Raw genomic sequence first — 57,671 nt, 5'->3', positions numbered from 1 at the left:
ATGATCTGTATCACGGTGCAATCGATACCGGTTACCTGCAAAGCTACCTTGATGAATTCTGTTTTCGCCATAACACGGCGTCCTGGCCCGACCGGCTGGCGGTTCTCGATCATCTGCTGACCGGTTTAATCACCTCGGTTGACGAAACGACTTCGACCTCTCGATCAACAGCCAGAGTGAGGATGACATGAAGAACCGATTTCAGGCAGGCTTACTGTTAATTTTTCTGAGCATCCTCGGAGTCCTCGGCTACAATGTCTGGCTGTCGGAGACAACACCACCCGAGCAGAACTACACCGATTTTCTCGCGGATCTTAAAAATAAACAGATCGTTGCCGTGCACATCAGCGGATCAGAAATCCGCGGCGAAGACAGGATAGGTCGAAAATTCAGAACATTTTCACCGGATATTCCAACCCTTATGCCGTCTCTGCTGGCAGCTGGGACAACGGTCAGTGCCGAACCGCCGCCGAGCCTGTTCGTCCAGCTGAATCCTCTGATTTTCCTGGTTATTTTTGTGGCAGCTCTGTGGCGGTTTTTCTCCGGCCAGTCCTTTACCGGCAGCAAAATATGGCAGGACAAGCGTTTTCAGTTCAGAGCAGAACCAGCTGACATGAAAACCTTTGCCGATGTGGCCGGCATCGATGAGGTGCAGGATGAGCTCAAGGAAATCGTCGATTTTCTGAAAAACCATGAAAAATACAACCTGCTTGGCGGACGCATCCCTAAAGGCGTTCTGCTGCAGGGCCCACCCGGTACCGGCAAGACCCTGCTGGCCCGGGCAATCGCCGGAGAGGCGTTGGTACCCTTCTATCTCATCGGCGGCTCGGATTTTGTCGAAATGTTTGCCGGCGTAGGTGCTTCAAGAGTCCGGGAACTGTTCAAACTTGCCAAAAAAAATGCTCCCTGCATCGTCTTTATCGATGAAATAGACGCAATCGGCGGCAGAAGAAGCAACGGCAGCAGTTCCCATGAAGAACGGGAACAGACCCTCAACGCCCTGCTCGTCGAAATGGATGGTTTTTCCAGCAACGAAACGGTGATCGTCATCGGGGCGACCAACCGGCCGGACGTCCTCGATCCAGCGCTGTTGCGGCCCGGGCGATTCGACCGGCAATTAACCGTCTCCCTGCCGAACCTGCACGGCCGGGTCAAGATTCTTGAAGTGCACACCCGGCCGGTCACCATCTCGCCGGCCTTAAACCTGACGGTTATTGCCCAGGGCATCCCGGGCTTCAGCGGTGCCGATATCGCCAATCTGGTCAACGAAGCGGCCCTGACCGCCGCCAGGCAGAAAAAACAGGCGGTGGAAATGAGTGATTTCGACCAGGCAAAGGACAAAATCATGATGGGCCTCGAACAAAAAAATGCGGCCATCAATGAAAAAGAGCGACGAATAATCGCCTATCACGAGGCCGGCCACGCCATTGTCGCCCGCCTGCTGCCGGAAACAGACAGCCTCCACAAAATTACCATTATACCGCGGGGCATCGCCCTTGGCCTGACCCAGCAGATACCCATCGAGCAGCGCTACACCTACTCGCTGACGTATCTGCTCAACCGGATCAAGGTCCTGCTCGGGGGACGAATCGCCGAGACAATCGTATTCCATCACCTTTCTACCGGGGCGGCAAACGACATTGCCGCCGCAACGGATATTGCCAGTCGCCTGGTCTGCGAATGGGGTATGAGCAGTGCCATCGGTTCGACGGTATATCGTCGAAAACAGCAGCGATTTCTCGGCAGCGCCGAAACAGGCGGAACTTTCAGCGAGGCGACTGCCCGCGAAATCGATCTTGAGGTACGCAGGATCATCAACGACTGCTACGCCGAAACAGAAAAACTGCTGCGCAGCAATAACAGGCTCATTCACGAACTGGCGGAGGTATTGCTGATCAACGAAACGATTGATGCGGAAGAAATGGAAATCGTTATGCAATGTTATGTCAACTCACAAAAAAGTGATAAACAAGGACCGGCCGAGCAGGCCCAGATCGACCAGTCTGATATCGACAAAACCGAGGAGATCCCGGCATGAGAAAATTATCCCCTACCGCCATGCTGTGCGGCTCTATTCTTATGGTCATCCTGTGCAGTTTTACCGGCCGTCCCCTGGCCATGGAGAAAGACGAGGCACCAGCCAGCGTGACTATCGATTATCTCCAGGAGCTCTATACAGCGGTAGACTTCGATCACCAGATGCATGCTGACAACTACGCCTGCAATACCTGTCATCATCACACCACTGGAGACGGTCCAGCCAACGATACCTGTGCAAAGTGTCATGGTGATTCGGGGCCAGCAGGCGACGTGTCCTGCTCCAGCTGCCATGATCGACAACAAGCTGCTTCCGCTTCGCCTGCAGGGCACAGACACAGCGATGTCTATCACATCGACAAACCTGCTTTAAAGGGGGCTTTACACCTGCAATGCCACGGCTGCCACCAGGTGGAGGATGGCCCTACCGGATGTCAGGACTGCCATGCCTTCACCCCGAAAGGACGAAAAATATTTGGTGTACACAACAATGTCAATGATTGAGTCGCAAAGAAAGAGGAGGAGGCAATGCGAGAAAAAATAAGCCGAAGGTCCATCTTGAAAAATGGTCTGCTGGGAACGGTTACGGCCCTGTTATTGCGCCCCAAAGCGGGGAAAGCGCATGATATCAAAAAATATCCGGACAGCATGGGAGTGCTGGTCGATCTGAGTCGCTGCGTCGGCTGCAGAAGCTGCGAGGCGGCCTGCAGGGCAGAGCAGAACCTGCCCGAGCCTGATCTCCCCTACACCGACCAGACCGTATTTGAAGAGCTGGAACACGGGAGACAACGCCGAACTGACGAAACCCGCTTTACCGTGGTCAATCGCTACGACCCTCCCGATCTTGGCCATCCGCTGTACCGGAAAGTGCAATGCAACCATTGTCAGGAACCCGCCTGCCTTTCCTCCTGCTTTGTCAATGCCTACACCAAGACCCCCGAGGGTGCCGTCGTCTATAATCCGGATGTCTGCGTCGGCTGCCGGACCTGTATGATCGCCTGTCCTTTTTATATTCCAACCTTCAAGTATTCAAGCGCCTTTTCTCCGCAGATCATGAAATGCCGCTTCTGCTACGATACCAGGCTGAAATTCGGCAAACCGCCTGCCTGTGTAGAGGCCTGCCCGCAGGAGGCACTGCAGTTTGGCAAACGCGACGAGCTGATCAAAATAGGCAGGCGCCGCATAGAGGAAAACAACGGCAGCTACGTCGACCATATTTACGGGGAATATGAGGCTGGCGGCACCTCCTGGCTCTACCTGTCCAAGGTGCCTTTTGCGCAAGCGGGATTCGACATGACGGTGCCCCATGCACCGATTCTCGATTCAGTCAAGAATTTTCTGGGCATAGTGCCGATGGTTTTGACGATCTGGCCGGCGCTGTTCGCTGGTTTTCATCTCCTGGCAACCCGCAAAGACCAGGCCAGGGATAACGCACGCGACAACAGCCAGGAGGATGCATCATGAAGGCGTTAATCTCTGAAGATATCCACTTACCGGTGAGCAGCTCAAGCCAGCCCGATGGAACCCTGTGGACCCTGCGCAAAAAACTTTTCCTTGGCCTGACGACCAGGCAATACCTGCAGCAATTGCGGCGAAACCCCGTGAACTGGCTGCTTCTGGTCATTTTTGCGGTGGGGCTGCCTCTTCTGTTGCAGCGCTATATATACGGGCTTGGCTCAGTCACCCATGCCTCCAACGATTACCCGTGGGGTCTTTTTCTCGGCTTTGGCCTCTTTGGCATGGTGCCGCTGTCCGCGTCCGGCTTTCTGCTGGGCACTACGGTGACTCTTTTTGGGCGCGAAGATTTCCACCCGATTGAACGTCTGGCCCTGCTGAACGGATTGCTTGGCTATTTCTTCGCCGTCGTGTATCTCGAGGTGGATCTGGGCATGCCCTGGCGACTGGCTTACCCGATGTTTGTCTCCCTTGGCCCTGCCGCAGTTCTTTTTCTCGTCGCCTGGCATGTGGCCACCTATCTTTCGGTGCAGATTGCCGAGGTACTCCCCGCCCTGTTTGAATGGCTTGGCCGACCTGCCTGGAAACAGTACATAAAACGAATCGGCCTCGGTCTTACCATTGCAGGAATTATTCTGTCTACCCTGCACCAGGGCGCCCTGGGGGCTCTCTTTAATTATGCCCCAACCAAGCTCCACCCTCTGTGGCTTTCCATTGAGTTTCAATGGATTCATTTTCTCTGTTCGGCGGTCTTTGGCGGGCTGGCTATGGTTATCGTCAGCTCAACCCTGATCAACCGCTTCATGCACTGGCGCTGCGGCAAGGCCTTCAGGGAAAATCTCGAGAGGATGACGCTGGGCATGGCCAAAGGTGCGTCCTATGCAATGATCACCTATCTGGTCATTAAACTGGTGGCGGTCGCCCACGACAATGAATGGGAACTCCTTCTCACCGGCTGGGGCTTTTATTATCTTATGGAGATAGGTCTCGGGGTCGTGCTGCCGATGATGCTTTTTGCCCGCGGGGTCCGCAACGAATCGGTGCGGCCCGTTCGCATTGCCGCTTTTATTGCGGTCGTCGGGGTGGTCTGGAATCGTCTGAATACGGCCATTTTCTGTTTCAACTACCAGCTCTACCAGGACGTACCTTACTGGAAGGAGATCTGGCTGACCGTCACCCTCTATGCCCTCTATTTTATTGTCTACCGTTTTATCGTCTATCGGTTGCCGATCGTCTTTGACTGGCAGGAATCCTCCATGGATAAGTAAAGACAAGGCACCTATCCTGCAGGATGTACAACAGTTATGTAGCTCTGTTGCACTGCTACCCGCCGCCATACAACAGTTTTTAGTTAAATACTTGCTTTGCTTTGCGGAAAATGCGCAGAGAGATTTCTAGAAACAAGATAAACCTATTTATTACAGTTAGTTAAAAATATTACTCAATGTCCCTTTGGTAGACAGGCTTCTGGCACGTCTGATGCAACTCCATACACAAAGGATGGTTAGCTGGAACACCGAGATCAATACGTACCAATGGAGGACACCATGAATACCCCGATTATCACCAAAGACAAAATTCAGGTAGACCTTAGCGACGAAATCATGGGCTTTACCCTCAAGGCTGGCATTGCACTGTGCTGCCTGATTGGTATCTGGGGAGTTGCCTGCATTGTCGGCGGCATGATGAGTTCCGGCCCTCTGGCCATGCTTCGAGGGTATCTTACCGCAATCACGGGCGTATAAGAGAAACAAATATTCATCAGCAGGAGAAAGATATGGCTATCAAGGATATGAAATCTACCAGAATATTCATGGCAGGGACCGGGTGTTTATTTGGGATGTGGGCTCTGGCTGCCTTAGTTGGCGGACTGCACCGGGTCAACTGGCAAGTGACGGAACTGATGCGACAGTATCTTGTGGCATCCGGTATGGTTCAACCGATACACACCATGGTTGATTTTTATACGCACATCAAAGGTATTGAATATATTATCTGCGTGGTGTTTTTTGTCGCCTTTCCGGCATTCTTTCAATATGTCGAGAAGCGAAAGACCCCTATCAGAAGGTAATGAGGTCTGGCCGGTTCCCATGCGGCGCATGGGAACCAGGGGCGAGGGTACTATTTCTTTACCTTTCTCGGCGCAAACTTCTTTTGGTGCCTCGCCTGACGAACGGACTTCCTGGCGACTGAATAGCCGAAAGTGCCCAGTGGCTGCCGGGAAAGGGAGAAATATTCACCATGGCAATAGGCAAGCAGTCCGGCTTTGCCCAACTGAATCGTACCATTCTGGTCAATAAGCGATTTTTCCACCTTATTGCCGACAATCTCGGCAACAAAGAGATCATGGCTGCCGAGCTCGGTCACCGAACGGACTTTACATTCCAGCGCAACCGGGCTTTTTTTCAGGGATGGGACCACGATGTTGCTTCCAGGTTCCAGCTCCATGCCGAAATGTTTAATTTTATCGACGGTACGCCCCGATCGACAGCCACAGAAATCGGTCATCTTGACCATCTCACGGGTCGTAAGATTAATGACGAATTCGCCGGTGGCCCGGATATTGTCATAGGATAATCGTTCCTTGCGCACGGCAATGGTCACCAGCGGTGGATGGGAGCAGGCGACTCCGGTCCAGCCGACGGTAAACACATTGACCTTACCTTCCCGGTTAATTGTCGTCACCAGCACCGCCGGTACCGGCCCGAACAGGATGGAACCTTTAAAGAGTTCTTTCGTCACAATTTTACACGCCGCTGAGCATTAATTTTACGACGCCATCGCCGCTTCATAGACCACATCCGTCACCATATCGCTCTGCCGGGCGGCGGCTACAGCCAGTCGGTCACAGCGCTCATTAAGCTCGTTGCCGGCATGTCCCTTCACCCAGTTAAAACTGACATCGACGCCCTCCAGCAGGTCAAGCAGCTCCCGCCAGAGATCAATATTCAACACCGGCTGTCCGTCACTTTTTTGCCACCCCCTAGTCCGCCATTTCTTCGCCCAGCCTTTTTTTATGCCGTTTACCAGATAGCTTGAATCGGAGAAGAGAATGATTTTTTTCCCGCATCTCCGCAGTTCCCGCAAGGCAACGATGGCCGCCATCATTTCCATCCGATTGTTGGTGGTATGTCGAAAACCACCGGAGAGCTCCCGCCGCGTACCGTCGGTTTCAATGACAACCCCATAGCCGCCGGGACCGGGGTTATTGATGCTGCCTCCATCGGTATAAACTATAATGGCCTCAGGGTCACAGGGCTGTGGAGCCGGTTTGGCGTAAGGTTCCTGCCGACTTTCACCGGGCCGCTCTTTTTTCTGATAGACGGGGTTTGCCAGCCATGCTTCGGCTTCCGCCCTGGTTGGGAAACTTTTAAATTTTGCCGCAGCAAAGCCTTTGACCTGTTTTTCTGCAGTCGCCCAGTCGGTATATATCCCCGTGCTGCGACCTACAGCCACTGCATAGTATTTTTTCCCTGCCATACCTGTTTCTCACGAACTCAATAAATAGAAGAAGCCGAATCACCCTCCTGGGCAATCCGGCTTTTTAATCTTTCTCCACAACCTGTGAGGATATCAGCAGCCTTTAATTCCTCAACCACCGGAGCTTTTCAGATCTTTTTTGACCGGGGCAGTACCGCCATCTTTATTGAGCGAGCCACCGATCGCATCCCGGGAAACCTTCACGGAAATATCTTTAGCGATTTCCAGGGTAATGACCGTATCCGCCACTGCGAGTATAACGCCGTGCAAACCGCCTTTAGTGACTACTTTCTGGCCTTTTTTCAAATCATTGAGGAAGGCCTGATGCAGTTTTGCCTGCTTCTGCTGTGGCCTGATCAGCAAAAAGTAAAAGACAACAAAGATCAGAATAAGCGGGATAAATGAGGCAAATCCTCCGGCACCCATACTGCCGCCAGCAGCAGGGGCAGCCGCATAAGCAATTCCTGTCATAATAAATCCTCCAAAAAAGTAACGTGGATATGTAAAAATGTGTTCAATGGCACATCACTTACATATATAATCATAAAACTGTGTGCATGGTAATCATTCAGGCTCGAGCTTGCTATAAAAATCTTTCCGAAACCGGCCAAAACTGTCTGTCTCGATCGCCTGACGGATATCGGCCATTAAATGCAGATAGTAATGCAGATTATGGATGGTATTCAGATGGTAGCTGAGAATTTCCCGAGCCTGGAAAAGATGGCGCAAATACGCCCTGCTGTAGTTTCTACAGGTATAACAGCTGCACTCTTCGTCAAGCGGTTTATGGTCATCGCGAAAGCGGGAATTCTTGATGGAAAGTTTCCCGGTTGAAGTAAAGAGTGAGCCGTTTCGGGCGTTTCTGGTCGGCATGACGCAGTCGAACATATCGATGCCGCGCCAGACGCCCTCCACCAGATCGGCCGGGGTACCGACTCCCATCAGATATACAGGATAGTCTTTTGGCAGGCAGGGTACCGTCGCCTCCGTCATCTCGTGCATGAGGTTTTTTTCCTCCCCGACACTGAGCCCCCCGATAGCATAGCCGTCAAAACCGATATCGATCAGGGCAGCAGCATGATCCTTGCGTAAATCCGGATACATCCCTCCCTGCACAATACCAAAGAGCAGCTGCTCTCTTTTGCTGTGGGCCTCCCGGCATCGCCTGGCCCACCTGCTGGTCAGATCAGTGGCCTTGATGGCCTCATCCCGCGAAGCGGGAAAAGGAATACAGGTGTCAAGGCACATCATGATATCTGAACCAAGCGACTGCTGCACGTGTATCGCGTCTTCCGGGCTCAAAAACAATTTAGAGCCGTCGAGGTGGGAGCGAAACGCCGCACCCTCCTCGGTAATGGTGGCCAGTTCTTTTAAACTGAAGATCTGAAAACCGCCGCTGTCGGTCAGAATCGAGCCCTTCCAGTTCATGAAGTTATGCAGGCCGCCAAAACTCGCAATCAGTTCGTGACCCGGCCGGATGAAAAGATGGTACGTGTTGCCGAGAATAATCTGCGCCTTCATTTCGAGCAGGTTTTCCGGTGTCACCGCCTTGACGGTACCCTGGGTTCCGACCGGCATAAAGACCGGGGTCTGGAAAACACCCTGCCTGGTGCGCACTTCGCCTCTTCTGGCGGCACATTCTGAAGAGTTGCAATGGAGGGTAAATGGTGATGTAGTGTGCATAATATATAAATTTTTTAATATTTTTTGAGTTGCGCTATCCGGTGGACGTCATAGCATCGTTCGCAGGAATTTGCAAGTGCCCGTGGTTCTGAAGGATTCCTGCATATATCTGAATAGTTACCAAGATCTTTGCTTTTACGTAGAATTTTCTGCATACTAAGAGAAGCCGTGAAAAGAATAACGCCCTCTACATCCGACTTCAACTCAGAACCCCATTATCATGAAAACCGTCGTCATCATCGAAAATGAAGCTGTCGAACTCAAGGCGCTGGTCGGTCTTTTTGAGCATTGGCAACAAGAAATCAACGTCCTGACCGCAAGAGAAGAACGAGCAGCCATAACAATCATGTCTCAACAGCAGGTCGATCTGGTCGTCTGCGACCTCTCCCTGCCGAAAAGCAGCTCCCTGGAAGATTTTTCACTGCTCACCCATACGTTTCCCTATATTCCCTGCATTGCCTTATCCAGAGACGATGGCTACATCCCGGAAGAAGCCATGCGGCGCGGGGCCAGTCACTGTCTCGAAAAACCGGTTAACACTTCGAATCTGCTCATGCATGCCGGGGAACTGCTCGACTCGGCAACCAGCGGAACGGTTAAAGGCATTCCCATCCATAGTCTGCTGCAAATGCTCGAGACTGAGGAAAAGACCTGCACTCTCCAGGTCAATCGCCAGCATGACACCGGCCACCTCTATGTCAAGGAGGGCGCCCTGATCGGTGCAGAAACCAAACACTTCACCGGGGAGGCGGCAGCACACCTCATCCTGTCTTGGCAGGAAACCGTCATCAGAATACGCTACTTCAACGGCCAGCGAAAGAGACAGATTAACAAACCGCTGATTTCCATCATCATGGAAGCCTTTCGTCTTGGCGGCGAAAGGAATAAGGTGCACAGCAAAGCGTCTTCAGCAAACAGGCTGCAACTGCCCTTGCAACACCTGTCAACCCTCGGCAAGCGCATTCCTCTGGAGATCGGATCCCGGCTCCAGCTGGAATTTCCGCACCTGGACTCCCTGTTTGAAAGTGTCATGGTCGGCATGCTCCAGGAAAATTATCTGATTGCCACCAATCCTCAGCCCTCGTCCGATATGGAGGATCTGGTCGGCGGAAAACAAAGGATTGTCATTAAATATGTCCATAAAGGACGGGTATGGATGTTCAAGTCGCAACTCCTCAAGGCGGTCGATTCCCCCTCCCAGCTCCTCTTTTTGGAATATCCAGGGGCGATTCACTATCATGAGCTGCGAAAAGCCAAGAGGAGTTCAATTTTTATCCCCAGCACCTTTCATATCCATCAACAACCGGAGCTTTATGGGAACCTTGTCGATCTGAGTTCAACCGGCGGACTGTATCTGATCAAACATAAAAACGGCATCCCTCTGCCGCAGATCGACCTGAATACCTCCATTCTCCTCCGCTGCCTGCTGCCGGGAATAAAAGAAGAACAGCAGATCAACGGCACGGTCAGAAATATGCAGATCGACCCTGCCGAAACCCGCATCGGCATCGAATTTGTCAATCTCCAGCCGCACCTGGCCGATACCATCGGCCAGTATCTCTATTCAATCGAAAGCATGGGATAGGGCTTAGTGACTTAGAAAAACTTCTCTTGTGCTCTTTAGAAGAGAAGTTTTTCGTGAAGGAACTTATACCCGTCAAGCGAGTACTGAAGAGAGTACCCGTCAAGCGAGTACTGAACTGAGTACCCTCAAGGGGCCTTGAAAATAATCCCGCAACGCTTTTGGGCGGGATTAGTGGCTTGCTATTAATCATCCCCGGCTCATTCAATCGCCTGTCAGTGCCCACAATCCAACACCATCTTCCGGATCTCCAATTCCCGTTCAGCGATAGCATCGGCCAGTCGGAACTGCCGGAGAGCTTTAAAGAGATTGTCGCCGTCCTGCTGCACTTTGAAATAAAGGTTGCCGCGCAGATGATCGGTAAAAAAACGGAGGCCCAGTTCAAAACAGATCAGCAACACTCCATCAAAAACATAGTTGCACTGTTCTTTTGTCAGCAGCGGTGCGGAACCGGAAAAATAGCCGTCAAGCAGCGCCCGGCAGAACGTCATGTCAAACAGGTCCACGACATCATCTGTCCCCGTTTCTCCTGACCGGTTGCAACAGGAACGCAGGCAATCTCCCAGATCGTAATGCACAAGGCCCATGGCCACAGTATCAAGATCGATCAGACCATCCACATCACCTTGATCATTAAAGACGAAGTTATCTACTTTCGGATCGCCATGGATTGGCTGGAGAGTAAGAATACCACTGTTTTTAGCGTTTTCGAGAGTTGCTGCCTGCAGGCGATACCGTTCAACAGCTGCCATACATGCCTGAACTTCACCGGCTGCAACGGCGCCGGTCGGTCTCTTGAGCATCTCGTTGTCATACTCTTGCAGATAACCTGGCAGGTAATGAAAGCCCGGCAGAGGGTCATGCAGCCCCTGGACATCTAACTCGCTGATACGGCGATGAAAAGAAGCCAGTACCCGGCCGACCTGACGCGCCTGCCCGGAACTGGTCAGAACCCGATAATTTTTATGCTTGATATACGTCTGGGCTCGCCAGAAAGAGCCGGAATCGTCACGGTAATATAAGCAGTTTTCGGTAGTCAGCACCGGTTCGGCCACCTGTAATTGTCGTCCGGCCCTGTTGTTGTATTGAAGGAGGTGGTTGCTGACTTTTTGAAAATTATTGATGACTCGCAGCGGTTCCTTGAACACGTCGCTGTTGATTCTCTGCAGAACAAAGGATTGGGAACCGGCCTGAACCAGGTAGGTATCGTTAATATTGCCGGAACCAAGAACCGTTACCTTGCAGGTGGATGGGTCCTGGCAAAATGCGTCAAGTACGTCGGGGGCATAAAATTTTTTCATAAAAGCCGGCGGCGAGACAATTCGATGCGCCGTCATGCATCAATAGATTGAATATCCCAGGCTTCAGTCCGACCGCTGTTGTCCGGATTCTTGACGATGGTGAATTCAAAGATATTCGCCGAATCAAGAAACAGCGAATCGTTGATATCCTGAGCCTTTGAACAATGAAAAAAAACCGACTGCGGCAAAAGGCCTTCCGACGAAAGGCGATAATAACGCATAAAGCCAAATCCCCTGTCCGCATTATAATTGATCGGAATCCCTCGCTGCCTGTTCTCCCCGATAATCGGTAAAAGGCCGGGGATCAGAAAACCTGACAGAAAGTTATCGGCAGCCTCTTTCAAATCATTGCTGACATGATTAAAACCAATCACTTCCACCCGACAGCCCATATTCTGCAGGGCAAGAACCAGACGAATAAAATCACCATCGCCGGTAAGCAAGATGATCCGATCAAGGTTTCTCGCCTGGAGCAGGGCGTCAATGGCCAGATCCATATCGGCATTGGCCTTGGTGGTGAGAATACCTTCGTCATCAACAAAGTGTTTGACATATTTTTTGATGACCTTGAAGCCACACTGACGAATAACACTATGATATCGATAGAGTTTTTGGCGATACTCCGGGTCGTCCTTGGTCCGTTCCCGATCTTCGGCAAGATAGGAGTTGGCCCGGAGCAGCGTCGAGTTGCCAACGCTGCCGAGCTCGGCCAGCACATCGTAGCGCATGCCGTACCCACCACACATTCGGATATTTTCCGCGTCTACATAAATTCCGCTTTTCAGCATATTGTCACGTCTATCAACCCACCAATCAGGATAAACTCGTTACGAGTTGGTAAAAACCTCGAATTTGAGATGGTTACATAAAAGACTACCTATTATTCCCACTCAATAGTGGCCGGCGGCTTGGAGGAAATATCATAAACAACCCTGTTGACGCCCCGTACCTCATTGATAATGCGGCTGGAGATTTCACTCAATATTTCATACGGCAATCTGGTCCAGTCGGCAGTCATGGCATCACGTGAATCAACGGCACGGATGGCGATGACATGTTCATAGGTCCGGCCATCGCCCATAACACCTACCGTCTGAATTGGCAGAAGCACGGCAAAGGATTGCCATACCTTCCGGTACCAGCCGGCTTTGCGCATCTCTTCGAGCACGATCACATCGGCCTGCCGCAGAATACGCAACCGTTCGGCCGTCACCTCCCCCATGATCCTGATGCCAAGCCCTGGTCCCGGGAAAGGCTGCCGATAGATCGCCTCCTCCGGCAGCCCCAGTTCCAGACCGAGCTCACGGACTTCATCCTTGAACAGTTCACGCAGGGGTTCAATAAGATCGAGCTGCATAATGTCCGGCAGACCACCCACATTGTGATGGGATTTGATCGGCGCTTCGCCTCGAAAACTAACCGATTCAATGACGTCAGGGTAGAGTGTCCCCTGGGCGAGATACTTCACCTGGCCTATTTTTTTGGCCTCTTCCTCAAATATTTTGATGAACCCAAGACCGATTCGCTTCCGTTTAATCTCCGGGTCCTCTACTCCGGCAAGCTCACCGAGAAAGTAATCCGTTGCATCGATATCAATGACCTTCAGCTTGCTTTTTTCTTTAAAAAAGCGCAGAATCGATCCGGTTTCACCGGTGCGCATCAAGCCGTTATTCACATAGATACAGGTCAGTTGATCGCCTACCGCCCGATGAATGATCGCCGCCACCACCGAGCTGTCGACACCACCCGAGAGAGCGCAGATAACATTGTCTTTGCCTATTTTCTCGCGAATAACCTGAACATTTTGTTCTATGAACGAGTGCATCGTCCATTCTGGCCGACAGTTGCAGATACCGAAGATAAAATTACGCAAGACATCGGTGCCAATAAGGGTATGTGCCACCTCGGGATGAAACTGGACACCAAAAAATGGCTGAACTTTATGCCGCAGTGCTGCAAACGGCGAATTTTCGCTGACTGCAGTCGCCATAAACCCCTCGGGAATAACCTCGACACGATCGCCATGGCTCATCCAGACCTGGTGCTTCATCCCATTTATTTCCAGCCCGGCAAAAAGTCCGGTAGTATCTTTGACCGTCAGTTCCGCCTTGCCAAACTCGCGTTTTTCTGCGGTTTCAACTTTGCCGCCCAACTGCTGCAACATCAACTGGGCTCCGTAACAGATGCCGAGCACCGGAATACCGAGTTCAAAGAGCCCGGCGTCGGAATGGGGGGCATCTGCATCATAGACGGAGCAGGGACCGCCGGACAGGACAATTCCCGATGGGCGCAGCGCTTTAAGCTTATCCAGGGATATGGAGAAAGGATGAATTTCACTATACACCTTTTGCTCCCTGATTCGTCTGGCGATCAGTTGGGTGGTCTGCGACCCGAAATCAAGGATGATAATTTTTTCGCTATGAATATCCATGGATTCTCCTGTCTTCTCCTCAATAATATTGCCAATCATGTATCAATGTGATGCATCCGCAAAAACGATACGTCAAGCGTGGCCGGGCAACGCTTGTTATGCCAGACGTACCCCCACAAAGCATGTCCTGCAGACCCGCTACAACGCAGAGAAATATTGCCCTATGCCTTGGGGGCAGTTTTTACATCGCCTTCAGTTATGCACTTCGGTAATTCGGCGCTTCCTTGGTAATTATGACATCATGCACATGGGATTCTCGCAGGCCCGCCGGAGAAATCCGGACAAACTGGGCCTTCTGCTGCAACTCGGCAATGGTCGCGGCGCCGACATACCCCATGCCCGATCGAAGCCCGCCGATCATCTGATAGATAACCGTCGACAGCGGTCCACGATAGGGAACCTTCCCTTCGATTCCCTCCGGAACCAGTTTTGACGTGGCGGATACTTCCGATTGGAAGTAACGGTCGGCGGAACCCTGATTCTGACTCATTGCCCCCAGCGATCCCATGCCCCGATACCCCTTGTACGTCCGTCCCTGATAGAGGAAAGTGTCCCCTGGTGTTTCATCGGTACCGGCAAAAAGGCTGCCGAGCATGACGGTACTGGCACCAGCCCCGATAGCCTTGGCCAGGTCACCGGAATATTTTATACCGCCATCGGCAATTATCGGGATGTTATATTTATTGGCTACCTTGACGCACTTTTGCAAAGCGGTCATCTGTGGAACGCCGACTCCGGCAACGACGCGGGTGGTGCAGATAGAACCTGGACCGATACCGACTTTAACACCATTCGCCCCGGCCTTGATCAGGTCTTCCGTCCCCTCTCCCGTTGCAACATTGCCTGCAATAACCGAAAGATGCGGAAAAGCTGCTTTCACTCGGGCAACGGCTCGCAGCACGCCTCGCGAATGGCCATGGGCGGAATCGACAACAACCACGTCGACTCCGGCCTTCATCAGCATCGCCGCCTGGCTTTCAATATTTTCACCGACGCCGAGCGCTGCACCGACCAGCAGACGGCCGAATTTATCTTTAGCGGCTTGCGGATACTTTTTAATTTTCTCCAGATCCTTGATGGTGATAAGCCCCTTCAAGCCACCCAGATCATCCACCACCAGCAGTTTTTCTATGCGAAATTCGTGCAGCAGGGCCTTCGAATGCTCCAGATCAATGCCCACCTTGGCAGTCACCAGATTTTTCGAAGTCATGACATCGGAGACCCGCAGGTCATCATCCGACACAAAGCGCAGGTCACGGTTGGTAACAATCCCGACCAGTTTGCCTTCATGCAGGACCGGCAGACCGGAGATTTTATAGGTACTCATGATTTCCTGCACTTCACCAACCGATTGATCCTGGGTAACGGTAATCGGATCGATGATCATCCCGGATTCCGATTTTTTTACCCGTTCCACCTCGATCGCCTGCTGCTCGATGGTCATGTTTTTATGAATTATGCCAATTCCACCATCGCGGGCCATCGCTATAGCTGTTCGATGCTCGGTAACGGTGTCCATCGCTGAACTGGCCAGGGGGATCTTGAGAGAGATGGTGTCGGTAAGTCGAGTTTCGAGGTTTACTTCGTTGGGTAAAACTTCGGAAGCGGCTGGAACGAGCAGTAAGTCATCAAATGTGAGTGCGGTTTCTATATGATCTGGTAACATGTCCCCTCCTTGTCAGGGCGTGAATGAAAAAAGGATACCTCTGCCACCTTTTCTTATTCACATTATGCTTTAATTTTTTAAGTTAGCACAGTAAAGCATCTTTGGTACCTTACAAATTAATTTCTTGTTTTTTTTGCGAGAAATTAATCTGTATAAAGCGACAGATCGAGGTTTTCATTACGTATACCGGGATGAGAAAAAATGTCACTTTGTAAGATGCCTGCTGGTATAACGAAGATCTGCCACGAAAAGAATGCGAATGGTCCGTCTCTGCGGCCAAAGGAAAGCTCGATAACATGCTGCTTGAAATCAACCCGATAAACCCGCAACTCCGTCTGATCGAACAGGTTGTCAAAGTGCTCAAAAACGGCGCCATAATCTGTTATCCCACCGATACCGGCTACGGAATCGGTTGCGACCTGTTTAACCAGAAAGCCATCAAGCAGCTGGTACAACTAAAGAAAAGGCCAAAGGATAAGCCTTTCTCCTTCATGTGCTGCGATCTGACCGATATCAGCCAGTATGCCCACGTGTCAAACACTGCTTACCGGCTCATGAAAAAGAACCTGCCCGGCCCGTATACTATTGTCCTGCCGGGCACAAAACTGGTTCCAAAAATCATGGCCACCAAGCAAAAGACCGTCGGCATCCGGGTATCGAGTCATCCAATCAGTAGACTTCTGCTTGAGACCCTGGGCAATCCCATCGTCAATACAAGCGTTCAGCTGGAAGACGATGAGACGCTGCTTAGCGAACCGTTTGCCATTGAAGAATATCTTGGCAACAGGATAGAACTCATCGTCGATGGCGGCCCTATCTTCCCCAACCCATCGTCCGTTATCGATCTGACCAGCGACGTTCCGGAAGTTCTCCGCGTCGGCAAGGGAGACGTCACTCCTTTTCGCTGATAAGTGCTTCTTTGAGCGACTTGCTCATGGTGAAATGCAGGGTCTTCCGATCCGGAATATCCATAATTTTACCGGTTCGGGGGTTTTTGGTTGAACGCGGCTTTCTCGCTCTTACCGAAAAACTGCCAAATCCGCGTAACTCGATACGTCTCTCTTCCACCAGGGCCGCAGCCATTGTTTCCAGCATGATGTCTACCGCCAGACTGACATCCTGTTTCTGCATGGAAAGTTCACCGCTTACTTTGTCTACTAAATCTTTTTTCAACATACCTAATAACAAATAATAAATGTGTTACCAGAGACAACCGTAAAGCCTGTCCCCATGAAAGTATAAAAAAAGGTTGTCCTGCCGGATCTTCGGCAAGACAACCTTTCAGCTGCATTCCAAGCCCTTAAATCAGGCTGGTTCCTAGTCGTTATCGTTAGAATCGGTGCCTTCGGCAGCCGCTTTCAACAGATCACCGAAAGTGGAGGGTGCCGACTCGGCAGCAACCTTCTCGGCTTTTTTAAATTTCTCCACCGCGACCTCTTCATCATCCCCCTCAAGAGTTTTGACGGAAAGACCAATCTTGCGATCTTTGGCGGAGACATTAATGACGATTGCCTTCAAGGTATCTCCGACCTGATACATGCCAACCGGAGTTTTCACCTTGTCTTTGCTGAGTTCGGAGACATGAACAAGGCCTTCAATACCCTCTTCCAGCTTCACGAAGACCCCAAAATCAGTGACGTTGGTAATCTCACCTTCAACAACGGTCCCTGAAGGATAGTTGTTATAGGCTGCCTGCCATGGATCGGGAACAAGTTGCTTGATACCGAGGGAAAATCGCTCATTTTCTTTATCGATCTTCAAAACGACAGCCTGGATGGTCTCGCCTTTGGCGTACTTCTCAGAGGGATGCTTGATCCGCTCGGTCCAGGACAGGTCAGAGACATGGATCAACCCGTCAATGCCCTCTTCGATGCCGATGAAAACACCAAAGTCGGTAATATTTTTAATTTTCCCTTCAATAACGGAACCTACCGGATAGTTATCGGTGACCAGATCCCATGGATTCGGCTGGAGCTGTTTCATGCCGAGGGAGATACGCTTGGTCTCGGTCTCGATATTCAGGACCATGACTTCGACTTCATCGCCGACTGAAACCATCTTGGATGGATGACGGGGTTTCTTCGACCAGGTCATCTCAGAGACATGGATCAGACCTTCGACGCCTTCTTCCAGCTCGACAAAGACACCGTAATCAGTAATGGATACAACCTTGCCTTTGGTCGTCTGGTTCACCGGATACCTCTCGGTGACAGTCGCCCATGGATCATCACGAAGCTGCTTCACACCCAGAGACACGCGATCATGCTCTTTATCATACTTGAGGACTTTGACTTCCAGCTCCTCACCGACTTTATAGAGTTTAGCCGGATGTGAGACCCGTCCCCAGGAAAGGTCGGTGATATGACAGAGTCCGTCCATGCCGCCCATGTCGATAAAGAGACCGTAATCGGTAATATTGGTAATGGCCCCCTTGATAATCTGCCCTTCTTCCAGTTTGGAACGCATCTCCTCGCGAAGCTTGTTTCGCTCCTCTTCGAGAATAGCCCGACGGGAAATAACAACATTGTTTCTCTTTTTATTGAACTTCAAAATCTTGAAGTCCATCGACTCGCCGATCAGGGCGTCAAGGTCTTTCACCGGACGAAGATCAATCTGGGAATACGGCAGGAAGGCGGGAACACCGATATCGACTGACATGCCGCCTTTGACACGGCTCTCGATCTTACCGGAAATCGTCTCGTCAGCTTCCTGAATTTCTGCGATTCTTTCCCAGACTTTTATGGCAATAGCCTTTTCTCTCGACAGCAGGAGTCCGCCTTCTTCCTTACGGCGCTCTACGAACACCTCGAATACGTCACCAATTTTGATTTCCTCACCATCTTCCAGGCGGAATTCCGATTTGGCGATATAACTCTCCGCTTTATCGCCAACATCAACAAGGAGATAGTCGTCCACCGTGCCGATAATAGTGCCCATGGCAACATCTCCCACGGCGACTACCTTGTTGTTTTCTTCCATTTCAAAGAGATCGGCAAAGCTCATCTCTTCACTGCTGTCCTGGGTTGATTGATTAAGTTGTTCTGTCATGGATTTTACTCTTCCTGTAGACCAGAGGCCAAATGGTAAAGGTTATTTTACCCCGCACAACAAGCCTGCGGAGGTAAAAAGAAAATAAGGCTACCCCCTGTTGCGGGAGCAACCTTTATATATACGAACCACACTTTATAGCAATTTTTCAACGATAGGACAACAACTTCTTGCAGAAGAGGATATTTTTTCTGTTCATTTTTTTAATTTTCAAAAAGTATCTATGCTGTTTTCTTTTCGCTCCCTCGTCTGCCTCGAGGGTAATTCCTGCTTCCCGATTTCTTCCGTTTCGGGCGCGGCGGTTGACCATCTGATTCAAGTTTTTTGTCCTGCCCCTTGGGCGGGGGAGCAAGAAGGGTCTCTTCAGGCAGGACACAGTCAAACTTTTTATTAATGAACTCCTCTATGGCCGGCAGGTAAAACGATCCTTCCTCGCAGGCAAAACTTACCGCCTTGCCGTTGGCTCCGGCCCTTCCGGTCCGGCCGATACGATGGACATAATCTTCCGGTTCATAGGGCAGCGTATAGTTGACAACGAAAGTGATGCCATCAATATGGATACCCCGGCCGGCGACATCGGTTGCGACGAGAACTTTTACCTTGCCGGACCGGAAATTTTCAAGGCGGGTCATGCGTTTATTCTGGTCGACATCACCGGACAACAATACACAGTCGATATTGTTTCGCTGCAGACGATTGGCCAATCGCTTCGTCTCATTTTTCATATTGGCGAAAACAATGATCCGGTCGTCCGGATTCTGTTGAATGAGATTGTACAAAACGGCATATTTTTCTTCCGCCGTAACCAGATAGACTATCTGCTCCACCGTATCAACGGCCACCTGCTCAGGCTCCGCTTCAACCACCTTCGGCTGCACACTCCACTGTGACGCAAGACGCTGTACGTCCTCTGAGACAGTGGCGGAAAAGAGCATGGTCTGCCGATCTTTTTTGGCCGGCAGGCGACCGACAATTCGGCGAACATCGGGAATAAATCCCATGTCGAGCATTCGGTCCGCCTCATCGAGGACTAAAATCTGGCAGCTGCTCAGGTCGACGACCCTTTTATTCATAAAATCAATGAGCCGGCCCGGAGTGGCAACCAGCAGATCGCACTGCTTGTTCTGCAGATAATCCATCTGCTTCTGGTAATCGACACCGCCGTAGACGGCTCTCACGGACAGATTGCAGTATTTGGCGAAGGCCTGCCCTTCCTTGGCTATCTGACTGACCAGTTCGCGGGTGGGCGCCAGCACCAATGCCCGCACATTCCCTTTGCCGGTTTTCTTGTCGGACAGCAGCCTGGATAAAACAGCAATCAGAAAAACAGCCGTTTTCCCGGTGCCGGTATTGGCTTTACCGACGAGATCTTTGCCGGCCAGAACGGACTCCAGCGACTTCTCCTGGATGGGAGTACAATACTCGAATTTTTGATCGGCTATAGCCTGCATCACCGGCAGGGGAATTGGGTAATCGTGAAAACGACTCTTTCCCTCTGCCGGGACGACCGGAAAATCGTCCAGGCTCCAGGCCGGTTTCTGTCTGGATTTTTCCGGGGCCCGATACTTGCCCTGCTTCGCAACCGGCACGGCATGCTGGTCAGAGACTTTATTCGTGCCTGCTCTCTGCTCTGCAGTGCGTCTTGCTGGAACCTCGGCCAAAACGGGCTGCTCGTTTTCCAAAACCGGATCTGGACGGCCGAATAAGTTACCGAATCTGCCGTACCGGTGTTTTCCAGCCTGGACGAGGTTCCTGATTTTTTTTCCTACGGCAAGGATTGTTTTTTTCATTCTATGCTCAGCGTGTAACCAAATAGTAGCTCCGGCGCGGTTGGTTAAAAAATCGAGCCGGACCTGCCCTGTACAGACAGACAAAATCGGTCCGGAGCTGCAACAGGAGACAGGTGAAAAGGACAGGTCGAAACAGACTGCGACCAGTAAGAGGAGTGGCGCAAACGAACGACAAACTAGCAGAAATCACGTTCGGGCGGGAATATTCACAGCTCAATAGGGTTTAAATTACTCTATTTGCCAACTACCTGCAACTCCTCCATCAATGGCCCGAATAAAGTTTCGAATTCTGGAATCGCTTTTTTCAGCACGGTGCCGATAAAAGGGATTTCAGTGTCGTTGACCACAAGATTGACCGAGCAGGCCAGGGCCTGCAGATCATACAGGGTCCGGAACTGTCCGCCGAGCAGCACATAGAAGATGTAGCGGCGGCGCGACATGTTCATCATCCGCATAAACTGATGAAATTTCCCCGAGCCGATCCCCCCGGGTTCAAAATGCTCATGGAGAAAAACTGCGGCATAGTTTACAAACCGCATATTTTCGATAGCTTCCTCGGCCGTCAGGGCCTGCTCGACGCGATAGCCAAAAATCGTTGCCGCCTGAACCACCGCGTCCCGGTTTACCGACTCCGGCATGAGCACCAGCGCTCGCGGTATATCTTCGACAACTTCTTTTTCGTCAAAAGTGCCATCCGCCAACCACTCGACATTCGGCGGAGCCGGTGGTCTGACCCTGCCCCCCAAAGAAGAGGTGTCCGATGCAGGGTGAGCCTGATGATGACCGGAACGAGCCTGCTTCAAGCTGCTCACATCCAGGCCAAACGGAAGAGCGCAGTGGACACATTTGACCTTTATCTTCTTGCCAGGCCCCAGCTGTTGAACGCTGTCCCATATTTTATCAGTCAACTTCAGCTGTTTATCGCAATTCGGACAATGTACTATCATAGTCTCCTCACCATCATCGGCCGTAGTAGCCATACCCTTCTTGTTCTTCTTCTTCCATGGCCAGATCCGTCAGACTGGTTGTCGCCTCACCCCGTTCCGCTTTAATGCGGTCGAGCCCGCGATTCATTTCGGCCCGATGCGAACAGTAGGTGATGGCGCTCTTTTCTGTTATAATGCCCCGGCTGTACAGCTCGAGAATATGCTGATCAAAGGTCCGCATATCGAGTGCAGAGCCCTCACTGATGATATTGTAAAAGGTTTTTTCTTCCGTCTCCCCGTTCAGGATCAGATCCTTGACCCGCAAGCTGGTGCACAGAATTTCCATTGCCGCAACCCGGCCGCCGCCAACGCGGGGCAGCAGTCGCTGGCTGACAATCCAGCGAATCGTATCGACCAGCCGGTTGCGGATCTGCGGCTGTTCATCCTGCTCAAACATACCCAGGATACGGTTGATTGTCTGACCGGCATCGATAGTATGCAGAGTGGAGAGCACCAGATGCCCGGTTTCCGCCGCAGTAAGACCAATCTCCATCGTCTCGCGGTCGCGCATCTCACCGACCAGGATAACTTTCGGGGCCTGTCGCAGCGCCGCCCGCATCCCTCCGGCAAAGCTACTGAAGTCGTTGCCTAATTCACGTTGATTAAAGGTGGCCTTGCGCTGCTCATGAATATATTCGATAGGGTCTTCCAGGGTCACCACATGCACTGGCCGCTCGTGATTGATCCGGTTCAACAAAGCGGCAAGCGACGTTGTTTTTCCCGTACCGGTGGCTCCGGTGAACAGGATCAGCCCGTTCAGGTCGGCGGCCATCTTGCCGAATGCCTCCGGGAACTGCATGCCTTCTATTGAGGGGACTTCCGTTTCGAGTTTTCTCAAGACGGTGGTAAAATACCCCTTCTGGGTGAAAATATTTACCCTGAATCTGGCTTTATCGGAAAGGGAATACGACAGGTCACACGAGCCTTTTTCGACAAGATCCTTCAGCAGCCTGCGGTTGTTGCCGATCAGATTCAGGGCGAAAGTTTCCGTCTGAAAAGGGGTGAGTTCGGTTACCGGCGGCACGACATCAACGGGGACAAGCACTCCGGCAGACTCGACCTGTAAAGATTTACCCACAGTTATGTTAAGATCCGAGACGTTGCTCTGAGACTCCAACATTGCCGCTATCCAGTAATCTATTTCCGTCTTTTTCATTATATTTCCTTGAAAAATTGTGCACTACCACCTGTTTTCATATATATTGTCTCTAATCTAGAAAGGGTTGCAAGCTTTTTTTCGTTTTCCCTCATATTTCTTCCCATTACGAATTTACGATATACCGGAGTATTATCATGGCAATTCCATTACGCAGTGCGACGACAACCGAAGGACGACGAATGGCCGGTGCCAGAAGCCTCTGGCGGGCCAACGGGGTCAAAGAAGAACAGTTCGGCAAACCGATTATCGGCATCGTCAACTCTTTTACCCAGTTTGTCCCCGGCCACGTTCACCTCCATGAAATCGGCCAGCATCTGAAAAAAATCATCGCCAGGGCGGGTTGTTTCGCCGCCGAATTCAATACCATCGCCATCGATGACGGTATTGCCATGGGCCATTCCGGAATGCTCTACTCCCTGCCGTCGCGTGATCTGATCGCCGACAGCGTCGAGTATATGTGCAACGCCCACACCGTCGATGCGATGATCTGCATCAGTAACTGCGACAAGATAACCCCCGGCATGCTGATGGCCGCCATGCGCCTGAACATCCCGACCATCTTTGTCTCCGGTGGACCTATGGAGGCCGGAGTTGACGGCGACAAGCGGTATGATCTGGTCAACGCCATGGTCATGGCCGCCGACAGTGACGTGAGCGACGAAGAAATAAACCGGGTAGAACGCTGCGCCTGCCCGACCTGCGGCTGCTGCTCGGGCATGTTCACCGCCAATTCCATGAACTGCCTGAACGAGGCCCTCGGCCTGGCCCTGCCCGGCAATGGCACGGTCGTCGCCACCCATGCCAATCGCAAACTGCTCTTCGAACGGGCAGCCGAAAGGATCGTCACCATGGCCTCCGCCTGGTACGACAACGAAGACAGCTCGGTCCTGCCGCGGTCTATCGCCACCAAAAATGCCTTTATGAACTCCATGACCCTCGATATCGCCATGGGCGGTTCGACCAACACGGTGCTGCACCTGCTGGCTATTGCCCATGAGGCGGGCGTCGATTTCACCATGGCCGATATTGACAGGCTGTCCCGCAAGGTGCCGAATCTGTGCAAGGTTTCCCCCTCCTCCACCTACCATGTTGAGGATGTCAACCGGGCCGGAGGGATCATGGCCATCCTCGGTGAACTCGACCGGGCTGGCCTCATCGACCCAACGGTGCACCGGGTTGACAGCCCGAGCCTGCAGGAAACTCTCGACATCTGGGACATTTGCCGAGACAGCCACAGCAAGGAGGCGGAAACCCTGTATCTGAGCGCCCCGGCTTCCACCGGGCTGAATCTGGTTATGGGCTCCCAGAGTACCATGTATAAAGAGGCTGATCTCGACCGCAATAACGGCTGCATCAGGGATATGGCCCATTGCTACAGCAAGGATGGCGGTCTTGCCGTCCTCTTTGGCAATATTGCGACAAACGGCTGCATCGTTAAAACCGCCGGAGTCGATCCGTCGATCTTTAAATTTTCCGGAACCGCGCGGGTGTTCTCCTCCCAGGAAACTGCCTGCGATGCCATTCTGGGCGGTAAAATCAAGGCCGGCGACGTGATCGTCATTCGCTATGAAGGGCCCAAAGGAGGACCCGGCATGCAGGAAATGCTCTACCCCACCTCTTACCTGAAGTCGATCCATCTCGGCGCCGAGTGCGCCCTGATAACCGACGGCAGATTCTCCGGCGGCACCTCGGGACTTTCTATCGGCCATGTTTCCCCGGAGGCGGCGGCGGGGGGGGCTATTGCCCTGCTTATAGACGGAGACCGAATTGATATCGACATCCCGGCGAGAAGAATTAATGTAGCTCTCAGCGACGCGGAACTCGATATCCGAAGACAAAAAGAGCAGGCGAAAGGCCCCACCGCATTCACCCCGATTGACAGAAAAAGAAGCATCAGCACGGCACTGCAGGCCTACGCGCTTTTTGCCGCCTCCGCAGATAAAGGTGCAGTCCGGATTCTACCTGCGACCACCGCAAAACGTTAACCTGATGTCCACCGTCCTTCGACCATAGGAGAGTCCTTCTTGAAACCGACTAACATTAAAGATCCTGAATATTTTCACAAGGTCATCGATTGTCAGTACGCCTGTCCCTCGCACACTCCGGTGCCGGAATATATCCGCCTTATCAGTCAAGGCAAATACGACGAGGCGTTTAAGATCAACTGGATTTCCAATGTCTTTCCCGGCATCCTCGGGCGCATCTGCGATAGGCCCTGTGAGCCGGCCTGTCGGAGAACGAGAGTCGAGGAAACACCGGTGGCGATCTGCCGCTTAAAGAGGGTTGCCGCCGATTTCAAGAGCGACAGCACCGATTTCATGCCGGAGGTGCCTCAAGAAAAGAACGGCAGAAAAATCGCCCTGATCGGCGGAGGTCCCGCCTCGCTCACGGTCGCCCGCGACCTTCTCCCTCTGGGCTATACGATTGATCTTTACGACGACCAGTCCAAGGCCGGGGGATTTATCCGGACCCAGGTCCCTTCCTTTCGTCTGCCGGAGAAGGTGCTCAACCAGGAAGTCGACCGGATTCTCAACATGGGGGTGACCACCCATTTCAACCATTATATCGATAACCTGCAAACTATTATCGATAAAGGTTACGACGCCATTTTCGTCGGCACCGGCGCTCCCCGGGGTCGAGACCTGCCCAATCTTCCGGGGAGACAGGAAGGGGATGCCTCAATTTTTATCGGTATTGAATGGCTGGCATCGGTATTATACCGCCACGTGACCTCAACCCCGGAGAAAGTGCTGGTGCTCGGCGGCGGCAACACGGCCATGGACTGCTGCCGCACGGCGAGAAGGCTCGGTGGAGAAGACGTCCGGGTCATCGTCCGCAGTCCCCGTGCCGACATGAAAGCGTCACCCTGGGAAATTGAAGATGCCGAAGAGGAAGGCATCCCTATCATCGACAACCATTCGCCCATCGATTTTGTCATTGAAGACGGACAATTAATCGGCATGCATTTCCAGAAGATGACCGCCGACTATGACGAAAACGGCAAGCGTACCCTGTTGCCGGCCGACGAAGCGCCGGTGTTCATGGCCTGCGATCAGGTAATTCTCGCCGTCGGCCAGCAGAACGCTTTTCCGTTTATCAAGCCGGAAAGCAACATTGCCATAAACAAATACGGTCTCCCTGAACTTGACGAAACGACCTATCAGTCCTCCGTGCCGAACATCTTCTTTGGCGGCGATGCCGCTTTCGGTCCGAAAAATGTGATCACCGCGGTAGCGCATGGACATCAGGCGGCGATATCCATAGATCTCTTTTGCCAGGGCAAGGATCTTCATGTCCGCCCCGCCCCCTGGACCAATCTGGTCAACCAGAAGATGGGCATCCAGGACTGGATGTATGACAGCCAGGTTTCCACTGACAAACGCTACGCCGTGCCAACGGTTGACCGGGTTAAATCGTTGAAAAACCGGTTGGTTGAGGTGGAACTCGGCTTCAGCAAAAAAACCGGTCACGAGGAAGCCCTGCGCTGCCTGAACTGCGATGTGCAGACGGTTTTCGAACATTCCACCTGCATTGAATGCGATGCCTGCGTCGATATCTGTCCGGAATTCTGCATCAATTTCCTCGAAAACGGCGACGAGGAAGATCTGCGCACCAGGCTCCTGGCGCCAGCCGACGAATTGAGTCAGTCGCTGTACGTTTCTCCGCCGTTGCCAACCGGCCGGGTCATGGTCAAAGACGAGAATGTCTGCCTGCATTGCGGACTCTGCGCCGAACGTTGCCCGACTTCGTCCTGGGAGATGATGCAGTTCACCTATAATTCTGCAGTGGCAGGTCAAAAATGAACAAGATAGAGAGTATCAACGACTTTGTCGTCCGCTTCGCCAACGTCAACGGCTCAGGCTCCGCCAGCGCCAACAATCTGTTCGCCCAGGCAATCTTTCGCCTGGGAATCCCGGTCAGCCCGAAAAATATCTTCCCCTCAAATATTCAGGGTCTGCCGACCTGGTATGAGGTCCGGGTCAACGAGCATGGGTACCTCGGCCGCCGGGGCGGAGTCGACATGTCGATTGCCGTCAATGGCCAGACCCTTTACAACGATTACCTGGAAGTCCTGCCCGGGGGCTACTTCATCTACGATTCCACCAAGGAACTGTCGGAAGAGTTTAGCCGCAACGATCTCACCACCATCGGCATACCGCTCACCAGACTGTGCAATGACGAGTTTCAGAATCCAAAACTGCGCCAACTGCTGCGCAATATCATTTATGTCGGTTCCCTGGCGTATCTCCTGGATATGGATTTTTCTGTTCTCACTGATTCGATCAAAAAGCAGTTCCAGAAAAAGCCCAAGCTGGCCGAACCGAACATCAAAGCCCTGGAACTGGGCTACGATTACGCGAAAGAGCATCACCAGGGAGCCTGCAAACTATCAGTACGGAAGAGCAATAAACTGGTCGACGAAATCCTCATGGACGGCAATTCCGCCATTGGTCTCGGGGCCGTCTACGCCGGGGCCACAGTTACCGGCTGGTATCCGATCACCCCGTCCACCTCTGTTATCGAGGCTTTTGAACGATACGCAGGCAAATTCCGTACCGAGCCCGACACCGGGCGGCATAAGGTCGCCATAATTCAGGCCGAAGACGAACTGGCGGCGCTGGGCATCGTCATCGGTGCCTCCTGGAACGGCGCCAGGGCTTTCACTGCGACATCGGGGCCCGGCATCTCCCTCATGAGTGAATTTCTCGGCTTGGCCTATTTCGCCGAGATTCCGGTGGTGCTCGTCGATGTCCAGAGAACAGGGCCAAGCACCGGCATGCCGACCCGCACCCAGCAGTCGGACCTGCTTTCCTGCGCCTATGCCTCGCATGGGGACACCAAAAACGTCCTGCTTTTCCCCTGCGATCCGAAAGAATGCTTCGACATGGGGGCGGACGCCTTCGATCTGGCCGAGCGGCTGCAGACGCCGATCATTATCATGAGTGATCTCGACCTCGGCATGAACGACCATGTCAGCGCACCGCTGCACTGGGACGACAACCGGAAATATGACCGCGGCAAGGTGCTGAGTGCCGAGGATCTGGACAATCTCAAGGAAAGATGGGGACGCTATCTGGATGTTGACGGCGACGGAATCTGCTATCGGACGTATCCGGGCACGCACCCCACCAAAGGGGCCTATTTTACCCGGGGCACCTCCCATAACGAATACTCAGCCTACACCGAGTACAGCCCCATATACCGGGCGGGGATGGAACGTCTGCTGGTGAAGTGGGAGACTGCGCGCACCATGGTACCGAAGCCGCATATCAAGATTAGAGACCCCAAAGCTACCGTCGGGGTGATTTTTTTCGGCACGACCACCCATGCCGCCTATGAGGCCATCAGCCGGTCTTCAAAAAAAGGACTGAAAATCAATAGCCTGCGGGTTCGCGCCTTTCCGTTTCATGATGAAGTTGTCGATTTTATCGACCGGCATGAAACAATCTTTGTCATCGAACAAAACCGCGACGCCCAGCTGCGCACCATGCTCATGGCGGAAAACGGTGTTTCCCCACAGAAAATGCAGTCCATCCTTTACTTCGAAGGAATGCCTGTAACCGCTGACTTCATTACCGAAAACATCCTGGCCCTGCTGGATAAAGACCAGCAGGCCGCGGCCAAAAGTTCCAAGGGAGAAAAAGCATGAGTTTTGAACGACCCGATTTTCGCCATCCCAAACTCGCCAAAAATTCGGCCGGATATTCCCGCAAGGATTATGAAGGGGCAATCTCCACACTCTGTGCCGGCTGCGGCCATGACTCAACCACCAGCGCCCTCATCCAGGCCTGCTTTGAATTATCGATCGAGCCGCACCGGGTTGCCAAGATGTCCGGTATCGGCTGCTCGTCGAAGACACCTGCCTATTTCCTCAGCAGATCCCACGGCTTCAATAGTGTGCATGGCCGTATGCCTTCGGTTGCCACCGGCGCCAACATGGCCAATCGAGACTTGCTGTACATCGGCATTTCCGGGGACGGCGACACCGCATCCATCGGTATGGGCCAGTTTGCTCATGCCCTGCGCCGCAACCTCAATCTCAACTATATCTGCATGAATAACGGCTGTTACGGCCTGACCAAGGGACAGGACTCAGCCACGGCAGACAAGGGGTCAGCGGGCAAAAAAGGCAAACCGAACCCATACACCTCCATCGATTTATGCGAACTGGCCATCGAACTGGGTGCCAGTTATGTCGCCAGGGGATTTTCCGGCGACAAGACACAACTGGTGCCGCTCATCAAAGGAGCTATCGCCCACAATGGCCTGGCGTTCATCGATGTTATCTCACCGTGCGTCACCTTCAATAACACCTCTACCTCAACGAAGAGTTACGAATATGTCCGGGATCATATCGAAGCCACCAATACCTTCGACTTTGTTCCCCTGCAGCAGGAGATTCTTGCCCATTATCCGGAAGGCACCAGTCAGGAAGTGGTGATGCACGACGGCAGCATCATCCACCTGCATAAGGCCGATTCCAGCAAAGACGTCACCGACAGGATGAAATGCGTCAATAACCTGGAGCTTGAGAAATCCAAGGGCAGACTGCTGACCGGCCTGCTGTATGTCAATCCGGAAATCATGGAGACCCACGATATCATCAATTCGACGCTCAGGCCGCTTAACAGCCTGACCGAAGCTGATCTCTGCCCCGGCAACAATGCGCTGCAGATGATTAATGCCAGCCTCAGGTAATGCGGCGTAACACATCTATCGGACCGGATCAATTTCAGTCCCGGCAAACAAGATCCGGTCCCTGCCCGCGCCTTTCAGCGCAGCTCATTTTTTCCCTGTCGCGTTGAGGTCTCTCCTTGCAGAAACTTTTTAAACAGATCCTCACTTCCCGGGTATACGAAGCCGCTGTCGAAACATCCCTTGACGAGGCAACAGGCCTGTCGACCAGATTACACAACCGCATTCTGTTAAAACGGGAAGATCAGCAACCGATATTCTCTTTCAAATTGCGCGGGGCCTACAACAAAATTGCCCATCTGACACCTGTTGAGCGGCACAAAGGGGTGATCACCGCCTCGGCCGGCAATCACGCGCAGGGGGTGGCGTTTGCCGCCGTAAAACTCGGGATACGGGCACTGATCGTTATGCCGAAGACAACCCCGAGAATCAAAATTGAGGCAGTACAGGGTCTCGGCGGGGAAGTAGTCCTTTTCGGCAACAACTATTCGGAAGCAGCCGGTCATGCCGAAAAACTCACGGAAGAGTTGCATATGATCCCCGTCCATCCCTTTGATGACGAACTGGTTATTGCCGGTCAGGGAACCATTGCCGTCGAGTTACTGCGCCAGAATCCCGGCAGACTGGATGCGGTATTTGTTCCGGTGGGTGGCGGAGGGCTTATCTCCGGCCTGGCGCTGTATCTCAAGACACTGCGTCCGGAGATTCAGGTGATCGGCGTAGAACCCATGGACAGCGACGCCATGTACCAATCGCTTGCCCAAAATGCCCGGATTACACTTGCCTCAGTGGGCATTTTCGCCGACGGGGTGGCTGTCCGTCAGGTAGGCAAACTGCCTTTTGAGCTGTGCCGAAAATATGTCGATAAAATAATCAGGGTAACCACTGACGAGCTCTGCAGCGGCATCAAGGCAATATACCAGGCCACCCGCTCGATTGTCGAGCCGGCCGGCGGCCTTGGGATGGCGGGACTCCTGAAATACACCCAGGACACGGGATGTACAGAGCAAACCCTGATCGCCATCAATTCCGGGGCCAACATGAATTTTGAACGGCTGCGATATGTCGCTGAACGGACCCGAATAGGCGAAAAACAGGAGGCCCTTTTTGCCGTTACTGTCCCTGAAAAACCCGGCAGCCTCAAAGCGTTCTGCCGGGATATGGTCGGAGAGCGTGATATCACGGAATTCAACTACCGGCTGTCGAGCAGAAACCAGGCCCATATCTTCGTCGGCATTTCGACCCGCAACGAGAAGGAACGCTTCTCTTTTGCCAAGCTGCTGACCAGTGCCGGATATGCAAATATCGACCTCACCGACAATGATCTGGCCAAGACCCATATCCGTTATATGGTCGGCGGCAAATCAGGCAAAGTGCGGCACGAACGATTATTCCGGTTCTGGTTTCCCGAGACTCCCGGAGCACTGAGCCGTTTTCTCGAGGCCACTCGCGGCAGACACAACATCTCCCTCTTTCATTACCGGGCACAGGGTGGCGACTTCGGCCGGGTTCTCATTGGCCTGGAATGTCCTGATGGTTCGGATACAGAGCTGGAAAAACGACTCGACGCCCTCGGCTATCGCTACAAGGAAGAGACAGCCAATCCCGCCTATACTCTTTTTCTGTAATGCACAGAGGCCAGACTTGAACCAACGATCTTTACTAAAACTCATTTACTTTTTGCCCTTCCTCTTTTCGTTGGTCATTTGTTCCGCGTTTGGCGCAGCCGCTTCCGATCATCAGCCTTCGGCGGCAAAGACCATCCAGGTGGTCATGGATAAAAATTACCCTCCCTACGCCTTTCTGGACAGCGATGGCGTTCTTCAGGGAATTCTTGCCGATCAATGGGCGCTTTGGCAGAAAAAGACCGGCATTCGGGTCGAGCTGAAGGCGTTGGACTGGAAGGATGCACTGACTGGTATGCAGGCTGGAGAGTTTGATGTCATCGACACTATTTTCATGACGGAGGAGCGTTACACCTGGCTCGATTTCAGCAAACCCTATGCTCGCCTGGAAGTTTCTGCTTTTTTTAATAACGAAATAAGTGGCATAACCGACGTGAAATCCCTGAAGGATTTTATAGTGGCCGTTAAGGAAGGCGACGCAGCAGTCGATTTCCTGCAGCGCCATGGGCTCGACAAACTGGTCCTTTATCAGAGTTACGAGGCAATTATCCAGGCGGCTCAAGCACACAAGATCAACGTCTTCGTCATGGATAAACCTCCTGCCCTGTATCTCCTCCACAAGTATGGGATGCAGAACCAGTACAACGTCACCCAGCCTTTTCATTCGGGAGCATTTCACCGGGCGGTCAGCAAAGGGAAGAATGCATTGCTCAATCAGATCGAGACTGGTTTCTCCCGGATCTCGCCCGAGGAACTCCAGCAGATTGAGACGAAATGGTATGGCACACCTCTTGCGGAATTCGCTTCGGTAAAATTTTTATTGGTTGGCCTTGGGGTCACCTTTTTACTCATTTTTGTCCTGGTCTGCTGGAATCGATCGCTGCGAACAGCTGTGAAAAAACGGACGTCTGAATTAGAAAGGAGTGAAAACGAACTGCGAAAAAGCGAGACCCAGTATCGGGAACTGGTTGAAAATGCCAACAGTATAATTCTGCGCTGGGATCGCGAGGGTCGGGTTACCTTTTTCAATGAATTTGCCCAACGCTTCTTCGGCTATGGGGCCGAAGAAATTTTCGGGAAAAGCGTGGTTGGAACCATTCTGCCCGAGACGGATCAGGCAGGGAAAAACCTTCAGGACCTGGTGCGCGATATCAGATTGCGACCGAATCATTACGCAGTCAATGTTAACGAAAACATGCGCCGGGATGGCACTCGGGTCTGGGTATACTGGACCAACAAACCGCTCTTCGATGCTGCGGGCGATGTCAGCGAGATACTCTGTGTCGGCAATGACATTACCGATCAGAAAAGGGCGGAGGAGAAGCTGCAGGCCAGCAATGACCTGCTTTCCCTGTTCATTAAACACTCGCCTATTTACGCCTTCGTCAAAGAAGTAAACTCTACCACAAGCCGGGTGCTGCATGCCAGTGACAACTACAAGGACATGGTTGGTATTGCCGGTTCGGCAATGGTCGGCAAGACCATGGAAGACCTTTTCCCGGCTGAATTAGCCCAAAAAATGACGACCGACGATTGGCTGGTCGTCTCCCATGGGAAGATTCTTCATCTGGACGAGAACTTGAACAACCGTCACTACACTTCAATCAAATTTCCGATCCGCCTGGGGGACAAACATCTCCTCGCCGGTTACACCATCGATATAACCGAGCGCAAACAGATGGAAGAAGAGCTGCGCAAAAGAGAGAATCAATTGCAAAAGATTCTCGAGATCCTGCCCGTCGGCCTGTACTTCGCCGACAAGGAAGGCACCCTGCTGCACGGTAATCCCATGGGGGTGAAGATATGGGGTGCAGAGCCAAAAGTGCCAATGTCCGAATACGGCATTTTCAAGGCATGGCGCCTGCCTTCACGGGAGCCGGTCGAAGCCGAAGACTGGGCCCTGGTGAAAACAATTCGTAACGGGGCTACCGTCATTGACGAACTCCTCGAAATCGAGGCCTTTGACGGCAAGAGAAAAACCATCCTGAATTATTCGGCGCCGGTAGTAAATGACCAGGGTGAGGTTGACGGCGCCATCGCAGTCATGGTCGATATCAGCGATCGAATCGCCCTTGAGGGCCAGCTCCGTCAGGCCCAAAAAATGGAATCCATAGGCAGGCTGGCCGGCGGCGTGGCCCACGACTTCAACAATATGCTCAGCGTGATTCTCGGCCATTCCGAGTTGGCTCTTGAGACGCTCGATCCCCGCCAGCCACTCTTTGGCAACCTGCAGAATATTCGTAAGGCAGCCCAGCGTTCTGCCGATCTGACCCAACAACTCCTGGCCTTTGCCCGCAAACAGACTGTGGCGCCCAGAGTGCTTGACCTCAACGAGACCGTGGCCGGGATGCTCAAAATGCTGCAACCGCTCATTGGCGAAAATATCGCCCTGGCCTGGCTGCCGGAAAAGGAGGTGGGCGCCGTCAATATGGATCCCTCCCAGATCGATCAGATTTTGGTAAATCTATGCGTCAATGCCCGGGATGCCATCGAGGGTTCAGGCAAGGTAACCATAGAGACCGGTACCGCCGCGTTAGATGCGGACTTCCGCGCCAGGCATGCAGATTCCGGTGCAGGCGACTATCTCTTTCTGACGGTAAAAGACACTGGCTGCGGTATGGATCAACAGACAATTTCGCATCTTTTCGAGCCCTTTTTTACCACCAAGACGAAGGACAAGGGCACCGGTCTGGGGCTCGCTACGGTGTACGGCATTGTCAAGCAGAATAAAGGCCATATAGACGTCCACAGTGCGCCTGGCCAGGGGACGACTTTTAAGATTTACCTGCCCCGATTCGCCGCCAGGACAGAACAGAATGTTGCGTCAGATATGCAGGAAAAGCCCACTTGCGGTCACGAAACTATTCTCCTGGTGGAAGACGAACCCTTGATCCTTGAAGTTGCCAGGGCCATGCTTTACCCCCTCGGGTACACCGTTTTATCAGCCGCAACACCTGGCGAAGCCATCCGCCTCGCCCGGGAGCACGCCGGAGAAATCGATCTGCTGATGACGGATGTGGTCATGCCCGAGATGAACGGCCGGGATCTGGCCAGGAATCTGTTATCGCTCTACCCGGATATCAAGCGCCTGTTCATGTCCGGGTACACCGCTGATGTTATAGCGCATCACGGTGTTCTCGACGAAGGCGTATATTTTATCCAGAAGCCGTTCAGCATGCACGACTTAGCCGCCAAAGTCAGGGAGGTATTGTACAATCAACATTAAAAACGTGCATATGCCATTGTAATGTTTTATAGATGTCACCTTCTGTCAAAAGTACTCTCCTCAACAACAACTGTATACAGTAAGCCAGCACCTGACTTGCCAACCACCGGTGCCCCAGCATGTCCGCTAATCTGAAAATCCTGTTTGCTCTGACCCTCATTCATTTCACCGGCGATTTTTATTCCGCTTTCATCAGCCCCCTTTTCCCGGTTTTTGTCGACAAGCTCGGACTCAGCCTGACCCAGGTCGGTATCATCGCCGGGACGATGCGCCTGCTGGCTTTTATTATCCAGCCGACCGTCGGCTATTTCGCCGACCGCTGTCCAACGCGAGCCTTTATCTTTCTGGGCTTATCGCTGGCCATTGTCTTTATCCCGCTGTCGGGAATCGCCCCTAATTTCTGGGTACTGCTGCTGTGCATTGCGCTTGGCTCTGTCGGTTCGTCAATGTTTCATCCCTCCGTCACCGGCATGGTGCCACTTTATGCCGGATCGAAAGCCGGTTTTTCCATGTCCGTCTTCAATACCGGCGGCACCCTGGCCTTTGGCCTCGGCCCTCTTTTTATTACCTGGTATGTGGCTTATTTTGGATTGACGGCCATGCCGTTCACCATGCTCGCCGGACTGCTGGTCCTGATGTATCTGGTGAAGGTGATACCCGCACCGCAAAGCGAAGGGCTGAATCGGTCCGGTTTTTTCAGTGCCCTGAAGGAAAGCCTCGGCAGCGTCTGGAAGGTCGTTGCCCTCATCTGGCTGGTCATGTTCATCCGGGCGATAGTCGGGCAGTCCTTTCTGACCTTCATGCCGGTACTGTATGTGCAGGAGGGTTTCAGCGTGGTATCGGCAGGGGCAATTTATTCGTGTTTTATTGTTTCTGGCACAATCAGCGGCCTGTTATCCGGTCATTTCTCCGATCGCATCGGCTTCAAACCGGTTTTTATTTTCTCTTTTCTTGGTATGGCGCCGGCCCTCTGGCTGCTCATGCAGCTCCATGGCGGCTGGGTGTATCTCGGTGCGGTCCTTGCCGGGAGCTTCGTCCTGGCACCGCTCCCCCTCGGTGTCACCATGGCCCAGACCCTGGCCCCCAAGGGACGTTCGATGGTGGCCAGCCTGATGATGGGTTTTGCCTACGGCCTCGGCGGCGCCATTACCCCGCTTATCGGCAAGCTGGCGGACATGTTCACTATCCGTCCTGTCCTTACCTGTATCGCCGTAATTCCTCTTGCCGCCCTGCCGATAATAGCTCTGTTTCCGAAAACACGCAGCAACGGTTGAAGCCGGAATAGAAGGTTCGACACCCTTCACGGCACAACTCCTCTGCCAGAAAGATGACCGTCACTGTTTCATAAACCAGGGCTGCCGTCCCCCGGTGAGGATTTCCACGCCATCGGCAGTCACCAGAAGAGTGTGCTCGAACTGAGCGCTGCGCGCCAGATCACGGGTTACCGCGGTCCATTTGTCCGGCCAGACAACACATTCAGCGCAGCCGGCATTGATCATCGGCTCGATGGTAAAGGTCATGCCCTCTTCCATGATCGTCGCATTATTCGGCTCATAAAAATGGGCAACATAGGGGGCCATATGAAAGGACTCGCCGATTCCATGACCGGTAAATTCCCGGACGATACTGAAGCCATGCTCCCTGACCAGGTCTTCAATCACCTTGCCGATAGCATTAAAATGCTGTCCCGGCCGCACCAGGTCGATCGACTTCATCAGACACTCCCATGTCACCTGAACCAACTTTTTCGAATCTTCGTCGACCTCTCCGACAAAAACGGTCTCCGAGCAGTCTCCGTGCATGCCAAAGGCATAAACGGTCACATCACAGTTGACAATATCTCCGGCAACCAGTTCCCTGCTGTCGGGAATACCGTGCACCACCACTTCATTGACCGAGGTACAGATCGATTTGGGAAACCCCATATAGTTTAACGGGCTTGGATACGCGTCCAGTTCGACAGTCCGGCTGTGGGCGATCCGGTCAAGTGCATCGGTGGTTATGCCGGGCCGCACATTGGCAAGTACCGTATCCAGCACCTCGCGGGCGATCTTTCCCGCTTTTCGCATCCGCTCAATCTGGTCGGGGTTGACCTTTTTGCAGGATGATCTCGCGGACGTTGGCGCCCCGGTATCGGCGTATTCCGGCCGGCCGATATGATCCGGCACAGGGTTCATCGGACTTATCCTGCCGGCGGCGACAGTCGGTTTTCTGACCATCTCTTTTTGCAGGCCGGGAGGAGCTGTCTCGCCAAGTTCGTCGGAATGCAGATGGCATTTTTTATATTTTTTCCCGCTGTTGCACCAGCAGAGATCATTTCTTTTGGGTAATTTCACATTTCACTCTCTTTGCGCTGAATTGTCTTTTGCATTCAGAGATTCCGGGGGATTGTGCGGAACGCGCGAGGCGATGCGGCAAGGAAGCACCTTGCGGCATCGGATACGTGCAGACTTTGCGTACTCTTCATACAGCTTCGTTGTTGCATTGCAAACTTTTTTCTGGTCAGTTTTACAATTGAAAACTTGGAAATCCAAGGGAAAACCACTATTCTCAAAAGATAAAGGGCAGGAATTCTGAGGAAACACCTCTTTGCCCAAACGGCTGGCGAGAAACACGCAGGACAAACATATGACCCAACTCAAACGATCCGAATTTCAAGCCAAGATCCAGGAAGGACAGTTTGGCTCAGAATCGCAGGTTTATCTCTTTTTCGGTGAACGGTTCCTTTGCAAAGAAGCGGCCGACTCACTCCAGGATACCCTCCTACGCCAACAACCGGGAGCGGTGCACACCATCGACGGAGACAGGGAGGATCCCGGTCAAACCCTGGCCAGGTTGATGAGCTTTAGCCTGCTCCCCGGCAGACAGATTTATCGCATCGCCGATAGCCGGATCTTCCACAGCAAAACTGTCGTGGCCGAGATCTGGACCAAAGCCGTCCAGGCCTTTCAGGCCGGTCGTCCAGGACCTGCTTCCCGCCATCTGCAGGCCATGATCCAGGCGGCTGATCTGAAAATCGATGGGCCTTCCCCACTTTCAGAAATCCCCCCACAGGAATGGAAAAAAGTTTTCGCCTTTGACAAACCCGCCGACAGCCTGACCTGGGCCGACAACCTTCTCGGTGAGTTGCCGGAAATCCCGGCAGGCAACACCGCCAACCTGGCAGATCGCTACATCGAGGCATTTGACAAAGGGCTTCCCGGCGGAAACATTCTCGTGTTAACCGCCGAAACGGTAGATAAGCGCCAGCGCCTGTTTACCCATATCAAGAAAAAAGGCACGATCATCGACTGCTCTGTGGCGTCTGGTGCGAGCGCTGCCGCCCAGAATGAACAGAAAGCGGTCCTGCAGGAAATGATGGACAAAACACTGGCGCAGTTCGGCAGACGAATTGATCCTCCTGCAGCGGATCTTTTTCTTGAGCGCGTTGGTTTTCATCCGGTGGCCGTCGTCACCGAAATTGAGAAAATGGCCCATTTTGTCGGTGACCGCCCGGTTATTACCAGAAACGATGTGGAATTAATGATCGCCCGCAACCGGGAAGATGCCCTGTACGAACTCACCGATGCGTTTAGCAAAAGGCAGGTGGCCAGAACGCTGGTTATCCTCTCGCGGCTTTTGGAACAGGGCTTCCACAGCCTCGCCATCCTTGCCACCATGCGTAATTTCCTGAAGAAACAATTGATCTTTCGGTCCTTGCAGTTGCGCCCTTCCCCGGTCTGGCGACGAGGCATGAATGCCAAAGAATTTCAAAACCGCTACCTCCCGGATCTGAAGGCCCAGGGAGAGTGGAGCGAACTGCTGCAGGGCCATCCGTATGCCCTGTTTATGAGTTTCAGCAAGGCCTCCGACTATTCCTGCTCCGGCCTGAAGCGCTGGATGATCATGCTGCTTGACGCTGAATTTCGTCTGAAAGGTTCCCCGGTGCCTCCGCATCTGGTGCTGGAAGAACTCTTTCTGGCCATGCTGCAGGGTTCACCAAAGTTTTCCCGTTAGGAGACGGGAAGTTCTATTGAAAATGAGTAATTTGTTATTATGGTAATTGGTGTTCAAGGAGTATCTTAAATTATTGGGATATGCGCCGAGACAGAATTCAATCTTTAACGTACAAGTATTACAGTAAAAAATGACCGAAAATAAAAATCGTCGAGAAGGATCTGTCCTTACGGAAGACAATATTGAGATAAAAGAACCGCGGCTGTACAAAGTACTGCTGCATAATGATGACTATACTTCCATGGAATTCGTCATCGCCATACTGGAATCTGTTTTTCACAAGTCAGCCAATGACGCGACAAGAATAATGCTTAATGTTCACAACGAGGGGGTAGGAATCGCCGGAATATATACCCGGGAAATCTGCGAAACAAAGATCTCGGTTGTGCATGAGCTGGCGAAAAAAAACGAGTTTCCACTGCGGTGTTCGATGGAAACCGTCTAACAGGTGAAAGAGCCCTTTTACCCAACTATATGCGAAAATTATGCTGAGCAAAACACTGGAAAAATCCCTGATCCTGGCCATAAGAGAAGCGAAAACTCATAATCATGAGTATGTCACTGTCGAACATATGCTCTATGGCCTCTTACACGATGAGCTCACCAGTTTTATCATCAATGAATGTGGTGGCTCCACCCAGGTCTTGAAAGAACGCCTGGAAAAATTTTTCCTCCTGGAAATCCCTAAATTCTCCGACACCGGCACGAGAGAACCGGCGCAGACAATCGCCTTTAATCGCGTGCTGCAAAGGGCTGTAGCGCATGTCCAGAGCTGCGGCAAACAACAGGTGGACAGTGGCGATGTGCTGGTTTCCATCCTTGCCGAAGAAGAGTCCCATGCCGTTTATTTTCTCACTTCGGTCGGCATTGGTAAAATGGCGGTCGTCAATTTCATCTCCCATGAACTGCCTGCCGATGGGTTGCAGAAAGAACCTTTTGCCACCCCGCCGGAAAGCCCGAATCCGCAGAAGGGGACAAAAGACGCCAAGGCGCTGGAAGAATTTACCGTCAATCTTGCTGAATACGCGGCTCAGGGAAAACTCGACCCGCTTATTGGACGCAATGAAGAGATCGGCAGGATCATGCAGGTGCTGTGCCGGCGCAAAAAAAACAACCCCCTGCTCGTTGGCGAACCCGGTGTCGGCAAGACTGCCATGGCCGAGGGACTTGCCCTGCGCATTCATGAAGATAAAGTAGCCAGGGAGAAAGGGGAGAAACCAAAAGTTCCCGACCTGCTGCAGGATGTGGAAATCCACCTGCTCGACATGGGAACGCTGGTGGCTGGCACCAAATATCGCGGTGACTTTGAAAAGAGGCTGAAAAGCGTGGTATCTGCCATAGAGCAGAAAAAAAACGCCATCCTCTTCATCGATGAAATGCATACCATTGTCGGCGCAGGTGCCACCAGCGGCGGCTCGATGGACGCCTCCAACCTGCTCAAGCCAGCTCTGCAGGCCGGAATCCTGCGTTGCATCGGCTCCACCACCTATGAAGAATATAAAAACCAGATTGAAAAAGACCGGGCACTCTCGAGACGATTTCAGAAAATCGATATTGAAGAACCGTCGGTGGACGATACCCATCTGATCCTCAAGGGGTTGAAGGACAAATACGAAGAACATCACAATGTCCGCTATTCGCAGAGCTCGCTCAAAGCCATGGCCGAACTTTCGGACCGATATATCAACGAGCGTTTTCTCCCGGATAAAGCCATTGATATCATGGATGAAGTTGGCTCCTTTTTCCGGCTTGAAGGGAGACAGGGCACCATGGTCAAAATTACCGACATTGAAAAGGTGGTATCCCGCATTGCCAGGATTCCGGCGAAGAGCAGTTCGCATTCGGAGATCTCTGAGCTGAAACAAATGGCGGCCAACTTGAAAAAGGTCGTCTTTGGTCAGGATGAAGCCATTGAAGTGGTGACAACCGCGGTAAAACGCTCCCGCGCCGGACTGGGCAACCCCGACTCTCCTACAGGCAGTTTTATCTTTGCCGGACCTACCGGGGTCGGTAAAACCGAGGTGGCCAGACAGCTGGCAAGCACTCTCAACGTGCATTTCGAACGTTTTGACATGAGCGAGTACATGGAGAAACACGCCGTTGCCAGATTAATCGGCTCCCCGCCCGGCTATGTTGGTTTTGATCAGGGCGGCCAGCTCACAGAAGCTATTCGCAAGCACCCCTACTCAGTACTGCTGCTTGATGAAATAGAGAAAGCCCATCCGGATATATTCTCTATCCTTCTCCAGGTGATGGATCACTCGACCCTCACTGACAACTCGGGCAGGAAAGCGGATTTTCGCAATGTTATCATCATCATGACGACTAATGCCGGAGCAAGAGAGTTAGCCACCAGAAGCATAGGCTTCGTAACCGGCAAAAAGGGCAAGGACCAGACGGCAATCAACAAGCTCTTTGCCCCTGAGTTCCGCAACAGGCTTGATGCAATTGTCTCTTTCAGCGCCCTTGATACGAATGCAACAGAGCGCGTTGTAGACAAATTAATCAAAGAACTGGAAGGACAACTTGCCGAAAAACGGGTCAGTATCAAACTCAGCGATCAAGCCCGAAAATATCTGGCTAAAAAAGGCTACGACCCTGACTTTGGTGCCAGACCGCTGAGACGCCTTATTATGAAAGAGATCGGCGACACGTTGACCGAAGAGATCCTCTTTGGCCAATTAGCCAAAGGCGGGGAAGCTTTTGTCGACGAAAAGGACAATGAGCTTACCTTTAGTTATAAAAAATAACTGTAACCAGACAGGCTGACAGTCTTATAATAGTTGTTTTTTGCGCATCATACTGCCGCATCATAGTAGCTCCCGGAGATACTGTAATGCGGCATTTTTTATATCTATCGCCGGGAAAAGCATAAAACCCGGACTGCCGCGTATTTACGAAAACTTCATGGTGTTGTATACAGAGTTGGATTAAATACAGATAGATGTCGTTTTGAGCAGCTCCGGGCGGGGTGCTCTTTCCTTCACGAAATAATTTGCTTGAAAAGCACAAGATGATTGATAGCATGCCACTAATCCCGCCCAAAAGATTTGCGGGGTAAGTTCCTTCACGAAATAATTTGCTTGAAAAGCACAAGATGATTGATAGCATGCCACTAACCCCGCCCAAAAGCGTTGCGGGATAAGTTCCTTCACGAAATAATTTGCTTGAAAAGCACAAGATGATTGATAGCATACCACTAACCCCGCCCAAAAGCGTTGCGGGGTAAGTTCCTTCACGAAATAATTTGCTTGAAAAGCACAAGCAAATTATTTCTAAGTCACTAAGGAGAATTAACAATGGATAACTGTATATTTTGCAAGATTATTGCCGGCGAAATCCCCTCTAAAAAGCTCTATGAAGATGAAGAAGTCCTGGCCTTCTGGGATATTGCACCGCAATCGCCCGTTCATTTTTTGGTCATCCCCAAGAAACATATTGCACGTCCGGCAGACGTGACCGAAGCGGACGATGCCTTAATCGGCAAACTTATTCGAATCGGATCACAGCTGGCCAAAGAACACAATACCGACGATGGTTTCCGAATTATTTTTAATAATGGCGCCAAGGCCGGACAGGAGGTTTTCCACATCCATTTACATATTATTGGCGGTCGAGATAAGCCGTGGGCTCTTTAGTGAAGTAGAAATTTTTTCGGTGCAGTTTCCGAAAAAATTTCGTGACTGAACTTATACCCGTCAAGCGAGTACTGAACTGAGTCCCGCAAATCTTTTAGGCGGGATTACCCATTCCATCTGTGGAATCAGTAATTTCGTGACGGAACTGAGTACCCTCAAGGGGCATTGAAAATAATCCCGCGAATCTTTTAGGCGGGATTGGTCAATCTACCTTGGCTTTTTCATTTTAGGCGGGATTACCCGATCTCCCCCGTCATCATCAACCATCTTCGAGCAATTACTGCCATCCCCCCAAAGGAGAAAAAATGGAACAATGGTTTATTGAATTTTCACCCATTACCCAGGCCCTGATCGGTACACTTTTCACCTGGTTTCTCACCGCATTAGGTGCCGGCATGGTCTTTTTCTTTAAAAAAATCGATCGAAAAGTAATGGATGGACTGCTCGGGGCAGCGGCCGGTGTCATGATAGCCGCGAGTTTCTGGTCGCTGCTGGCACCGGCCATCGAAATGGTCGAAAGCCGCGGCGGGACTCCCTGGATCGCTCCCCTGATTGGTTTTCTGAGTGGCGGGATCTTTCTGTGGTGCGCGGACAAGCTCTTGCCCCATCTCCACCCGGGATTTCCTGAAAAAGATGCAGAAGGTATCAAAACCGGGTGGCAGCGCTCGGTTCTTTTAGTGCTGGCCATAACGCTGCACAATATCCCGGAAGGACTGGCGGTCGGGGTGGCATTCGGGGCGGCGGCAGCCGGACATCCTGCTGCATCGCTTGGTGGGGCTATTGCGCTGGCCATCGGTATCGGTATCCAGAATTTTCCGGAAGGTGCTGCGGTATCCGTCCCTTTACGCCGGGAAGGCATGTCGCGGACCAGGAGTTTTCTCTACGGTCAGGCTTCCGGCATAGTCGAACCCATCGCCGGGGTGTTAGGTGCTGCGGCGGTTATTATCATGCAGCCGATTCTGCCTTATGCCCTCTCTTTTGCTGCAGGGGCGATGATCTATGTCGTCGCGGAGGAGCTTATTCCCGAATCCCAGGCCGGAAGACATTCCGACATTCCGACCATAGGGGTGATGCTTGGTTTTGCTCTTATGATGACCCTCGACGTCGCTCTAGGTTAATACGGGCATGACTGAATTCGCCAGGGCTTTGATCCTCTTTCTGCAGGGTTTTCTACCGCAAAACATCGACCTGCCATCGCTGGTCCTGCTGCTGACGATGGCCACTCTGCTTTTGGGACTGGTCTGTCTCCTTCTCACCGGCAAAATTTCCAGGCTGATCAGGCAGCGGCAAAACCTTACACTTGCTCTGGCGACCACCGAAAAGAAGGCTGCAGATGCCCTGGAACAGTATAATCGCCAGACGATCCGGGAAGCCAAGCTCATCACCTTGCTGACCAACGAGCGAAAACATGCCGCCGAAAAACTCCAGCTGCTGGAAAATGCCCGGGAAGAATTGAAACTGCAGTTTGCCGGTCTGGCCCAGCAGATTTTTGACGAAAAAAGTGCCCGGTTCAGTGAGTTGAACCGGGAAAAACTCGATGCTATTCTCCAGCCGTTCAACAGCCAACTGACGGCGCTGAAGCAGGAGATTAACGATATCTACCGCCATGACAGCCGTGAACGGTTTTCCCTGAAATCTGAAATTGTCCAGCTCCGCGATCTCAACCTGCAGGTAAACCGGGAAGCAGTCAACCTCACCAACGCCCTGAAAGGCGATACAAAGATCCAGGGAAACTGGGGCGAGCTGGTTCTTGAACGGGTACTCGAAAAATCCGGGTTGCGCCGCGGCCTGGAATACGACACGCAGGGTGGTTTTCGTGATAACAGCAACCGATTGCTTAAACCCGACGTTATCGTCCATCTACCCGAGAATAAAGATATAATCATTGACTCCAAGGTATCGCTGGTCAGCTGGGAAAAATATGTCAACACGGACGATGAAAACGAACAACAAAGACATCTCGCAGCGATGCAGAAAGCTATTCGTGAACATATTGCCACTCTCAGCCAAAAAAATTACCCGGAGCTCGCCGGTATTCACTCCCTTGACTTTATCCTGATGTTTATGCCCATTGAGGCCGCTTTTTCCACCGCCTTCGCCCAGGACGATACTCTTTTTCTTGAAGCGCTCAGCAAAAATATTATTATTGTAACGCCGACGACCCTGCTGGCTGCCCTGCGTACGATTGAAAATATCTGGCAATTTGAGCATCAGAGCAACAATGCCCAGGAGATAGCGCGACGGGCAGGCATCATGTATGATAAGTTTCGCGGCTTTATGGAAGAGATGGAAAAAATCGGTAAACAGCTGGCTACCTGCCACAGCACCTATGATGGTGCCTTACTGAAATTGACCCGCGGCCGGGGCAATCTTGTCGCCCAGGCGGAACAATTGAAAGAACTGGGGGTTCAGGTCAAAAAAGAGATTCCAAAATCGATCACCGACCTGGCTGAGCTTGATTTGAAAAACTGACCCGGCAACGGGGGCAAGGAGCCGGAATTAATGAAAATTATAGGTTTTCTTCCCGGCAGACAGGTTTGGGGGATTATTTTTATTGCCCCTTTGTTAGGAGTAAGTTCACTAATCCCGCCCAAAAGATTTGCGGGATAAGTTTCAATGCCCCTTGAGGGTACTCAGTTCGGTACTCGCTTGATGGGTATACGTTACGTCACGAAATAATTAAATCTGCTGATGGAACGGGCAATCCCGCCCAAAAGATTTGCGGGATAAGTTCCTTCACGAAATAATTTGCTTGAAAAGCACAAGCAAATTATTTCTAAGTCACTAAGGAGACGCTGGTGCTGCTACATCATCAATTTATCGACATCGCCAAGCAAAAAAAGAATAAACTGGCAATTAATGACCTGACTACCAACCGGGAACTTACCTACTCCAAATCTCTTATTGCCAGTCTGATTCTCTGCCGTTTTTTCCGTCGGCTCGAACCGGGCTTTATCGGCCTGATGATGCCGACGTCGGCCGGCTGCATTCTTGCGAAAATCGCAATCCTCATGAGCGGCCGGGTCCCGGTTATGATCAATTATTCGACCGGCGCCGAGCACAACGCCAGATACGCTCAGAATAAATGTGACTTCAAGACGATCATCACCTCCAGGGCACTGCTGGAAAAAATTGAATGTCCGCATGTGGAGGGGATGATTTATATAGAAGACATCATGGCCTCCATTACTTCCCGCCAGAAAATCAGAGCCGCCCTTACTGCCGCTCTTCCCGCGTCACTCATCAAAAAGCTGGTCCACTGCGGCGATGAGGATGACACGGCGGTTATCCTGTTCACGAGCGGCAGCGAAAAAGATCCCAAGTCCGTACAGTTAACACACAAGAACATTCTGGCCAACGTCAAATCGGTATTCCCTATCTTCGATTTTACCAGCGATGATGTGTTCCTGTGCACCCTGCCCTTTTTCCACGTCTTTGGTCTGACTGTGGACCTCTGGGTGCCCATATATTCCGGCATGACCATGCTTACCTACGCCAATCCGCTTGATTTCAAAAAAGTCTGCACCATCGCCAGAGAGCACAAAGCGACCTGTCTGGTCGGCACACCATCTTTTTTCTGGGGATACCTGCGCAAGTCGGAAAAAGGCGATTTCGACACGCTGCGCATAGCCCTGACCGGTGCCGACAAATGCCCGGAAGCCTTGCGGGAAGGCTTCAAAAACAAGCACAATATTACGGTACTCGAAGGCTACGGAGCAACCGAGTGCTCCCCGGTTATTTCCACCAACACGATGCACGCCAACAGACCCGGCAGTGTCGGCAAGCCGATCCCCGGGATTCAGGTACGCATAGAAAATTATGAAACAGGTGAAGAATGTGCCCTCGGCGAGGATGGTCGTATCCTCGTCAAGGGCGACAGTGTCATGAAAGGATATTTCAATGACTTTGAACAGACGTCCCTGCATATCCGTCGCGGTTGGTACGATACCGGGGATATGGGCAACCTCGACGAAGACGGCTATCTCTGGCATGTGGGTCGCCTGAAGCGCTTCGTCAAAATCGGCGGGGAAATGGTTTCTCTGGTCAAGATCGAGGATGTGCTGGAAAAATTCATCCCGGAGGACAGCCATTGCTGCGTCGTAGAGATTCCCGATGCAATAAAAGGCGCCCGGATCGTAGCGGTGGTAACCACCCCGCTGGACGAGAAAACCGTCCTCAAGGAGATGTCCGGCTACCTTCCCGCCATTGCCCTGCCGAAAATATTTCTTGTCTGGGAAACACTGCCGAAAATGGGCAGTGGTAAAATTGATTTCAGAACGATATCGGAGATGGCCAGGGAGCAACTGACCCGTAAGAGTATCTCATAAATCAAAAAAGAAGCATGCCAGAAAACCCGCACGATAAGAATATTGAAAGCAATAATCGGCAGATCCGGGCGTTTTTCAGCAGTCCGCTTTTCGATATCTGCCAATTCTCTCTGCTTATAGCCATCCTGGCATGGCTGGCGGTGCGTAGTGCTGACAATATCGGCTACAACTGGCAATGGTACCGAATTCCCCGGTACCTTTTTTCAGTTACCGAATCGGGGATTGTCGCAGGCCCCTTGGTTGAAGGTCTATTAATAACCATACAAATATCGCTGATCAGTCTGTTTTTTGCCCTGGCCGTAGGCCTATTGACCGCTATCTTCCGTCTGTCCAACTCCTTTGTTGCCCGGGGCCTGGCGATTATCTATCTGGAAACCAGCAGGAACACCCCGCTGCTTATCCAGATATTTTTTATCTACTTTGTTGTCGGCCCGATGCTGGGGCTGGAACGGATGGTCGCCGCAATTCTCGCCCTCAGCTTATTTGAAGGGGCCTATGCCTCGGAAATTTTCCGTTCCGGGATCCAGTCGGTCGACCAAGGTCAGATTGAGGCAGCACACAGCCTCGGCCTCACCACGTTCGCCACCTACCGCCATATCATCATCCCGCAAGCCATACGAACCGTGCTTCCCCCGCTCACCAGCCAGGCCATCTCCCTGGTAAAAGACTCGGCGCTGGTCAGCACCATCGCTATTTACGATCTGACGATGCAGGGTCAAGCCCTCATCGCCGAATCCTACCTGACTTTTGAAATCTGGTTTACCGTGGCGGCGATGTATCTGTCCATTACATTATTTTTATCGGTAGTCGTTGGCATGCTCGAAAAACGTCTTAGCTTACCCTGATGGTATCAACGCAACGTATGAATTTATATGCAGTATTCCAAGATAATGTGTATGCTTTCCTATCAATCCCAACCTTTACCAGGAGATCAGCATGAAAAAACATGGTTTATTCGTCCGCCTGAGCATAATCGCCCTCCTGCTGACGTGTATCGGCAGCTTCAGTTACGCAGCCTCTATGCAACAGGAAATTTCTGCGGCCAGCACCATCGAAACCATTAAAAAGCGTGGGGTGCTGAAAGTCGGCATGGATATCTTTCAACCCTGGGCGATGAAGGATAAAAACGGCAAGCTGATCGGTTTTGAGATTGACGTCGCCACCCGCCTGGCGGAAGATATGGGAGTGAAGGTTGAATTCATGCCCACCGCCTGGTCCGGAATTATCCCGGCCCTTTTGACCGGAAAATTTGATGTCATTATCGGCGGCATGGGCATCACCGCCCAACGCGCCCTGCAGGTCAACTTTACCCAGCCATACGAGTATTCCGGGATGAGCATCGTCGCCCATAAGAAAAAGGCCGCAGGCTTTGCATCTCTTGCAGACTTTAATAAACCCGAGGTGCAGATAGCCGTCAAACTCGGCACCACTGCCGCCGCCGCGGCAAAACAATTCCTGCCGAAGGCAAAACTGAGAATGTTCGACACCGAGCCTCAGGCCTATCAGGAACTGCGCAACGGCAATGTCCATGCAGTCATCGGCAACGCCCCCCGTCCGGCCTATGAGGCCGTCGATTACAGCGACACCCTCTTTCTGCCGGTACAGGGGACCTTTACCAAAGAACCTATCGGATTTGCCATGCGAAAAGGCGATCCCGACACCCTGGCATTCTTCAACAGCTGGATCACCATTGTCACTCTCGAAGGCTGGCTGGAAGAACGTCACCATTACTGGTTCGACACCAAGGACTGGAGCAATCAGGTCGAATAGACAAGAACCAACATACCGTGCACAGGCGGGGTAGACTCCTTCAGCTGCCCCGCTTTTTTTAGTACCTTACCGACTCTCGAGCAGCTGACTCGCTATGCAGACGAAGAAACCAGCGGTAACCATGCTCGACGGGATTATTCTCGCGATCATTATCGGCTTTTTTGCCTATGTATGGTATCGCCTCTTTTTCTCCCTCAACTACAAATGGAACTGGGGGGTCATCCCCACCTATCTGTTTCGCTTTGACCCCGTTGAGCAGCGCTGGACCGCCAATATCCTGCTCGAAGGATTTTTCACCACTATTAAAATCAGTGTATGGGCAACACTGTTTGCCGTACTGCTCGGTTTTACCATTGGTTTGATGCGGGTTTCTCCCCGACTGTTTTTCCGGTTGATCGGCCGGACATATATTGAATCGATTCGCAACACCCCGCCACTGGTGCTGGTTTTTATATTTTACTATTTTGTCAGCGATCAGCTGCTCACTTTTCTGGCGGTTGAGGATTTTTTCCGCGCCCGATCCGATCAGCTGCAGCAAACTTTGACCTGGTTCTTTGCCTCACCCGGTCTGATCACGCCGTTTCTCTCAGGTGTGCTGACGCTGGCCCTTTTCCAGGGAGCATATATCGCTGAAATAGTCCGGGCGGGTATCCAGGCCGTCGATACCGGACAGTGGGAGGCCGGAAAAACTCTCGGCTTGACCAGATGGAAAATAATGCGCCTGATCGTTCTGCCCCAGGCGGTGCGCATCATGCTGCCGCCGCTGGCCAATGAGTTTATCAATACCATCAAGTGGTCCTCCATAGTCTCGATAATCTCCATCCAGGAACTGACGTTTCAGGGGCTGCAGGTTATGGCCTCGACCCAGGCGACGATTGAGGTATGGCTGACCATATCACTTATGTATCTGGTCCTCTGCCTGCTCCTTTCTATACTGGTCAGAAGAATAGAGATGCACCTGTCGCGCACCGATCAGGCTATACTGCCTGCCCGTCGCTATGCACCCTAAAGAACCGGCAATCTTGATAATCATCTGAAGGAAACCGCATGCACGCTGTACCATCGCCTTTTTCCATTGCCAACGTTCGGCTCTTTGTCGCCTTCCGTGTTTTCTTCAATGCCAGGTTTTATTACCCCGTCTTCACCATTCTCTTTCTCGATTTCGGCCTGACTATCGAGCAATTTGCTCTTTTGAACACGGTCTGGGCAATCACTATTTTCTGCGCCGAAGTACCTTCCGGGGCGCTGGCCGATATTTTAGGGCGAAAATACCTGCTTGTCGCCACCGCGCTGCTGATGACCGCAGAGATGTGCCTGCTGGCCTTTGTGCCCCTGGGCAACAGTCGTCTTATTTTCTGGGCCTTTCTCGCCAACCGGATCCTCAGCGGTTTGGCCGAAGCAATGGCCAGCGGGGCCGATGAGGCCATTGCCTACGACGCCCTGGTCACCGAAGGCAACCCCGACGATTGGCCGAAAGTACTCAGCCTGCAGATGCGGCTGCGTTCCATCGGAACAATCGTCACCATGACTGTCGGCGCCTTTATCTACGATCCGAATGCGGTAAATCACCTGCTTGCCTGGTTCGGCACCTCTCTGACGGTCACACAGCAGATCACCATGCGGTTTCCCATCTATCTGACTCTGCTGCTTGCTCTTCTGGCCACAATAACGGCATTGCGAATGACGGAAAAAAGAAAGAATGGCGATGATGGTTCCTTCGAGACCATTGCCGCCTTGAAGATAACCTGGAATGCAGGAATCTGGATTGCCCGGACTCCATTTGCCCTGACGGTTATCCTTTTCGGCATGTGCTACGACCATATCCTGCGCATGATCGTTACCATGAACAGCCAGTATTATCGACTGATCCATCTCCCGGAAGCCAGTTTTGGAATTATCGGATCAGCTATCGCACTTCTCGGCCTGATAACACCGAAAATCGCCGAATATATGGTTGAAAAAAATTCCCCAGCCATCAATATGTTGTGGGTTTCCGGGATCAGCCTCGCCGGACTGTTCGGCCTTACGGGATTTTACCCCTATTGGGGGATACTGCCCATGACCCTCATTTTTGTCGCCATGATGTTTGTGTCCTTTTTTACCAGTCATTATCTGAATCGCATAACCGCGTCACACCAGCGGGCAACGGTGTTGAGCTTTAAAGGGATGGCTTTTAATCTTGCCTATGGCCTGATTGGTTTTTTCTTCGCCACGCTGATGACGTATCAGCGCACTGCAGAGGCCGCCGGTCATCCCCACTGGCCGCAGGCGATGGTCGAAGACCTCGCCTTTCAGAATGCCATCGGCTGGTTCCCCTGGTACACCCTCGGCTGCCTTGGCCTGACGCTTATTTACTGCAAATTCCGACTGCGGGAGAGCGGTGCGTCATAAACGAAAAATATTCGCAAAAAGACTCCCGGCTGCGGTCTGCCCGGACTTCGACCGCAACGACTACTTGCGCAGATTACAACCAGCCTATATAGTGGTGCAGAGAAAAATGTAATCCCAGGGAGGTGATTTCTACCCCCGGTAAACGGGGGAATGAAGCCGGGATTCTTTTGAATACTCGCTTGTCGGGTGCCCTTTTCAGTACTCGCCTGTCGGGTATCAGTGCTTTGGAGGTGAGGCCAGGCTCCTGATTTCCAATTCATCTCAGGATTTCTTGTTTTTTATTGCAACTTTCAGGGAGTAAGGCACGAATGCTGAAAAGATTTTCAATATCACTTGAGGAAAAACTGCTGGATATTTTCGACGAGCATATAAAAGCCCGTAGCTACAGCAACCGTTCGGAGGCAATAAGGGATTTAATCCGCAAAACCTTCATTAAAGAAGAATGGCAGTCGGATAAACAGGTCATGGGTGTCATCAGCCTGGTCTACGACCATCACCAGCATAAACTGCAGGAGAAAGTCACTCTGGTGCAGCACGATTACCATCACCATATCGTCTCCACGACCCATGTCCATATGGACCACGACAATTGCCTCGAGGTGATCGTCGTACGCGGAAAAGCGAAGGAAGTCCAGGAACTGGCCGACCAACTCATAGCTCTGCGAGGCGTTCGTGACGGCAACCTGGCCATGTCCAGCACCGGAAAATCGCTGCATTAACACCTGCAAGCCAGCCATTCCAACCCCAAAGGTATGCATCCCCAATGAAAACACCATCATTTGTCTCTGTTCATGGCGGTCATAGCGGTCAGTTTTGCCATCATGCCACCGATACCCTGGAAGAGATTATCCAATTATACATCGCGAAAAAGTTTCCCTGGGTGGGCATAACAGAACACGCGCCCGCGATCAGTGAAGAGCTGCTCTATCCGGATCAAAAGGCGGCCGGCCTGACACCTGAGTTTCTGTTCAATCGTTTTGCCAACTATATGAAGGAATGTCGACGACTGCAGCAGAAATACAGCGCTGACATCAGGATTTTCGCGGCGATGGAGATAGAAACCTATAGCGGTTACGAACGGTTTGTTCCCTTTCTACTGAAAACGTTCCAGCCGGATTACATCGTCGGCTCGGTCCATTTCGTGGGTGATATGGGTTTTGACTATTCACAGGAACAATATGATAAAACCGTTGCCGCCGCAGGCGGTATCGTGCCGTTGTACTGCCAGTATTTCGACCAGCAGTATGCCATGATTAAATTGCTTACCCCCTCGGTGGTTGGCCATTTCGATCTTATTCGTCTTTTTGATTCAGGCTATAAAAAGCGATTGCTGCAGCCTGAGATAATGGAGAGGATCGAAAGAAATCTGCAGCTTATCGCCGAACTCGATCTCATCATGGATTTCAACCTTCGATCGCTCTTAAAAGATGCCGATGAACCCTATATCTCCAGGGTGATCCTGGACATGGCTCGCCAGATGAACATCGCGGTGGTACCGGGGGACGACTCGCACGGTCTCAGTTCCGTTGGGGCGAATATGGAAAAATGGGTGACATTTCTTGCAGAACAGGGCTTTGACACCAACTGGAAGGAGCCGAAACTGATCAGCTACTAGGAACAATCCCAAACAACCTGCTGCCAGCAACGGTACACTCCTACCTGATTGTCTGAAAGCTACATTTATGTCGGACACTGTATCCATTTTGTCGATCTCTTCGTCGATTGCTGCCCGGCCAATCGCCATAACGGCCTCCGTTCCAGCCTCTTCTCTCTTCATGGTCCTGTTTTTGCATTCCTCATTACACCAGTGAGGAAAACACATGACCGAAAAACACCATATAATAGATACGACCCTGCGTGAAGGCGAACAGACCCCCGGCCTGCTCTTTTCTCTGGCCGAAAAAAAGCGGATTCTCGACGGCCTGGTCAAGATCGGCGTAACCGAGGCAGAACTTGGGGTTTCCTCAAAATTTCACCCCTGCCCTGAATCACTCATCGACTATTGCCGCACCACCCATCCGCATCTCACCCTGTCGCTGTGGAGCCGATGCAGAAAAGAAGACATTATTCACGCCTCGGGTCTCGCCCCCGACATCCTGTCACTCTCCATCCCGGTATCCGATCTGCACCTGCAGGACCGACTGCACAAAAACCGCCTCTGGGCTCTGCACACCATGGCGGCGAGCATTGACCTGGCCAGGCAGATGGGCATGGCGGTGTCTGTTGGCTTTGAAGACGCAACCAGAAGCGACCCCAATTTTTTAGTGCAAATGGCCGAAGCGGCACAGCACCATGGCGCAGTACGCATCCGACTCGCTGACACCGTGGGCATAGCCTCCCCCACGCAGTTCACAACCCTTATCGACACTTTGAAAAAGGCGCACATCGACTGCCAGCTGGCCGTGCATACCCATAACGATTTCGGCATGGCCACGGCTAATGCCATCGCGGCTCTTGAAGCCGGCGCCTCATCGGTTGACGCCGTCGTCCTGGGTTTGGGCGAACGAACCGGCTGCGCCCGGCTCGAGGAGATTGTCGGCTACCTGAGTCTGGCCCGAGGCGTACAGAATTTAAGGGCCGAGTTTCTCAAGCCGCTGGCCCGCTATGTGGCCCAGATCACCGGCAGGACTATCGCGGGCAACCGCCCGGTTATCGGGGAGGATATCTTTACCTGTGAAACCGGGCTCCATCTGCAGGGGTTGCAAAATAAACCGGAGACTTATGAGCCGTTTAACCCGGAAAACGTCCAGGCCGAACGTAAACTTCTTTTTGGCGCCAAAAGTGGCCGCCAGGCAATTCTCCAGCGCATGACTCAGCTGGATACCACCTTTTCAGGCCAACTCAACGACGGGATAATTCAGTCCATCCGCGACACGGCGACGAGGCTTAAGCGACCGCTGAACGACACAGAACTTATCCGACTTTTATCGGCTTAAAACACCTTAAAGAGTGGCAGAGGCGAAGGACAAAGCGCATCCATTCCCGCCAGATCTCTTTCGTTACAGTAGCCTTTGGCGATATAGCCCAGATCCAGAGCCTTGGCGGTGATGACCTGAAGATGCGTATGGTAGAACCAGTTGCCGTTTTCATGAAAATCACCGATTTCGGCAAAGGGTTCGCCGGCAGCAAAAGATTTGCCGATCCCCGGCAGGCTGCTGCGGCGCAAGTGACCGTAAAAGCTATAAAAGCTCTGAAAGTACGGGCTGTCGTGGCGCAGCAGGACAAAGCTGCCGTAATTGCCTTCACCGCTCTCATATCCGCTTTCGGCCACACTGCTGTCGAGCGGTGCATGCAGCGGCGTGCCCAGGGGAACGATGACGTCAAGGCCCAGATGGATAAACCGCTGTTCCGCCACCATCTGCGGGCAATCGGCAAGGAGTGCTTCCCTGTTTTCAAGGTAAGCGGATACTCCCCAGCGGTATTCTGTGCCCATCTTCTCTTCAAGCTTCTTTTGGAATCCCCGCTGATCACGCATGTCTATTGCCCCCAAAAGGCTGCTGTTTTGTGAAAGATCAGCAATATAGGGATCGCCCTGCAAATCCTCAAAAAGGGGCTGGTGCTCGACCTTGCGGCTGTACAGTAAAAATGGATAATGCATCGTATATCTCCTTACGACAGGACGAAATCGGTGGTTTTCAACAGACCCTCGACCGGTACGATCGGACTGCCGTCCTCATCTTCGCTGACCCCTTCCGGCCAGGTAAAATCGACCGATAGACCCTTGAAGTAGGATATATCATAGGGCAGCAATTGTACCGACAGGTCCTCGGCCGTACCGGTGATAATCGACGACAGGCCGAAATCCACCTCGCCGACAACCGTGCGGATAATATAACGGGGTATCTCCCGTCCGCTGCCGTCGCGGCGGACGCGGGTGGCAATATCCACCACATCATAGAGCGCCACCGGGTTGCTGGCATTCCACTGATTTTGTATCGGCAGGCCGGCAACATACAGATGATGAAACTCGATCCCCGCCTCGCGGCAGTTATAGGCGAGAAGCTGGATACTGTCCGGATTATCGTTGATCCTGCCCAGGAGCGGCGTATTGTTATAGACGGTGATCCCCTTATTCTTCAAGAGCCTTGCCAGACGACCATGCTCGGGCCGAAACTCCTCCGGCGTCAGAAACTGGGTCTCTATTTCAAGCCGCTGCGGGTTGACCATCGTCAGTTTATTGAGGCTTGCCAGTTTATCAATTACTTCTGCAGTATAGCGTTCCGGCTCATAATTAAACATAAGACTGCGCAGGCGGACAGCATTGACATGGGCAATATCTTCCAGCACCCGGATAATTTTGGCGACCTGGAATAAGGATTCCACACAGTCGTTTTCTGCGACGATCAACACATCGGTAATACGTTCATCCCCGCGGATATAATAAAGATCTTCTTCCGTGCAATTGGCGTCAATCTCGACCCGGGTTTCATGCACCCGGGAAATCATCGGTGACCTGGTGTCGACCAGGGAGGCAGACAGCGTTTCCCCGCTGCGAATAGCCGCCATGACCGTCTCGGTTGATTCCGGCTGAAACATGCCGCCGCCAAGACGCAGCGGACGGGAGCCGAGGAAAAGTCGGTCATCGCCCAGTTTCGCCATATACTGGATGTCGATGGTTCCTTCTTCATTGACCCGGATATTTTCCAGCTCATTGGCAATGGGGGCAAACTGCTTGAAATAATCCGGGGTATAGGGGCTGCGAATCCAGATAAAATTAGCATTTCCCGCGACCGGCTCGACGGCCCAGCCACTGGAATTCCAGTCCATCTTGCCGATGGGTGTGGCGGTGCAGATTCTCGGCACAACCCGGTCGGACAGATGCGCCCGCAAATAACTGCCAACCTGCAGACCTTTGGCAATCGGCGACCAGTAGACGCTGTTGCCGTGGATGGGACTGCAGGGAATATAGATATAATGCAGCTCGGCTCCGGCCCCGCGTAGCAGACTGAACAGACGGACCAGTTCCGGCCCTTCATCGTTGCAGTCTTTCAGAAACGGCGTCTGGACATAGACGCCAATCCCGTTTTTGACAAGCTCGGAGATGATCATCAGGCACTGGGGGGAGATCTCGTCCGGGTGAATGAAATGGGTGGCAATCTCCATCCGCTTGCCGCGCTCCTGCAGCTCCAGATTCTTGCGCTTGAGATAATTGAGCAGCCGGGAATCGTCGCCAAGAAACATATGCGGATAGTAGGCAATGGAACGGGTCGCCAGACGCAGGGTCTGGACGTGCTCTATCGCCATCAGGCCGTCAATGGCACTCGCCATAAGGTCCATGTTCATAAAGGGGTCGCCGCCGGTAATGACAATCTCTTTAATGGAAGGAGAATTTCTGACGTGTTCGACCGCCTCTACAACAGCCTCTGCGGTAGGATTGGTCTGGTTCCGTTCCTCTTTATGCTTGCGAAAGCAAAACCGGCAATAGACCGGACAGCCCATATTGAGGAGAAAGATCACCCGATTCTGGTACATCTGTTCCAGTAATCCCTGATGGAACTGGCCGATCCAGGTATTGGTATGGCCGATGTTATCGAGCTCCTCAACAAATGGCAGATACTGGTAGGCAACATTTCTCGATACCCGCATCTGCCGCACCGTATGCATGGAAAGCCGGACTGGATAGGTATCGATAACCTTCTGCAGATCGGCCCGATCCGTTTCCTTCAGCTTGATATTGGTGAGTTCTTCCAGATGTTCAGTAGTCTTGATAGAGATAAACCTGTTGCCGGGCAGCACCACCTCAAGAATGGCCATGAGCAGCAGGTGCGGCATCACTATATTGTTGATACTGATTTTTCCCGTACCATCAGCACGCCCCAGCTGCTCCAGCAATTCACGTAAGAAACCAGGAACATCATCACCATAGCCACAGGCGGCAAGAAGCCTGGCAAGCTTGGCCCGGCCATCACCGGTCTGGATTATTTCGAAGAAAGCTCGGTCAATCAGGGGGCGTACCCCAAGATGGTCCAGAAAGGCGGTCAAGGCAGCCTGCACATCGGCAAGCAGCAGCTGCTTTTCTTCCCCTGAATTCTGGTAAACAATTCCTAACACAGCGTCTTCCGCCATCATTTCATGACCTCCCAGGTTATTGAATGAAAATTAGGAATTGACATTCAAGGTAAAATTTGTAATTTTATACTATAATAGTAAATGATAAACTATTATAGTGCGATATTAATTCATCCCAAATAAAAATGTCAAAAGGAAAATACTACTTTTCAAAGTCGCTCGAAAAAGGACTGAAGATACTCGCCCTTTTTACGAAGGATTCCCCAACCTTGACCCAGAGTGAAATTGCCAAAACTCTGGACCTCAACATGACCACGACCTACCGCTATATCAATACGCTGGTCGAGATGGGATATCTGGAAAAAGACCTGAAAACCAAGGTGATCAAACCTTCTCTCCACTGTCTGCTCCTGTGCATCAACCTGATGCACTCCATAGACAACTTCAAAATGATCAAAGAGGTTGTCAACCGAATCAACCGGGAAAACAATATCAGCATAGATGTCATTTTCGCCGAAAATGACACCCTGATGCGCGTCTATCACAAAGAGGCGGCGGAAACACTGACCTACAGGCTGCCGGAATTCTCCAAGAACAGCCTGCACAACACAGCCCTCGGCAAAGCATATCTCTCAAGCCTGCCGAACAGCCTGATTACCGAAAAGGTTGCCGCGATGACACTGGTCGCAAAAACACCAAAGACCATCATCGACAAGGCAAAGCTCTTAGAAGAAATAGCGATTACCAAAAGACGTGGATTCGCCCTGGCCGATGAAGAATATCTGCCCGGGGTGCTGGCCATTGCCGCACCGCTGTATGACCCGGTCACCGGCCTGGGAATTGGGGCCGTGTCATTTGATTTTTCCGTACTGCAGCACAGTGGTGCAGAAATAATAGCCGCCTACGGGCAGAAAATACAAGAAACAGCCAGGATTCTTTCCGAGCTATTACCTGCGGAGAAGAAAACCGGATAAGGCACATTCCGCAAGATACCTACTCATACTCGACCTCGACGGACTTTTATGAAATCTAACAGCTGGAAACCATGGGCGCTGCTGGCGCCGTCAATGACCGCAGTCTTTCTCCTCCTCGTCATTCCTGTCTGTTTTATCGTCGTCTACAGCTTCTGGCTGCGTGCCCCCAGCGGCGCTGATATCCCGGCCTTTCAGATGGGTAATTACGCCAAATTCTTTGAAGATTTCTTTTATCCCCAAATCCTCCTGCGCACTATCCGTATCTCCTTTGAAACGGTCTTTCTCTGCATCCTCATGGGCTATATTCCGGCCTATTTTTTCTACCGCAGCAGCAGCCGGCATAAGCAGATTTTTCTCCTGCTTATTATGCTGCCCTTCTGGGTCAGCTTCATCATCCGCA

The 57,671-nt window shown here is 52.1% G+C and carries 49 protein-coding genes (2 of these 49 cut by a window edge); 32 read left to right on the top strand and 17 right to left on the bottom strand.

The features are described 5' to 3' along the window. From FCL47_RS18500 to FCL47_RS18470, 7 genes are all read left to right on the top strand, one after another. Positions 1 to 191, top strand: partial view of a transposase gene (locus tag FCL47_RS18500; RefSeq protein ID WP_136815122.1) — the 3' end only. 706 nt of this gene lie to the left of the window's left edge; the window shows 191 of its 897 coding nt (coding positions 707–897); its start codon lies off the left edge, out of view; the stop codon is at positions 189 to 191. Then, the gene (gene ftsH, locus FCL47_RS18495) at positions 188 to 2,038 is read left to right on the top strand and encodes an ATP-dependent zinc metalloprotease FtsH (RefSeq protein WP_136815121.1); all 1,851 of its coding nucleotides are present in this window, start codon (positions 188 to 190) and stop codon (positions 2,036 to 2,038) included. The genes FCL47_RS18500 and ftsH overlap by 4 nt, the downstream gene beginning before the upstream one ends. Further along, positions 2,035 to 2,541: a cytochrome c3 family protein gene (locus tag FCL47_RS18490; protein WP_136815120.1), complete on the top strand. Its 507-nt coding sequence runs from the start codon at positions 2,035 to 2,037 to the stop codon at positions 2,539 to 2,541. The genes ftsH and FCL47_RS18490 overlap by 4 nt, the downstream gene beginning before the upstream one ends. Positions 2,542 to 2,565: 24 nt before the next feature. Beyond that, a complete protein-coding gene (locus FCL47_RS18485) occupies positions 2,566 to 3,501 on the top strand; it encodes a 4Fe-4S dicluster domain-containing protein (protein WP_136815119.1) in 936 nt (311 codons plus the stop codon). Further along, positions 3,498 to 4,760 (top strand): polysulfide reductase, encoded by a 1,263-nt coding sequence (locus FCL47_RS18480; protein ID WP_136815118.1) that lies wholly within the window; start codon positions 3,498 to 3,500, stop codon positions 4,758 to 4,760. Before FCL47_RS18485 ends, FCL47_RS18480 begins: the two co-directional genes overlap by 4 nt. A gap of 279 nt (positions 4,761 to 5,039) precedes the next feature. Then, entirely contained in the window at positions 5,040 to 5,237 is a 198-nt protein-coding gene (locus FCL47_RS18475) for a hypothetical protein (RefSeq protein WP_136815117.1), read from the top strand. 32 nt (positions 5,238 to 5,269) lie between these two features. Continuing rightward, a complete protein-coding gene (locus FCL47_RS18470; RefSeq protein WP_240744292.1) occupies positions 5,270 to 5,563 on the top strand; it encodes a hypothetical protein in 294 nt (97 codons plus the stop codon). 50 nt (positions 5,564 to 5,613) lie between these two features. Here FCL47_RS18470 and FCL47_RS18465 read toward each other — a convergent pair whose 3' ends face one another. The 4 genes from FCL47_RS18465 to tgt all read right to left on the bottom strand — a co-directional run bounded on the left by FCL47_RS18465 (position 5,614) and on the right by tgt (position 8,655). Next, positions 5,614 to 6,234: a flavin reductase family protein gene (locus tag FCL47_RS18465; RefSeq protein WP_136815116.1), complete on the bottom strand. Its 621-nt coding sequence runs from the start codon at positions 6,232 to 6,234 to the stop codon at positions 5,614 to 5,616. A 27-nt stretch (positions 6,235 to 6,261) separates the two neighbouring features. Beyond that, positions 6,262 to 6,972 carry a ribonuclease HI gene (rnhA, locus tag FCL47_RS18460; protein ID WP_136815115.1) on the bottom strand — a complete coding sequence of 237 codons (711 nt, stop codon included), beginning with the start codon at positions 6,970 to 6,972 and terminating at the stop codon, positions 6,262 to 6,264. 111 nt (positions 6,973 to 7,083) lie between these two features. Next, on the bottom strand, positions 7,084 to 7,443 hold the full coding sequence (gene yajC / locus FCL47_RS18455; protein ID WP_136815114.1) for a preprotein translocase subunit YajC: 360 nt from the start codon (positions 7,441 to 7,443) through the stop codon (positions 7,084 to 7,086). A 93-nt stretch (positions 7,444 to 7,536) separates the two neighbouring features. Next, positions 7,537 to 8,655, bottom strand: a complete 1,119-nt coding sequence (tgt, locus tag FCL47_RS18450; protein WP_136815113.1) for a tRNA guanosine(34) transglycosylase Tgt — start codon at positions 8,653 to 8,655, stop codon at positions 7,537 to 7,539. 220 nt (positions 8,656 to 8,875) lie between these two features. Here tgt and FCL47_RS18445 point away from each other — a divergent pair, with 220 nt between their 5' ends. Continuing rightward, a complete protein-coding gene (locus FCL47_RS18445; protein WP_136815112.1) occupies positions 8,876 to 10,240 on the top strand; it encodes a response regulator in 1,365 nt (454 codons plus the stop codon). Between the two features lie 212 nt (positions 10,241 to 10,452). On the opposite strand, the gene FCL47_RS18440 is transcribed toward FCL47_RS18445, so the two are convergent. The 4 genes from FCL47_RS18440 to guaB form a co-directional block, all read right to left on the bottom strand. Then, a complete protein-coding gene (locus FCL47_RS18440) occupies positions 10,453 to 11,538 on the bottom strand; it encodes a phosphotransferase enzyme family protein (RefSeq protein WP_167496557.1) in 1,086 nt (361 codons plus the stop codon). A gap of 32 nt (positions 11,539 to 11,570) precedes the next feature. Beyond that, on the bottom strand, positions 11,571 to 12,326 hold the full coding sequence (locus FCL47_RS18435; RefSeq protein ID WP_136815110.1) for an NYN domain-containing protein: 756 nt from the start codon (positions 12,324 to 12,326) through the stop codon (positions 11,571 to 11,573). A gap of 92 nt (positions 12,327 to 12,418) precedes the next feature. Beyond that, entirely contained in the window at positions 12,419 to 13,969 is a 1,551-nt protein-coding gene (gene guaA / locus FCL47_RS18430; protein WP_136815109.1) for a glutamine-hydrolyzing GMP synthase, read from the bottom strand. Positions 13,970 to 14,165: 196 nt separating this feature from the next. Then, positions 14,166 to 15,635, bottom strand: a complete 1,470-nt coding sequence (gene guaB, locus FCL47_RS18425; protein ID WP_136815108.1) for an IMP dehydrogenase — start codon at positions 15,633 to 15,635, stop codon at positions 14,166 to 14,168. Positions 15,636 to 15,931: 296 nt separating this feature from the next. Between guaB and FCL47_RS18420 the strand changes: the two genes are divergently transcribed. Then, a complete protein-coding gene (locus FCL47_RS18420) occupies positions 15,932 to 16,543 on the top strand; it encodes an L-threonylcarbamoyladenylate synthase (protein WP_136815107.1) in 612 nt (203 codons plus the stop codon). Here the strand turns inward: FCL47_RS18420 and FCL47_RS18415 are convergent. The 5 genes from FCL47_RS18415 to FCL47_RS18395 all read right to left on the bottom strand — a co-directional run bounded on the left by FCL47_RS18415 (position 16,527) and on the right by FCL47_RS18395 (position 22,615). Next, positions 16,527 to 16,811 carry an HU family DNA-binding protein gene (locus FCL47_RS18415; RefSeq protein ID WP_136815106.1) on the bottom strand — a complete coding sequence of 95 codons (285 nt, stop codon included), beginning with the start codon at positions 16,809 to 16,811 and terminating at the stop codon, positions 16,527 to 16,529. The genes FCL47_RS18420 and FCL47_RS18415 overlap by 17 nt on opposite strands. A gap of 141 nt (positions 16,812 to 16,952) precedes the next feature. Continuing rightward, complete coding sequence (locus FCL47_RS18410) at positions 16,953 to 18,683, bottom strand: 30S ribosomal protein S1 (protein WP_136815105.1); 1,731 nt, start codon at positions 18,681 to 18,683, stop codon at positions 16,953 to 16,955. 221 nt (positions 18,684 to 18,904) lie between these two features. After that, positions 18,905 to 20,473 carry a DEAD/DEAH box helicase gene (locus FCL47_RS18405; RefSeq protein ID WP_136815104.1) on the bottom strand — a complete coding sequence of 523 codons (1,569 nt, stop codon included), beginning with the start codon at positions 20,471 to 20,473 and terminating at the stop codon, positions 18,905 to 18,907. 233 nt (positions 20,474 to 20,706) lie between these two features. Continuing rightward, positions 20,707 to 21,420 carry a hypothetical protein gene (locus FCL47_RS18400; RefSeq protein WP_136815103.1) on the bottom strand — a complete coding sequence of 238 codons (714 nt, stop codon included), beginning with the start codon at positions 21,418 to 21,420 and terminating at the stop codon, positions 20,707 to 20,709. 13 nt (positions 21,421 to 21,433) lie between these two features. After that, positions 21,434 to 22,615, bottom strand: a complete 1,182-nt coding sequence (locus FCL47_RS18395; RefSeq protein WP_136815102.1) for a type IV pilus twitching motility protein PilT — start codon at positions 22,613 to 22,615, stop codon at positions 21,434 to 21,436. A 137-nt stretch (positions 22,616 to 22,752) separates the two neighbouring features. Here FCL47_RS18395 and ilvD point away from each other — a divergent pair, with 137 nt between their 5' ends. The 7 genes from ilvD to FCL47_RS18360 all read left to right on the top strand — a co-directional run bounded on the left by ilvD (position 22,753) and on the right by FCL47_RS18360 (position 35,439). Beyond that, positions 22,753 to 24,603 (top strand): dihydroxy-acid dehydratase, encoded by a 1,851-nt coding sequence (ilvD, locus tag FCL47_RS18390; protein ID WP_136815101.1) that lies wholly within the window; start codon positions 22,753 to 22,755, stop codon positions 24,601 to 24,603. 39 nt (positions 24,604 to 24,642) lie between these two features. Further along, positions 24,643 to 26,421 carry an FAD-dependent oxidoreductase gene (locus FCL47_RS18385; RefSeq protein WP_136815100.1) on the top strand — a complete coding sequence of 593 codons (1,779 nt, stop codon included), beginning with the start codon at positions 24,643 to 24,645 and terminating at the stop codon, positions 26,419 to 26,421. Continuing rightward, complete coding sequence (locus tag FCL47_RS18380; RefSeq protein WP_136815099.1) at positions 26,418 to 28,268, top strand: 2-oxoacid:acceptor oxidoreductase subunit alpha; 1,851 nt, start codon at positions 26,418 to 26,420, stop codon at positions 28,266 to 28,268. The genes FCL47_RS18385 and FCL47_RS18380 overlap by 4 nt, the downstream gene beginning before the upstream one ends. Further along, the gene (locus FCL47_RS18375; protein ID WP_136815098.1) at positions 28,265 to 29,317 is read left to right on the top strand and encodes a 2-oxoacid:ferredoxin oxidoreductase subunit beta; all 1,053 of its coding nucleotides are present in this window, start codon (positions 28,265 to 28,267) and stop codon (positions 29,315 to 29,317) included. Before FCL47_RS18380 ends, FCL47_RS18375 begins: the two co-directional genes overlap by 4 nt. Positions 29,318 to 29,433: 116 nt before the next feature. Then, a complete protein-coding gene (gene ilvA / locus FCL47_RS18370; protein ID WP_136815097.1) occupies positions 29,434 to 30,942 on the top strand; it encodes a threonine ammonia-lyase, biosynthetic in 1,509 nt (502 codons plus the stop codon). Positions 30,943 to 30,958: 16 nt separating this feature from the next. Further along, positions 30,959 to 34,165, top strand: a complete 3,207-nt coding sequence (locus tag FCL47_RS18365) for a transporter substrate-binding domain-containing protein (RefSeq protein ID WP_167496555.1) — start codon at positions 30,959 to 30,961, stop codon at positions 34,163 to 34,165. 119 nt (positions 34,166 to 34,284) lie between these two features. Further along, a complete protein-coding gene (locus tag FCL47_RS18360; protein ID WP_136815095.1) occupies positions 34,285 to 35,439 on the top strand; it encodes an MFS transporter in 1,155 nt (384 codons plus the stop codon). 60 nt (positions 35,440 to 35,499) lie between these two features. On the opposite strand, the gene map is transcribed toward FCL47_RS18360, so the two are convergent. Continuing rightward, positions 35,500 to 36,501: a type I methionyl aminopeptidase gene (gene map / locus FCL47_RS18355; RefSeq protein WP_136815094.1), complete on the bottom strand. Its 1,002-nt coding sequence runs from the start codon at positions 36,499 to 36,501 to the stop codon at positions 35,500 to 35,502. A 292-nt stretch (positions 36,502 to 36,793) separates the two neighbouring features. Here map and holA point away from each other — a divergent pair, with 292 nt between their 5' ends. The 3 genes from holA to clpA all read left to right on the top strand — a co-directional run bounded on the left by holA (position 36,794) and on the right by clpA (position 40,911). After that, positions 36,794 to 38,161, top strand: coding sequence for a DNA polymerase III subunit delta (holA, locus tag FCL47_RS18350; protein ID WP_136815093.1), 1,368 nt, complete (start codon positions 36,794 to 36,796; stop codon positions 38,159 to 38,161). Between the two features lie 130 nt (positions 38,162 to 38,291). Next, on the top strand, positions 38,292 to 38,606 hold the full coding sequence (gene clpS / locus FCL47_RS18345) for an ATP-dependent Clp protease adapter ClpS (RefSeq protein WP_136815092.1): 315 nt from the start codon (positions 38,292 to 38,294) through the stop codon (positions 38,604 to 38,606). A 40-nt stretch (positions 38,607 to 38,646) separates the two neighbouring features. Next, complete coding sequence (gene clpA / locus FCL47_RS18340) at positions 38,647 to 40,911, top strand: ATP-dependent Clp protease ATP-binding subunit ClpA (RefSeq protein WP_136815091.1); 2,265 nt, start codon at positions 38,647 to 38,649, stop codon at positions 40,909 to 40,911. A 180-nt stretch (positions 40,912 to 41,091) separates the two neighbouring features. Here clpA and FCL47_RS18335 read toward each other — a convergent pair whose 3' ends face one another. Continuing rightward, entirely contained in the window at positions 41,092 to 41,400 is a 309-nt protein-coding gene (locus tag FCL47_RS18335; RefSeq protein WP_136815090.1) for a hypothetical protein, read from the bottom strand. Positions 41,401 to 41,460: 60 nt separating this feature from the next. Here FCL47_RS18335 and FCL47_RS18330 point away from each other — a divergent pair, with 60 nt between their 5' ends. The 11 genes from FCL47_RS18330 to FCL47_RS18280 all read left to right on the top strand — a co-directional run bounded on the left by FCL47_RS18330 (position 41,461) and on the right by FCL47_RS18280 (position 53,224). Further along, positions 41,461 to 41,799, top strand: a complete 339-nt coding sequence (locus FCL47_RS18330; RefSeq protein ID WP_136815089.1) for a histidine triad nucleotide-binding protein — start codon at positions 41,461 to 41,463, stop codon at positions 41,797 to 41,799. A gap of 305 nt (positions 41,800 to 42,104) precedes the next feature. Continuing rightward, positions 42,105 to 42,917, top strand: a complete 813-nt coding sequence (locus tag FCL47_RS18325; protein ID WP_136815088.1) for a ZIP family metal transporter — start codon at positions 42,105 to 42,107, stop codon at positions 42,915 to 42,917. A gap of 7 nt (positions 42,918 to 42,924) precedes the next feature. Then, entirely contained in the window at positions 42,925 to 44,271 is a 1,347-nt protein-coding gene (locus tag FCL47_RS18320) for a DNA recombination protein RmuC (protein WP_136815087.1), read from the top strand. A gap of 326 nt (positions 44,272 to 44,597) precedes the next feature. After that, positions 44,598 to 46,127 (top strand): AMP-binding protein, encoded by a 1,530-nt coding sequence (locus FCL47_RS18315; RefSeq protein WP_136815086.1) that lies wholly within the window; start codon positions 44,598 to 44,600, stop codon positions 46,125 to 46,127. Positions 46,128 to 46,141: 14 nt separating this feature from the next. Further along, the gene (locus FCL47_RS18310) at positions 46,142 to 46,972 is read left to right on the top strand and encodes an amino acid ABC transporter permease (RefSeq protein WP_136815085.1); all 831 of its coding nucleotides are present in this window, start codon (positions 46,142 to 46,144) and stop codon (positions 46,970 to 46,972) included. 91 nt (positions 46,973 to 47,063) lie between these two features. Continuing rightward, positions 47,064 to 47,897 carry a transporter substrate-binding domain-containing protein gene (locus FCL47_RS18305; protein WP_136815084.1) on the top strand — a complete coding sequence of 278 codons (834 nt, stop codon included), beginning with the start codon at positions 47,064 to 47,066 and terminating at the stop codon, positions 47,895 to 47,897. A gap of 94 nt (positions 47,898 to 47,991) precedes the next feature. Beyond that, on the top strand, positions 47,992 to 48,906 hold the full coding sequence (locus FCL47_RS18300; protein ID WP_136815083.1) for an amino acid ABC transporter permease: 915 nt from the start codon (positions 47,992 to 47,994) through the stop codon (positions 48,904 to 48,906). Positions 48,907 to 48,944: 38 nt separating this feature from the next. After that, positions 48,945 to 50,288, top strand: coding sequence for an MFS transporter (locus FCL47_RS18295; RefSeq protein WP_136815082.1), 1,344 nt, complete (start codon positions 48,945 to 48,947; stop codon positions 50,286 to 50,288). A gap of 308 nt (positions 50,289 to 50,596) precedes the next feature. Further along, on the top strand, positions 50,597 to 51,007 hold the full coding sequence (gene nikR, locus FCL47_RS18290; protein WP_136815081.1) for a nickel-responsive transcriptional regulator NikR: 411 nt from the start codon (positions 50,597 to 50,599) through the stop codon (positions 51,005 to 51,007). A gap of 44 nt (positions 51,008 to 51,051) precedes the next feature. After that, positions 51,052 to 51,903: a histidinol-phosphatase gene (locus FCL47_RS18285; protein ID WP_136815080.1), complete on the top strand. Its 852-nt coding sequence runs from the start codon at positions 51,052 to 51,054 to the stop codon at positions 51,901 to 51,903. A 205-nt stretch (positions 51,904 to 52,108) separates the two neighbouring features. Beyond that, positions 52,109 to 53,224, top strand: a complete 1,116-nt coding sequence (locus tag FCL47_RS18280; RefSeq protein ID WP_136815079.1) for a hypothetical protein — start codon at positions 52,109 to 52,111, stop codon at positions 53,222 to 53,224. Here the strand turns inward: FCL47_RS18280 and FCL47_RS18275 are convergent. Continuing rightward, the gene (locus FCL47_RS18275; RefSeq protein ID WP_136815078.1) at positions 53,221 to 53,886 is read right to left on the bottom strand and encodes a peptidoglycan DD-metalloendopeptidase family protein; all 666 of its coding nucleotides are present in this window, start codon (positions 53,884 to 53,886) and stop codon (positions 53,221 to 53,223) included. The two genes, FCL47_RS18280 and FCL47_RS18275, sit on opposite strands and share 4 nt — an antisense overlap. Before the next feature lie 11 nt (positions 53,887 to 53,897). Beyond that, positions 53,898 to 56,357, bottom strand: coding sequence for a radical SAM protein (locus tag FCL47_RS18270; protein WP_136815077.1), 2,460 nt, complete (start codon positions 56,355 to 56,357; stop codon positions 53,898 to 53,900). A gap of 125 nt (positions 56,358 to 56,482) precedes the next feature. Between FCL47_RS18270 and FCL47_RS18265 the strand changes: the two genes are divergently transcribed. Both FCL47_RS18265 and FCL47_RS18260 read left to right on the top strand, forming a co-directional pair. Continuing rightward, positions 56,483 to 57,271: an IclR family transcriptional regulator gene (locus FCL47_RS18265; RefSeq protein ID WP_136815076.1), complete on the top strand. Its 789-nt coding sequence runs from the start codon at positions 56,483 to 56,485 to the stop codon at positions 57,269 to 57,271. Positions 57,272 to 57,319: 48 nt separating this feature from the next. Then, a protein-coding gene (locus FCL47_RS18260; RefSeq protein WP_136815075.1) for an ABC transporter permease crosses the window boundary here: on the top strand, positions 57,320 to 57,671 show its beginning. It continues 515 nt past the right edge of the window; 352 of the gene's 867 nt are visible here — the first part of the coding sequence; the start codon lies at positions 57,320 to 57,322; its stop codon lies off the right edge, out of view.

The sequence above is a fragment of the Desulfopila sp. IMCC35006 genome, from assembly GCF_005116645.1.
GTDB lineage: Bacteria > Desulfobacterota > Desulfobulbia > Desulfobulbales > Desulfocapsaceae > Desulforhopalus_A.
Note: the sequence above shows the minus strand (reverse complement) of the source record. Positions and strands in the feature narration are given on the sequence as shown.

Excerpts from the sequence above, each read along its gene's own strand:
- ftsH (WP_136815121.1), top strand. The coding sequence starts at position 188 with ATGAAGAACCGATTTCAGGCAGGCTTACTGTTAATTTTTCTGAGCATC.
- FCL47_RS18490 (WP_136815120.1), top strand. The coding sequence starts at position 2,035 with ATGAGAAAATTATCCCCTACCGCCATGCTGTGCGGCTCTATTCTTATG.
- FCL47_RS18485 (WP_136815119.1), top strand. The coding sequence starts at position 2,566 with ATGCGAGAAAAAATAAGCCGAAGGTCCATCTTGAAAAATGGTCTGCTG.
- FCL47_RS18480 (WP_136815118.1), top strand. The coding sequence starts at position 3,498 with ATGAAGGCGTTAATCTCTGAAGATATCCACTTACCGGTGAGCAGCTCA.
- FCL47_RS18475 (WP_136815117.1), top strand. The coding sequence starts at position 5,040 with ATGAATACCCCGATTATCACCAAAGACAAAATTCAGGTAGACCTTAGC.
- FCL47_RS18470 (WP_240744292.1), top strand. The coding sequence starts at position 5,270 with ATGGCTATCAAGGATATGAAATCTACCAGAATATTCATGGCAGGGACC.
- rnhA (WP_136815115.1), bottom strand. The coding sequence starts at position 6,972 with ATGGCAGGGAAAAAATACTATGCAGTGGCTGTAGGTCGCAGCACGGGG.
- yajC (WP_136815114.1), bottom strand. The coding sequence starts at position 7,443 with ATGACAGGAATTGCTTATGCGGCTGCCCCTGCTGCTGGCGGCAGTATG.
- tgt (WP_136815113.1), bottom strand. The coding sequence starts at position 8,655 with ATGCACACTACATCACCATTTACCCTCCATTGCAACTCTTCAGAATGT.
- FCL47_RS18445 (WP_136815112.1), top strand. The coding sequence starts at position 8,876 with ATGAAAACCGTCGTCATCATCGAAAATGAAGCTGTCGAACTCAAGGCG.
- FCL47_RS18440 (WP_167496557.1), bottom strand. The coding sequence starts at position 11,538 with ATGAAAAAATTTTATGCCCCCGACGTACTTGACGCATTTTGCCAGGAC.
- FCL47_RS18435 (WP_136815110.1), bottom strand. The coding sequence starts at position 12,326 with ATGCTGAAAAGCGGAATTTATGTAGACGCGGAAAATATCCGAATGTGT.
- guaA (WP_136815109.1), bottom strand. The coding sequence starts at position 13,969 with ATGGATATTCATAGCGAAAAAATTATCATCCTTGATTTCGGGTCGCAG.
- guaB (WP_136815108.1), bottom strand. The coding sequence starts at position 15,635 with ATGTTACCAGATCATATAGAAACCGCACTCACATTTGATGACTTACTG.
- FCL47_RS18420 (WP_136815107.1), top strand. The coding sequence starts at position 15,932 with ATGCTGCTTGAAATCAACCCGATAAACCCGCAACTCCGTCTGATCGAA.
- FCL47_RS18415 (WP_136815106.1), bottom strand. The coding sequence starts at position 16,811 with ATGTTGAAAAAAGATTTAGTAGACAAAGTAAGCGGTGAACTTTCCATG.
- FCL47_RS18410 (WP_136815105.1), bottom strand. The coding sequence starts at position 18,683 with ATGACAGAACAACTTAATCAATCAACCCAGGACAGCAGTGAAGAGATG.
- FCL47_RS18405 (WP_136815104.1), bottom strand. The coding sequence starts at position 20,473 with ATGAAAAAAACAATCCTTGCCGTAGGAAAAAAAATCAGGAACCTCGTC.
- FCL47_RS18400 (WP_136815103.1), bottom strand. The coding sequence starts at position 21,420 with ATGATAGTACATTGTCCGAATTGCGATAAACAGCTGAAGTTGACTGAT.
- FCL47_RS18395 (WP_136815102.1), bottom strand. The coding sequence starts at position 22,615 with ATGAAAAAGACGGAAATAGATTACTGGATAGCGGCAATGTTGGAGTCT.
- ilvD (WP_136815101.1), top strand. The coding sequence starts at position 22,753 with ATGGCAATTCCATTACGCAGTGCGACGACAACCGAAGGACGACGAATG.
- FCL47_RS18380 (WP_136815099.1), top strand. The coding sequence starts at position 26,418 with ATGAACAAGATAGAGAGTATCAACGACTTTGTCGTCCGCTTCGCCAAC.
- FCL47_RS18375 (WP_136815098.1), top strand. The coding sequence starts at position 28,265 with ATGAGTTTTGAACGACCCGATTTTCGCCATCCCAAACTCGCCAAAAAT.
- FCL47_RS18360 (WP_136815095.1), top strand. The coding sequence starts at position 34,285 with ATGTCCGCTAATCTGAAAATCCTGTTTGCTCTGACCCTCATTCATTTC.
- holA (WP_136815093.1), top strand. The coding sequence starts at position 36,794 with ATGACCCAACTCAAACGATCCGAATTTCAAGCCAAGATCCAGGAAGGA.
- clpS (WP_136815092.1), top strand. The coding sequence starts at position 38,292 with ATGACCGAAAATAAAAATCGTCGAGAAGGATCTGTCCTTACGGAAGAC.
- clpA (WP_136815091.1), top strand. The coding sequence starts at position 38,647 with ATGCTGAGCAAAACACTGGAAAAATCCCTGATCCTGGCCATAAGAGAA.
- FCL47_RS18330 (WP_136815089.1), top strand. The coding sequence starts at position 41,461 with ATGGATAACTGTATATTTTGCAAGATTATTGCCGGCGAAATCCCCTCT.
- FCL47_RS18325 (WP_136815088.1), top strand. The coding sequence starts at position 42,105 with ATGGAACAATGGTTTATTGAATTTTCACCCATTACCCAGGCCCTGATC.
- FCL47_RS18320 (WP_136815087.1), top strand. The coding sequence starts at position 42,925 with ATGACTGAATTCGCCAGGGCTTTGATCCTCTTTCTGCAGGGTTTTCTA.
- FCL47_RS18310 (WP_136815085.1), top strand. The coding sequence starts at position 46,142 with ATGCCAGAAAACCCGCACGATAAGAATATTGAAAGCAATAATCGGCAG.
- FCL47_RS18305 (WP_136815084.1), top strand. The coding sequence starts at position 47,064 with ATGAAAAAACATGGTTTATTCGTCCGCCTGAGCATAATCGCCCTCCTG.
- FCL47_RS18300 (WP_136815083.1), top strand. The coding sequence starts at position 47,992 with ATGCAGACGAAGAAACCAGCGGTAACCATGCTCGACGGGATTATTCTC.
- FCL47_RS18295 (WP_136815082.1), top strand. The coding sequence starts at position 48,945 with ATGCACGCTGTACCATCGCCTTTTTCCATTGCCAACGTTCGGCTCTTT.
- nikR (WP_136815081.1), top strand. The coding sequence starts at position 50,597 with ATGCTGAAAAGATTTTCAATATCACTTGAGGAAAAACTGCTGGATATT.
- FCL47_RS18285 (WP_136815080.1), top strand. The coding sequence starts at position 51,052 with ATGAAAACACCATCATTTGTCTCTGTTCATGGCGGTCATAGCGGTCAG.
- FCL47_RS18280 (WP_136815079.1), top strand. The coding sequence starts at position 52,109 with ATGACCGAAAAACACCATATAATAGATACGACCCTGCGTGAAGGCGAA.
- FCL47_RS18275 (WP_136815078.1), bottom strand. The coding sequence starts at position 53,886 with ATGCATTATCCATTTTTACTGTACAGCCGCAAGGTCGAGCACCAGCCC.
- FCL47_RS18270 (WP_136815077.1), bottom strand. The coding sequence starts at position 56,357 with ATGATGGCGGAAGACGCTGTGTTAGGAATTGTTTACCAGAATTCAGGG.
- FCL47_RS18265 (WP_136815076.1), top strand. The coding sequence starts at position 56,483 with ATGTCAAAAGGAAAATACTACTTTTCAAAGTCGCTCGAAAAAGGACTG.